Annotated in this window: 50 protein-coding genes and 1 other RNA gene; 37 read left to right on the top strand and 14 right to left on the bottom strand. The window is 63.8% G+C overall.

What is annotated here, in order from left to right; translation table 11 throughout:
• Window positions 1-145 precede the first annotated feature (145 nt).
• From B7G52_RS10265 to B7G52_RS10245, 5 genes are all read left to right on the top strand, one after another.
• On the top strand, window positions 146-1,099 hold the full coding sequence (locus tag B7G52_RS10265) for a LysR family transcriptional regulator (protein ID WP_096697509.1): 954 nt from the start codon (window positions 146-148) through the stop codon (window positions 1,097-1,099).
• 408 nt (window positions 1,100-1,507) lie between these two features.
• The gene (locus B7G52_RS10260) at window positions 1,508-2,407 is read left to right on the top strand and encodes an amino acid ABC transporter substrate-binding protein (protein ID WP_096697508.1); all 900 of its coding nucleotides are present in this window, start codon (window positions 1,508-1,510) and stop codon (window positions 2,405-2,407) included.
• Between the two features lie 134 nt (window positions 2,408-2,541).
• On the top strand, window positions 2,542-3,264 hold the full coding sequence (locus B7G52_RS10255; RefSeq protein WP_096697507.1) for an amino acid ABC transporter permease: 723 nt from the start codon (window positions 2,542-2,544) through the stop codon (window positions 3,262-3,264).
• A gap of 1 nt (window position 3,265) precedes the next feature.
• Window positions 3,266-3,952, top strand: a complete 687-nt coding sequence (locus B7G52_RS10250; RefSeq protein ID WP_096664294.1) for an amino acid ABC transporter permease — start codon at window positions 3,266-3,268, stop codon at window positions 3,950-3,952.
• Window positions 3,953-3,985: 33 nt separating this feature from the next.
• Entirely contained in the window at window positions 3,986-4,723 is a 738-nt protein-coding gene (locus B7G52_RS10245) for an amino acid ABC transporter ATP-binding protein (protein WP_096697506.1), read from the top strand.
• Between the two features lie 87 nt (window positions 4,724-4,810).
• Here the strand turns inward: B7G52_RS10245 and B7G52_RS10240 are convergent, their stop codons facing one another.
• From B7G52_RS10240 to B7G52_RS10220, 5 genes are all read right to left on the bottom strand, one after another.
• On the bottom strand, window positions 4,811-5,638 hold the full coding sequence (locus B7G52_RS10240) for a class I SAM-dependent methyltransferase (protein WP_096697505.1): 828 nt from the start codon (window positions 5,636-5,638) through the stop codon (window positions 4,811-4,813).
• Between the two features lie 24 nt (window positions 5,639-5,662).
• Complete coding sequence (locus B7G52_RS10235) at window positions 5,663-6,136, bottom strand: cupin domain-containing protein (RefSeq protein ID WP_170954736.1); 474 nt, start codon at window positions 6,134-6,136, stop codon at window positions 5,663-5,665.
• Window positions 6,137-6,331: 195 nt separating this feature from the next.
• Window positions 6,332-6,664, bottom strand: coding sequence for a group 1 truncated hemoglobin (locus B7G52_RS10230; RefSeq protein ID WP_096697504.1), 333 nt, complete (start codon window positions 6,662-6,664; stop codon window positions 6,332-6,334).
• Between the two features lie 85 nt (window positions 6,665-6,749).
• Window positions 6,750-7,241 carry a cupin domain-containing protein gene (locus tag B7G52_RS10225; protein ID WP_096697503.1) on the bottom strand — a complete coding sequence of 164 codons (492 nt, stop codon included), beginning with the start codon at window positions 7,239-7,241 and terminating at the stop codon, window positions 6,750-6,752.
• 118 nt (window positions 7,242-7,359) lie between these two features.
• Entirely contained in the window at window positions 7,360-7,722 is a 363-nt protein-coding gene (locus B7G52_RS10220; protein WP_096697502.1) for a group 1 truncated hemoglobin, read from the bottom strand.
• 207 nt (window positions 7,723-7,929) lie between these two features.
• On the opposite strand from B7G52_RS10220, the gene B7G52_RS10215 reads away from it, so the two are divergent.
• The 5 genes from B7G52_RS10215 to htpX all read left to right on the top strand — a co-directional run bounded on the left by B7G52_RS10215 (window position 7,930) and on the right by htpX (window position 14,582).
• Window positions 7,930-10,953, top strand: coding sequence for an AAA family ATPase (locus B7G52_RS10215; protein WP_096697501.1), 3,024 nt, complete (start codon window positions 7,930-7,932; stop codon window positions 10,951-10,953).
• Between the two features lie 42 nt (window positions 10,954-10,995).
• Complete coding sequence (gene pyrC, locus B7G52_RS10210; RefSeq protein WP_371329011.1) at window positions 10,996-12,042, top strand: dihydroorotase; 1,047 nt, start codon at window positions 10,996-10,998, stop codon at window positions 12,040-12,042.
• Window positions 12,042-12,821, top strand: a complete 780-nt coding sequence (locus B7G52_RS10205; protein WP_096697499.1) for an NYN domain-containing protein — start codon at window positions 12,042-12,044, stop codon at window positions 12,819-12,821. The genes pyrC and B7G52_RS10205 overlap by 1 nt, the downstream gene beginning before the upstream one ends.
• Window positions 12,818-13,567: a DUF3025 domain-containing protein gene (locus B7G52_RS10200; RefSeq protein WP_096697498.1), complete on the top strand. Its 750-nt coding sequence runs from the start codon at window positions 12,818-12,820 to the stop codon at window positions 13,565-13,567. The genes B7G52_RS10205 and B7G52_RS10200 overlap by 4 nt, the downstream gene beginning before the upstream one ends.
• A gap of 130 nt (window positions 13,568-13,697) precedes the next feature.
• The gene (gene htpX, locus B7G52_RS10195; protein ID WP_096697497.1) at window positions 13,698-14,582 is read left to right on the top strand and encodes a protease HtpX; all 885 of its coding nucleotides are present in this window, start codon (window positions 13,698-13,700) and stop codon (window positions 14,580-14,582) included.
• 53 nt (window positions 14,583-14,635) lie between these two features.
• Here the strand turns inward: htpX and B7G52_RS10190 are convergent, their stop codons facing one another.
• Together B7G52_RS10190 and B7G52_RS10185 are read right to left on the bottom strand one after the other, a co-directional pair.
• Entirely contained in the window at window positions 14,636-15,997 is a 1,362-nt protein-coding gene (locus tag B7G52_RS10190) for a Fic family protein (RefSeq protein ID WP_096697496.1), read from the bottom strand.
• A 162-nt stretch (window positions 15,998-16,159) separates the two neighbouring features.
• Entirely contained in the window at window positions 16,160-17,785 is a 1,626-nt protein-coding gene (locus B7G52_RS10185; protein ID WP_096697495.1) for an NAD(P)/FAD-dependent oxidoreductase, read from the bottom strand.
• A gap of 123 nt (window positions 17,786-17,908) precedes the next feature.
• Here B7G52_RS10185 and rnpB point away from each other — a divergent pair.
• An RNA gene (gene rnpB / locus B7G52_RS10180) (RNase P RNA component class A) lies at window positions 17,909-18,236 on the top strand.
• Between the two features lie 34 nt (window positions 18,237-18,270).
• Here the strand turns inward: rnpB and B7G52_RS10175 are convergent.
• Both B7G52_RS10175 and B7G52_RS10170 read right to left on the bottom strand, forming a co-directional pair.
• Window positions 18,271-19,023 carry an Asp/Glu racemase gene (locus B7G52_RS10175; RefSeq protein ID WP_096697494.1) on the bottom strand — a complete coding sequence of 251 codons (753 nt, stop codon included), beginning with the start codon at window positions 19,021-19,023 and terminating at the stop codon, window positions 18,271-18,273.
• Window positions 19,024-19,046: 23 nt separating this feature from the next.
• The gene (locus B7G52_RS10170; protein ID WP_096697493.1) at window positions 19,047-20,009 is read right to left on the bottom strand and encodes a tripartite tricarboxylate transporter substrate binding protein; all 963 of its coding nucleotides are present in this window, start codon (window positions 20,007-20,009) and stop codon (window positions 19,047-19,049) included.
• Window positions 20,010-20,125: 116 nt separating this feature from the next.
• Here B7G52_RS10170 and B7G52_RS10165 point away from each other — a divergent pair, with 116 nt between their 5' ends.
• Entirely contained in the window at window positions 20,126-21,019 is an 894-nt protein-coding gene (locus B7G52_RS10165) for a LysR substrate-binding domain-containing protein (protein WP_096697492.1), read from the top strand.
• 32 nt (window positions 21,020-21,051) lie between these two features.
• Here the strand turns inward: B7G52_RS10165 and B7G52_RS10160 are convergent, their stop codons facing one another.
• The gene (locus B7G52_RS10160) at window positions 21,052-22,704 is read right to left on the bottom strand and encodes an MBL fold metallo-hydrolase (RefSeq protein WP_096697491.1); all 1,653 of its coding nucleotides are present in this window, start codon (window positions 22,702-22,704) and stop codon (window positions 21,052-21,054) included.
• 146 nt (window positions 22,705-22,850) lie between these two features.
• Here B7G52_RS10160 and B7G52_RS10155 point away from each other — a divergent pair, with 146 nt between their 5' ends.
• From B7G52_RS10155 to B7G52_RS10145, 3 genes are all read left to right on the top strand, one after another.
• On the top strand, window positions 22,851-23,876 hold the full coding sequence (locus B7G52_RS10155) for a tripartite tricarboxylate transporter substrate binding protein (protein ID WP_096697490.1): 1,026 nt from the start codon (window positions 22,851-22,853) through the stop codon (window positions 23,874-23,876).
• A gap of 421 nt (window positions 23,877-24,297) precedes the next feature.
• A complete protein-coding gene (locus tag B7G52_RS10150) occupies window positions 24,298-24,702 on the top strand; it encodes a hypothetical protein (protein ID WP_096697489.1) in 405 nt (134 codons plus the stop codon).
• Between the two features lie 216 nt (window positions 24,703-24,918).
• A complete protein-coding gene (locus B7G52_RS10145; protein ID WP_205853046.1) occupies window positions 24,919-25,440 on the top strand; it encodes a restriction endonuclease in 522 nt (173 codons plus the stop codon).
• A gap of 286 nt (window positions 25,441-25,726) precedes the next feature.
• Here B7G52_RS10145 and B7G52_RS10140 read toward each other — a convergent pair whose 3' ends face one another.
• Entirely contained in the window at window positions 25,727-27,016 is a 1,290-nt protein-coding gene (locus B7G52_RS10140; RefSeq protein WP_096697488.1) for a lytic murein transglycosylase, read from the bottom strand.
• Window positions 27,017-27,132: 116 nt separating this feature from the next.
• Window positions 27,133-27,684, bottom strand: coding sequence for a carboxymuconolactone decarboxylase family protein (locus B7G52_RS10135; protein WP_096697487.1), 552 nt, complete (start codon window positions 27,682-27,684; stop codon window positions 27,133-27,135).
• 68 nt (window positions 27,685-27,752) lie between these two features.
• On the opposite strand from B7G52_RS10135, the gene dapF reads away from it, so the two are divergent.
• Genes dapF through B7G52_RS10120 form a run of 3 tightly spaced genes read left to right on the top strand, consistent with a single transcriptional unit; the run spans window position 27,753 to window position 30,504 of the window.
• The gene (gene dapF / locus B7G52_RS10130; protein ID WP_096697486.1) at window positions 27,753-28,640 is read left to right on the top strand and encodes a diaminopimelate epimerase; all 888 of its coding nucleotides are present in this window, start codon (window positions 27,753-27,755) and stop codon (window positions 28,638-28,640) included.
• Between the two features lie 35 nt (window positions 28,641-28,675).
• Complete coding sequence (locus B7G52_RS10125; protein ID WP_096697485.1) at window positions 28,676-29,482, top strand: DUF484 family protein; 807 nt, start codon at window positions 28,676-28,678, stop codon at window positions 29,480-29,482.
• A 14-nt stretch (window positions 29,483-29,496) separates the two neighbouring features.
• Window positions 29,497-30,504: a tyrosine recombinase XerC gene (locus B7G52_RS10120; protein WP_096697484.1), complete on the top strand. Its 1,008-nt coding sequence runs from the start codon at window positions 29,497-29,499 to the stop codon at window positions 30,502-30,504.
• Between the two features lie 287 nt (window positions 30,505-30,791).
• Here B7G52_RS10120 and B7G52_RS10115 read toward each other — a convergent pair whose 3' ends face one another.
• Window positions 30,792-32,435, bottom strand: a complete 1,644-nt coding sequence (locus B7G52_RS10115; protein ID WP_240523388.1) for a 7TM diverse intracellular signaling domain-containing protein — start codon at window positions 32,433-32,435, stop codon at window positions 30,792-30,794.
• A 220-nt stretch (window positions 32,436-32,655) separates the two neighbouring features.
• Between B7G52_RS10115 and B7G52_RS10110 the strand changes: the two genes are divergently transcribed.
• Complete coding sequence (locus B7G52_RS10110; protein ID WP_096697482.1) at window positions 32,656-33,837, top strand: class I SAM-dependent rRNA methyltransferase; 1,182 nt, start codon at window positions 32,656-32,658, stop codon at window positions 33,835-33,837.
• Window positions 33,838-34,069: 232 nt separating this feature from the next.
• Window positions 34,070-35,125, top strand: a complete 1,056-nt coding sequence (locus B7G52_RS10105; RefSeq protein WP_096697481.1) for a GTP-binding protein — start codon at window positions 34,070-34,072, stop codon at window positions 35,123-35,125.
• Window positions 35,126-35,445: 320 nt separating this feature from the next.
• Here the strand turns inward: B7G52_RS10105 and B7G52_RS24435 are convergent, their stop codons facing one another.
• A complete protein-coding gene (locus B7G52_RS24435; RefSeq protein WP_371329010.1) occupies window positions 35,446-35,979 on the bottom strand; it encodes a hypothetical protein in 534 nt (177 codons plus the stop codon).
• On the opposite strand from B7G52_RS24435, the gene dksA reads away from it, so the two are divergent.
• From dksA to ftsZ, 17 genes are all read left to right on the top strand, one after another.
• Entirely contained in the window at window positions 35,978-36,523 is a 546-nt protein-coding gene (dksA, locus tag B7G52_RS24430) for an RNA polymerase-binding protein DksA (protein ID WP_371329009.1), read from the top strand. The genes B7G52_RS24435 and dksA overlap by 2 nt on opposite strands.
• Before the next feature lie 36 nt (window positions 36,524-36,559).
• Window positions 36,560-38,386, top strand: a complete 1,827-nt coding sequence (locus B7G52_RS10095) for an STAS domain-containing protein (protein WP_096697480.1) — start codon at window positions 36,560-36,562, stop codon at window positions 38,384-38,386.
• Window positions 38,387-38,783: 397 nt separating this feature from the next.
• Window positions 38,784-39,212: a division/cell wall cluster transcriptional repressor MraZ gene (mraZ, locus tag B7G52_RS10090; RefSeq protein ID WP_096697479.1), complete on the top strand. Its 429-nt coding sequence runs from the start codon at window positions 38,784-38,786 to the stop codon at window positions 39,210-39,212.
• Between the two features lie 9 nt (window positions 39,213-39,221).
• Window positions 39,222-40,175, top strand: a complete 954-nt coding sequence (gene rsmH / locus B7G52_RS10085; RefSeq protein WP_096697478.1) for a 16S rRNA (cytosine(1402)-N(4))-methyltransferase RsmH — start codon at window positions 39,222-39,224, stop codon at window positions 40,173-40,175.
• Window positions 40,172-40,465 carry a cell division protein FtsL gene (gene ftsL, locus B7G52_RS10080; RefSeq protein WP_096697477.1) on the top strand — a complete coding sequence of 98 codons (294 nt, stop codon included), beginning with the start codon at window positions 40,172-40,174 and terminating at the stop codon, window positions 40,463-40,465. The genes rsmH and ftsL overlap by 4 nt, the downstream gene beginning before the upstream one ends.
• Window positions 40,458-42,191 (top strand): penicillin-binding protein 2, encoded by a 1,734-nt coding sequence (locus B7G52_RS10075; RefSeq protein WP_096697476.1) that lies wholly within the window; start codon window positions 40,458-40,460, stop codon window positions 42,189-42,191. The genes ftsL and B7G52_RS10075 overlap by 8 nt, the downstream gene beginning before the upstream one ends.
• On the top strand, window positions 42,191-43,687 hold the full coding sequence (locus B7G52_RS10070; protein ID WP_096697475.1) for a UDP-N-acetylmuramoyl-L-alanyl-D-glutamate--2,6-diaminopimelate ligase: 1,497 nt from the start codon (window positions 42,191-42,193) through the stop codon (window positions 43,685-43,687). The genes B7G52_RS10075 and B7G52_RS10070 overlap by 1 nt, the downstream gene beginning before the upstream one ends.
• Entirely contained in the window at window positions 43,684-45,066 is a 1,383-nt protein-coding gene (murF, locus tag B7G52_RS10065; protein ID WP_096697474.1) for a UDP-N-acetylmuramoyl-tripeptide--D-alanyl-D-alanine ligase, read from the top strand. Before B7G52_RS10070 ends, murF begins: the two co-directional genes overlap by 4 nt.
• A gap of 78 nt (window positions 45,067-45,144) precedes the next feature.
• Window positions 45,145-46,323: a phospho-N-acetylmuramoyl-pentapeptide-transferase gene (gene mraY, locus B7G52_RS10060; protein ID WP_096697473.1), complete on the top strand. Its 1,179-nt coding sequence runs from the start codon at window positions 45,145-45,147 to the stop codon at window positions 46,321-46,323.
• Window positions 46,320-48,245, top strand: a complete 1,926-nt coding sequence (gene murD / locus B7G52_RS10055; RefSeq protein WP_096697472.1) for a UDP-N-acetylmuramoyl-L-alanine--D-glutamate ligase — start codon at window positions 46,320-46,322, stop codon at window positions 48,243-48,245. Before mraY ends, murD begins: the two co-directional genes overlap by 4 nt.
• Window positions 48,242-49,495 carry a putative lipid II flippase FtsW gene (ftsW, locus tag B7G52_RS10050; protein ID WP_096697471.1) on the top strand — a complete coding sequence of 418 codons (1,254 nt, stop codon included), beginning with the start codon at window positions 48,242-48,244 and terminating at the stop codon, window positions 49,493-49,495. Before murD ends, ftsW begins: the two co-directional genes overlap by 4 nt.
• A gap of 127 nt (window positions 49,496-49,622) precedes the next feature.
• Window positions 49,623-50,699, top strand: a complete 1,077-nt coding sequence (gene murG, locus B7G52_RS10045) for an undecaprenyldiphospho-muramoylpentapeptide beta-N-acetylglucosaminyltransferase (RefSeq protein WP_096697470.1) — start codon at window positions 49,623-49,625, stop codon at window positions 50,697-50,699.
• A complete protein-coding gene (gene murC, locus B7G52_RS10040) occupies window positions 50,696-52,129 on the top strand; it encodes a UDP-N-acetylmuramate--L-alanine ligase (RefSeq protein ID WP_096697469.1) in 1,434 nt (477 codons plus the stop codon). Before murG ends, murC begins: the two co-directional genes overlap by 4 nt.
• Window positions 52,126-53,103 carry a D-alanine--D-alanine ligase gene (locus tag B7G52_RS10035; protein ID WP_096697468.1) on the top strand — a complete coding sequence of 326 codons (978 nt, stop codon included), beginning with the start codon at window positions 52,126-52,128 and terminating at the stop codon, window positions 53,101-53,103. Before murC ends, B7G52_RS10035 begins: the two co-directional genes overlap by 4 nt.
• Window positions 53,100-53,891: a cell division protein FtsQ/DivIB gene (locus B7G52_RS10030; protein ID WP_096697467.1), complete on the top strand. Its 792-nt coding sequence runs from the start codon at window positions 53,100-53,102 to the stop codon at window positions 53,889-53,891. Before B7G52_RS10035 ends, B7G52_RS10030 begins: the two co-directional genes overlap by 4 nt.
• 4 nt (window positions 53,892-53,895) lie before the next feature.
• Window positions 53,896-55,125 carry a cell division protein FtsA gene (ftsA, locus tag B7G52_RS10025; RefSeq protein ID WP_096664404.1) on the top strand — a complete coding sequence of 410 codons (1,230 nt, stop codon included), beginning with the start codon at window positions 53,896-53,898 and terminating at the stop codon, window positions 55,123-55,125.
• 143 nt (window positions 55,126-55,268) lie between these two features.
• Window positions 55,269-56,501, top strand: coding sequence for a cell division protein FtsZ (gene ftsZ / locus B7G52_RS10020; protein WP_096697466.1), 1,233 nt, complete (start codon window positions 55,269-55,271; stop codon window positions 56,499-56,501).
• The last annotated feature ends 85 nt before the right edge of the window (window positions 56,502-56,586 follow it).

Raw genomic sequence — 56,586 nt, 5'->3', positions numbered from 1 at the left:
CCCGGCTCAAGGCCGGGATGACAGCCTTTTTGGCTTAAGTAAGTGCCATTCGCCTTAAGCGCTAAGGCTGGTGAGCGGGGTAAACACCAGCCATGTGGGATGCCCCGTAGCTGCAGTGCACGCTCCTGATCGCATAATTGAAATCATGGAAACCAAATGGCTGGAAGATTTCGTCAGTCTCGCTGAAACCCGGAGCTTCAGCCGCTCGGCCACGCTGCGTCACGTGACGCAACCGGCGTTTTCACGCCGCATCCAGGCGCTCGAAGCCTGGGCGGGTACCGACCTGGTGGACCGCAGCTCCTACCCGACCCGCCTGACCCCTGCCGGCGAAACGCTGTACAGCCAGTCGCTGGAGATGCTGCAGGGTCTGCAGTCGACGCGCGCCATGCTGCGCGGCCACAACTCGGCCGCGCATGACGTCATCGAATTCGCCGTGCCGCATTCGCTGGCCTTCACCTTCTTTCCGGCCTGGGTCAGCAGCCTGCGCGAAAAGTTCGGCCCCATCAAGAGCCGGCTGATTGCCCTCAACGTGCATGACGCGGTGCTGCGCCTGGTCGAGGGCAGCTGCGACCTGCTGATTGCCTACTACCACGACTCGCAGCCTTTCCAGCTGGATGCCGACCGTTACGAGATGATCAGCCTGGGGCAGGAAGTGCTGGCACCTTTCGTGAAAGCCGAGGCCGACGGCACGCCCCTGTTCCGCTTGCCGGGCCGGGCCGGCCAGCCCCTGCCTTACCTGGGTTATGCCTCCGGGGCTTACCTGGGTCGCATGGTGGACCTGATTCTCAAGCAGTCAAGCACCGCCATCCACCTGGACCGGGTCTACGAGACCGACATGGCGGAGGGCCTCAAGGCCATGGCGCTGGAAGGCCACGGCATTGCATTTTTGCCCTTCAGCGCCGTCAAGAAGGAGCTGCGGGCCAAAAAGCTGGTCAGTGCCGGCGAGGGTCTGGAAATGACCATGGACCTGCGCGTCTACCGCGAGCGGCCGGCCGGCAAGGCCACGGCCAAAAGCCCGGCGCAAGCGCTGTGGCATTACCTGGAAAGCCAGGCCCAGCCCAGGCCGTCCAGCAAAACACGGCTTGGTAGCAACCCTTAGTGCTTATAAATAATATGCATAATGCTGCACGCAAACAGCATTGGCTTTTCACAGAACGTAAATTTACAGTTCGTCACGTTCTGCCAAGGCGTTGGCGTGACTCCAGAGAGCCCTGTGAAGGCAGGTGACGGGTTGGCACAAAGACTGCTTTGTCAGGTCATCCCGGTTCCATCGAATCAACGCACGCACTATCTTGGGGACTTTCTCTTGTTTGATTCGCTGACGGCTTTCAACCTTTCTGACGCTTCCCCGGTGTTGCCAGCTTCGTGTGTGTTGACCCCTTTCCGGAACTGTCCCGTCCTCTCGATGCTGTTTCCAAGGCTGGGGTAAACCTTGGGGTTCGCCCCGGGACCCCCTCCTTAGAATGGCATTCATCAACCTTTTCATTTAACCCGAAGGAAACTCTCCATGAAACTCAAACTAGCCGCTCTAACCATCGCATTGCTTGCATCCAGCGGCGCATTTGCCCAGGCCAGCGACACCGTCGCCAAAGTCAAGGCTTCCGGCGTGGTGACCATGGGTGTTCGCGATTCCTCGGGCGCCCTGTCCTATACCCTGGGTGATGGCAAGTACGCCGGTTACCACGTTGAAATCTGCCAGCGCGTGATCGCCAACCTTGAAAAGGCCGTGGGCCGCAAGCTCGAGATCAAATACCTGCCAGTGACCTCGCAGAACCGCATTCCGCTGGTGCAAAACGGCACGGTGGACATCGAGTGTGGCTCGACCACCAACAACGCCACCCGCCAGAAGGACGTGTCGTTCCTGCCAACGACCTTTGTGGAAGAAGTCCGCATCGCCGTGAAAGCCAACTCCGGCATCACCTCGATTGCCCAGCTCAACGGCAAAAACGTGGCCACCACCACCGGTACAACGTCCGTGCAGACGCTGCGCAAGAACGAGCGCGCCAGTGGCATTGACTTCAAGGAAGTGTTCGGCAAGGACCACTCCGACAGCTTCCTGCTGCTCGAGTCCGGCCGTGCCGACGCCTTTGTCATGGACGGCTCCATCCTGGCCGGCAACATTGCCACTGCCAAGAACCCGGCTGATTTCAAGATCGTCGGCGAGGTCCTGAGTGTCGAGCCCATTGCCATCATGGTTCGCAAGGACGATGCCGCCCTGAAGAAAATCGGCGAAGACACCATCAAGGGCCTGATCAAGACCGGCGAAATCAACAAGCTCTGGGACAAATGGTTCATGCAGCCTATCCCCCCGAAGAACAGCCGCGTCGGCCTGGCTGTCAGCGAAAGCACCAAGGCGGCCTGGGCCACCCCCAACGACAAGCCGATGGAAGACTACGCCAAGAAATAATCCTGGCTTGAGCTGAACCTCAAACCCCGTCTGTGATCTTGCTGGCGGGGTTTGTTGTTTACTGGGAGCCTTGCGTACGCGATGCGGCGCGGGCTGCCGGTTGAGAGAGTAAAAAATTCCTGGCGGGAGAGAACATGAATTGGGATTGGCAGGTTTTTCTGAATGACGACGGCAGCGGCCGGACGTATCTGGAATGGATGTTCGATGCCTGGGGCTGGACCCTGGCGGTGGCGGGCTGTTCCTGGGTGGTGGCCATGCTGGCCGGTGGCCTGATGGGCACGCTGCGCACGCTCCCCAACAGCCCCTGGCTGGTGCGGCTGGCCAATGTCTGGGTCGAGGTCTTTCGCAACGTGCCTTTGCTGGTGCAGATCTTCATCTGGTATTTCGTCGTTCCCAAGATGTTTCCTTTCATGCAGCAGGTACCGAGCTTTTTGCTGGTCGTGTTTGCGCTGGGCTTTTTTACCTCGGCACGGATTGCCGAGCAGGTCCGCGCCGGCGTCCAGGCCCTGCCGCGTGGCCAGCGTTATGCCGGCATGGCCATGGGTTTCACGACAGCCCAGACCTACCGCTACGTGATCCTGCCGATGGCGCTGCGCATCATCATCCCGCCGCTGACCAGCGAGTCGATGAACCTGCTCAAGAACTCTTCTGTCGCCTTTGCGGTCTCTATTGCCGAGCTGACCATGTTTGCGATGCAGGCCCAGGAAGAAACCTCGCGCGGCGTGGAGGTCTACCTAGCCGTCACCGTGCTCTATGCCGTATCCGCCTTCGCTGTCAATCGCGTCATGGCTTTTGTTGAGAAAAAAGTCCAGATTCCGGGCTACATCGTGGCCGGCAGCACCGGTGGGGGGCACTGACATGCTGGGTCTCGACATGAGCTTCCTGAACTGGGACATCATTTCCAAGTTCGTCATCAAGGGTTTCATTTTCAGCGTGGAGCTGACGGTGATTGCGACCATAGGCGGCATCCTGCTGGGCACTGTGCTGGCGCTCATGCGCCTGTCCGGCATCAAGGCCCTGACCTTGCCCGCCACTTTCTACGTCAACGGCATGCGTTCGGTGCCGCTGGTCATGGTGATCCTGTGGTTTTACCTGCTGATGCCTGCCGCTTTTTTCGACATGATTCCCGGCGGCGCCAACAACCGCTCCGAGATTTCAGCGATCATCACCTTCATTGCCTTCGAGGCAGCCTATTTCAGCGAGATCATGCGCGCCGGCATCCAGTCGATTTCGCGCGGCCAGGTCAACGCCGGTCGCGCGCTGGGCATGACCTATGCGCAGAACATGCGCCTGATCGTGCTGCCGCAGGCTTTCCGCAACATGGTGCCCATCCTGCTGACGCAGACCATCATCCTGTTCCAGGACACCTCGCTGGTCTACGCCATTGGCGCCTATGACCTGCTCAAGGGCCTGACAACCGCCGGCAAGATTTACGGCCGGCCTGAAGAAGCCTACCTGCTGGCCGCCGTGGTTTATTTCGTGATCTGCTTTGGCTTGTCGTATGTCGTCAAGAAGCTGCAAAACAAGATCGCCATCATTCGCTAACAACCCATCGCACCCGCTTCCCGGAGAACCAAGATGATCGAACTCAAAGAAGTTTCCAAATGGTATGGCGCCGTGCAGGTGCTCAACAACTGCAGCACCAGCATCAAGAAGGGCGAGGTGGTCGTGGTCTGCGGCCCGTCCGGCTCGGGCAAATCGACGCTGATCAAGACCATCAATGCGCTCGAGCCTTTCCAGAAGGGCGAGATCTACGTTGACGGCCAGGCCGTGCACGATCCCAAGACCGACCTGCCCAAGCTGCGCTCGCGCGTCGGCATGGTGTTCCAGAATTTCGAGCTGTTTCCGCACCTGAGCGTGACGGAAAACCTGACCCTGGCCCAGATCAAGGTGCTGGGCCGCACCCAGGATCAGGCCAAAACCCATGGCCTGAAATACCTGGACCGCGTGGGGCTGATGGCGCACAAGGACAAATTCCCCGGTCAGCTCTCGGGCGGCCAGCAGCAGCGCGTGGCGATTGCCCGTGCGCTGAGCATGGACCCGATCGCCATGCTGTTCGACGAGCCGACCTCGGCGCTCGACCCCGAAATGGTCGGCGAGGTGCTCGATTGCATGATGGGCCTGGCCGTCGAAGGCATGACCATGATGGTGGTCACGCACGAAATGGGTTTTGCCCGCAAGGTCGGCAGCCGCGTGATTTTCATGGACGTGGGTGGCAAGATCCTCGAGGACTGCTCGAAAGACGAATTCTTCAGCCACCCCGAAAACCGCCAGGAGCGCACGCGCGACTTCCTCAACAAGATCCTGCAGCACTGAAGTGCGGTCCTGCTGACTCAGGCTGCGATTTTCTGACTGAGGCGCTTGAGTTTTCTATCCGTTTCCGCCCCGTCAGAGAGCCCGGAGTCATCGCCTCCTGATCACCACTTCAAGGTACTCGCTCGGTACGAGCATCGCTCCGTCGGTTGCGCGGTTGAACTGTTGCACGAGCTGGATCAGATCCGCGGCTAACGACTCCTGCTGGGCGGCGTTCACCGCGCCGAACGCCTTGTTCATCGGCCCGTAGTAGGTGCGAAACGTCTCCAGCCAATGCTGCGGCGTGCGGTAGCGAAACACAAAATTCTGGCGCACTGCTTCGAGCTTGGCGATGCGCTCGCCAAACAGCTCGCGCAGGCGTTCTTCGGTGCCCCACAGCGATGGAGGCTTGACGCCAGCGGGTGGCGGGATGTAACGGCCGATCACCTTGAACAACTGGCCGATGAAGCCGGACGGCGTCCAGTTCGCCAGGCCGATCTTGCCGCCCGGCTTGCACACGCGGGCGAGCTCACTCGCTGCCTGTTCCTGGTTGGGCGTGAACATCACGCCGAACGTGGACAGCACGACATCAAACGATGCGTCCGCGTAAGGCAGATTCTCGGCGTCGGCTTCCTCGAACCGTATGTCCAGGCCCTCGGCGCTTGCCCGCGCCTGACCCCGTTCGAGCAAGGCGCCCACATAGTCGGTCGAGACAACGTCGCACCAGCGCCGTGCCGCCGCCAGCGTGGCGTTGCCATTGCCGGCGGCGACATCGAGCACGCGCTCGCCGGCGCGCAAATCGAGCGCTTCGCACAGGTTCTCACCGACGATCTGCAGTGTCGTTCCAACCACGGCGTAGTCGCCGGCAGACCAGGCCGCCTTTTGCTTGAGCTTGACCGCCGCCAGATCGGCGACCGGTGGTGGGGATACGGTTTCCATGTGTGTGCTCCTTGGGTGAGGGGTTTATTTCGCCCTGGGGTCGTCAGCGGGGTTGACGTAGGTGATGCCCCAGGGACCGGTGCCGTGCAACTGCACCACGGTTTCGCTTGCGGTCCATGCGAAGTGGCGGCTCTGGGCGGGCATGATCGCAATGCCGCCGGCATTGAGCGCCTGCGTTTTGCTGCTGTCAAAGCTGTCGCCGGTACCCATGTTGAAGGTTCCCGAGAGCACCGTGACGCGCTCCACCGCCGGGTGCCAGTGCGGGGGGATCCGGTAATTGGCGGGGAACTTGAGCCGCACCGTGAACGGAACGGCTTCGCTCATCGGCCCCTCGAGCACCGCAATCTGCGCTCCCTTGGGCAGGGACGGCACCGCCGCCCAGTTCAGCTTGTCGGGATCGCCCATCATGGGATGGCTGGCCTGCGCCCAGCTCAACGGCGCCGCAAATGCCAATATCGCAGCGGCTGCGTAACGACGGGATTCGAATCTTTGAGTCATGTTTTTTCTCCTGTTCATGGAAGGGGGATTGAAGGTTGTCGCGGATGGATCCCAAGGGCACATCTCACCGCGACGGCATTGATGCAGGGTCGCCAGAAAGCGACGGCAGGGTGCAGCTCGGAGTCAGGCCTGGATGCCGTTTTCGAACCCTCATCCCACCGCTTTTTACACGCGGATGATCTGGTCCTTGAGCGATTAGAGAATGGCGAGGATGTCTTGCTTCGAATCCTCGTCTATGCCATTCTTGTTCATCGCTCCAACGATGTCATCTATCGCCGCCAGGAACTCCTGCTCACTGACGTTCGCGCTCTTGTGTGCGCCGAGCATGCCCTTGCCGGTGTAGGTTGGGGGACTGCCCAAGCCAGCAGTCAGAAACTCGCGCACCAACTGCTTGGTATGTGCCATATCCTTGATTTTCTCGAATCGGGTCTTGACGAGGGGGTTGGCCAAGTGTGCGGCAATGACGTCGTCCACGAGCCGTGCGATGCCTTCAGCCCCGCCCAGTCGTTGGTGAAGTGCAACTGTCATAGGGAATTCCTTTTGATGGTTACAAGTCTGCGTAATGACAGACATGGTGTTGTAGCGGCCATATCCAACTGTTAAAGGGCCACCGCTATTTTTCTGTTCCCTCAATCGGCACTGCGTCCAACGGCGACTCAAAGGCAATGAAGAGGACGCATGGGACGGCGCTTGCGCAGAAGCCCTTGTGGGGTCGTTTAGCGGGACCGTACGCATAAGTCCCCGGTTTTAGAACGGCCGTCTTCTGGCTGTCATAGGTGACATGAAGCTCACCTGCTACAAGAACCATGCGCTCTGCCGAAGAATGCCAATGGAGTGGGAGGGTCGACTTCCCTGGCACTTTCAGGAACACGTCGACATTGTCTTTTGCAGGATCGCCGTGAAGAACGGCAATGCCGCATCCTTTAGGCAAGAACGGCGGGCAGGGACCCCACTTAAGCTGTGCATCTCGGGCAGTCCGCGTCAGTGCCTGCTCTTGAGCAGGTGCCTGTGCGTGAGCCAACGAACCGCCCAGGCCAAACAAGAACAACAGCAAACAACGCCATGCCGCCTGTAATGAGCGGCCCATCATGGTTTGGTGAGACATAGTGATTTTCCTTCTGGTTGAAAGTGATGAGCAGCGGCATTGCCGCCCAACGGAATGACCAGCGAATCGGCACGCCGCTTGCGGTGCGTCCGTGCCCGGCGTGGGATTGGGCGCATTTCTAGACGCGGATGATCTGGTCCTTGAGTGAGTAAAGGATCGCGATGACATCCTTCTTGGCATCCTCTTCGATGCCGTTTTTGTTCATCGCCCCAACGATGTCATCCGTCACGGCCAGGTACTCCTGTTCGCTGATGTTCATGCCTTTGTGTGTGGCGAGCATGTCCTTGCCCGTGTAGGCTTCGGGGCCGCCGGAGCCGGCGCTGAAAAACTCGCACGCCATCTGCTTGAGATGATCCAGGTCCTTGACGTTCTCGAACCGGGTCTTGACGATGGGGTTGCTCAAATGCGCGGCAACCACATCATCTACAAGCCGCGTCATGCCTTTAGCCCCGCCCAGTCGTTGGTAAAGTGTTGCAGTCATAAAAACCTCCTTTTAATGCTTGGGTTCTACGTTGATCTCACCGTGATCACGCGCATTCGTGATTCCGGAATACGCAAAGGCATTGCACCCCATTGATCCCGGCGCGGGGTCACCACGACATGGACAAACGGGGAGACAAAAAGGGGGACAGATGCAGATCGCAGGAATAAGATACGCCGATACGGGCAACGAGGACAGGCACCGGACATGGACGAACGAAGCAATTCTTTTGGATACTGGCTGCGGCGGCGACGCAAGGCGCTCGACCTGACCCAGGGCGCGCTTGCGCAAAAAGTCAGTTGCTCTCAGGCCGCCATCAAGAAGATCGAAGCCGAGGAACGCCGGCCGTCGAGGGGGCTGGCGCAACGCCTGGCCGAACATCTCGCTATTCCCGCGCAGGAACGAACGGCGTTTCTGGCAGCCGCGCGCGCCTTGCAACCGACCGACCGCATGCAGCTCGATGCGCTGCCTCTCGAAGCCACGAGTGCCGCCGCCGCGAGCGACAGGCTCGCGCATGGAGACGAGGACAAGTTCCCCTTCGTCGGACGCAGCAACGAGTACGGGCAGTTCGTCGGTTTGATCGCCCGGCTCACGACGGGCAGCGGTCACGTGGTGCTCCTCCAGGGAGAGGCTGGCATCGGCAAGACCCGGCTGATGCTGGAAGTGGCGGGTTATGCGCAGGCGCGCAATCTGCCAACGCTGGTAACAAATTGCTACGAAATCGAGCGTTCGATAGCCTATCAGCCGGTTATCGATCTCGCTGCGCAGGCTTGCCAGGCCGCGCCCGAGGCCAGGCTGCGCATGATCGCGCCTATCCTGCTGGCCGAGATCGCCGCACTGGTGCCGGCCATGGCCGCGCGCCTGGCCGACCTGCCGCCCCTGTCGGCGGATTTTCCCGAGGCGCGGCAGGCGCGCCTGTTTCATGCGCTGGTCCAGCTCTTTGACGCGCTGGCGCAAAACCGGCAGTTGATGCTCATCATCGACAACATTCAATGGGCCGACGACGCCAGTCTGCAATTCCTGCATTTTTTCGCGCGCCAGATCGCGAGCCGGCCGGTGCTCCTGGCCTGTGCCTACCGGGACGAGGAGCTCGACAACAGCGAACGCCTCGCCAGCCTGGTTGATAGCCTGCGCCGTGAACCGCATGCGCGGCACATGGCGCTGGCGCGGCTCGGGCCCGGCGATACGGAAGCCTTGCTCCGGAAGCTGAACGACCCGAAACTGGGGGCGCCCGATCTTGCCGTCCGGCTGCACCGGGAAACGGACGGCAATCCGTTCTTCCTGTGGTCGATCCTGCACTCGCTGGGCGAAGGCGGATGCGCGGTCAGCGATGCGCTCAGCCTGCCGCTGCCGGACGCCCTGCGTGATTCGGTGCGCGCGCGTCTGGCCCGCGTGCCGCATGAAGACCGGCCGCTGCTCGACGTCGCGGCGGTGCTCGGTCGTCGCTTCGACTTCGAGACCCTGCTCGCGCTGACCCGGGCGCCCGAGGAGCGCTTTCTGTACACCATGGAGTCGCTGGTGAAGCGCCGGCTTTTGCGCGAGGATCAGGACGGGTTCTACGATTTCAGCCACGACAAGGTGCGGGAAGTGGTGTACCGGGATATCGGCATGGCCCGGCGCGTTTTGCTGCACCGGGTCGTGGCGGAGCTGCTGGAGCAGCATGCTGAAAGCGAGGCGCACGAGCGCGATGCCCACCTTGCCGAGCACTATGAGCGCGGCAAGGTCTGGCCCAAGGCGCTGCTTTATCTGGGCCTGGCCGCCGATCGTTCGCAGAAACTGTTTGCGATGCGCGAAGCGCTGCAGTGGTTTGACCGGGCCGTTGCCTTGTTCCAGGCGCATCCGGAGGCGGCCACGCAGGCGCAGCAACTGGCGCTGTACGAGCGGCGCGGGGTGGCGCGGGCGCAGGCCGGCCAGATCGAGGGGGCGGTGGCCGACTTTCAGCGGGTGATCGATGCGGCGCGCGCGCTTGGCGAGCACGAGCATGCGCGCGATGTGTTGATTCAGCTCGGCATGGCGTACCGGCGCGCCGACGCTTACGAGCAGGCCGTCGCCTGCCTCGACGAAGCGCTCACGGCCTCGCGCGCCACAGAGGACGAGCGGCATGTGGCCGACACCTTGTATCACCTGGGGACTGTGGCCTGGAGCAATGGCCGCAACGATCTGGCGATGACCCATCACCAGCAAGCGGTGGAGATCTGCGAGCGCCTGGCGCTGACGGACCTGGTCGCCGTGCAGGCGTTTCATGGCCGCGGGGAAGCGCATTTCGCCAACGCCGAACCGGCCGCGGCCATCGTCTCTTTCTCGCGCTCCCTCGGCCTGGCACGCGGCATCGGCGACAAGAGTTATGAGTCGGAAAACCTGATGATGATCGGCTGGGCCTGCACCGGTCACATGGGGCTGGCCGACTACCCGCGCGCCTTGTCGAGCTTCGATGCCGCGCTCGCCATCGCGCGAGCCGCCGACCTGCAGTGGCATCTGGGCCCGACACTGATCGGGCGCTCCCATGTGCGGGTAGCGCTTGGCAGGTTTGCGGAAGCCTGGGCAGATTTGAATGAAGCGCTGCCCCGCCTGGAGACACTGGGGCTGGTGCGCTACCAGATGATGGCGCATGACGCGCTGGGCTGCCTGTTGCTCGATCTGAATCTGCCTGAAGAGGCTGCGGAGCATTTTGACCGGGGCCTGCGGCTCGCGCGCGATGCCGGAATCAGGTACTGGCTGCCGAGGCTGCAAGCCAATCTGGTGATTGCACAATTGCGGCTCGGTGTTCCGGGTGATCGAGCGACGCTGCAAGCGGCCCGGCAGTACGCGCAAGAGCATAACGAAGGCTGGCTCACACTGCGCTGCCTGGAGGCGCTCGCCGAGCTGGCCCTGGTCGAGGGCGACGCGCAAGAGGGCATCAAGCACGCCGGGGAGCTTCTGGCGCTGGCTTCCCGCGGCAACATGCGGGAGTTGATCGGTCGGGCGCACTGTTTGCTCGGGCGGGCATGGCTCGCCGGCAAGGCGTACGAAGCCGCGCGCAAGGATTTGGTCGAGGCCTTGGGGGAGTCCAAAGGCATCGGGCAAATCCCGTTTGCGTGGAAATGCCACAGGGAGCTCGCCCGGGTAGCTGCAGCACTTGGCGACGCGGGGGCTGAAGACCATCATCGAGCCTGTGCGGATGAGATTGCCGCCCGAATTGCCCTGAGTTTGCAGGGCTCGGGGCTGACTTTCAATTTGATGGCGCTTCAATGAGCCGTTTTTGACCCCGGGCCGACCTCTGGGACAATGCTGCCCATGACTTCCAAGATCACCATCACCCGCCCCGATGACTGGCATCTGCACGTGCGCGACGGCGACGCCCTGCGCACCGTGGTGCCGCACACGGCCGCGCAGTTTGGCCGCGCCATCATCATGCCCAACCTGCGTCCGCCGGTCACCACGGCCGCGCAGGCGATGGCCTACCGCGAGCGCATCCAGGCCGCCGTGCCGGCGGGCGTGGCCTTCGAGCCGCTGATGACGCTGTATTTGACCGACAACCTGCCGCCCGACGAAATCAAACGCGCCCGGGACGCCGGTGTGGTCGCGCTCAAGCTCTACCCGGCCGGCGCCACCACCAACAGCGACGCCGGCGTGACCGACCTGCGCAAGACCTACAAGACGCTGGAAGCCATGCAGCGCGAAGGCCTGTTGCTGCTGGTGCATGGCGAAGTGACGTCGCCCGAGATCGACCTGTTCGACCGCGAGGCGGTGTTCATCGACACCCAGCTGATCCCGTTGCGCCGCGATTTCCCCGAGCTGAAGATCGTGTTCGAGCACATCACGACGAAGGAAGCCGCGCATTATGTGCGCGACGCCGGCCGTTTCACCGCGGCCACCGTGACGGCCCACCATTTGCTGTACAACCGCAACGCGATTTTCACCGGCGGCATCCGGCCGCATTATTACTGCCTGCCGGTGCTCAAGCGCGAGACCCATCGCGTTGCCCTGGTCGAAGCGGCCACCGGCGGCAACCCCCGTTTCTTTCTTGGCACCGACAGCGCGCCGCACCCGGCGCACCTGAAGGAACATGCCACCGGCTGCGCCGGCTGTTACACCGCCCACGCGGCCATGGAGCTGTACGCCGAAGCCTTTGATGCCGTGGGCGCCATGGACAAGCTGGAAGCCTTTGCCAGCTTCAACGGAGCCGACTTCTACGGTCTGCCGCGCAACCAGGACACCATCACGCTCAAAAAAGAAAGCTGGACGCCACCGGAGAGTTACGCCTTTGGCGAGGCCGAACTCAAGCCGCTGCGCTCGGGCGAGTCACTGGCCTGGAAACTGGTTGGCAATGGGAGCCCCTGATGGAAAGCAAACCGCGCGTTGCGCTGCTGATTGATGCCGACAATTCGCCGGCCTCCAAGATCGACCTGATCCTCAACGAACTGTCGACCTTCGGCGAGACCAATATCCGCCGCGCCTACGGCAACTGGAAAAAAAGCGAACTCAAGGGCTGGGAAGAAGCGCTGCACGAACACGCGATCCGTCCCATGCAGCAGTTCGATTACACCAAGGGCAAAAACGCCAGTGACATGGCGATGGTGATCGACGCGCTGGAGCTGCTGTACACCGACCGGCCCGACGCTTTCGGCATTGTCTCGTCCGACGCCGACTTCACCCCGCTGGTGATGCACCTGCGCGCCAAGGGTGCGGCGGTTTATGGCTTCGGCGCGCAGAAAACGCCAGAACCTTTTGTCAACGCCTGCTCGCGTTTTCTCTACCTTGACAAGCTGCGCCCCATCGCCGCGGCCGATACCCCGGCCGACAGCCGCGAAGAGGCAGACGCAGCGGCCACCGCCGCGCCGCTGCGCGCCACACCGGCGCAGCTCAAGCAGGACGCCAAGCTGGTCATGCTGCTGCGCAATGCCGTGCAGGCCGCCGCCGACGACTCCGGCTGGGCACGCGTCGGTGCTGTCGGCACGCAGATCGCCAACCAGGCCTCGTTCGACCACCGCAACTACGGCTACGCCACGCTGACCAAGCTGCTGGTGGCCACGCAGCTGTTTGACATCGTCGACGAAGGCAAGTCCACGGTCATGGTGCGCGACAAGAGGCTGTCCCGTCCGGCTGCCAGGAACGGATGAGCGCTGACGCGCCAGCCGCGGCCTGGCCGGTGGACTGGAATCGCTCCTGGCTGGCCCCCTGGCGCGAACCCGGTGAGCGCGTGGCGCAGGCCATCGCAGCCGGTGGGCTGTGTCATGAAGCCCTGAACCGCGAGCCGGCCGCGCCGCGGCGCTTTGTGCCGCAGGGCGCCTTGCCGGCGGGTGCGGCCTACGAGCAGTTCATTTTTGACACCGGCACCGTTCCGACGCGCGACAACCTGCACGACTTTTTCAACGGGCTGTGCTGGATGCGTTTTCCGCTGACCAAGAAGAAACTCAACCAGCTGCAGGCGGCAGAAATCGCCGCAGCCGGTGTGGCACCGCTGCGCGGGCCGGTGCGTGACGCGTTGACGGTGTTCGACGAAAACGCGGCTTTCCTGTCGGCACCGTCCCCGCTGTGGGATGCGCTGGCCGGGCGGGACTGGCAGCGCCTGTTTGTCGACTTGCGCCCGCTCTGGCAGCAGGCGCAGCTGGTGCTGTTTGGCCATGCCTTGCTGGAAAAACTGGTTTATCCACGAAAACCGATCACAGCCCATATCTACCGGGCGCAACCAGCTATGAATTCAATAGCGGATCTGGATGCCTGGGTGGCGACCGACCTGAGCGCGGACAAGCTCGCTGCCAAGCCCTTCCTGCCCTTGCCGGTGCTCGGCGTGCCGGGCTGGTGGCCGGAAAACGAGAACTTTTCCTTTTATGATGACTCTTTCGTATTCCGCCCGCGCCGGTAAACAACACCAAGTAAAAAATCCTGCGTCACGGTCAACCTCCCTGGCTTGATTTGGGCTGAACCCTCCCCATTTGCCTGCAGCAAGCTCTGGTGTTGCAGCACTTGTTTTAACCGACCTCTACGGAGCATCCATGAAGCGTATTTTTTTATTTGTCATGACCAACCTCGCCGTTGTAGTGGTGCTGGGCATTGTCGCCAGCCTGCTGGGCGTCAACCGCTACCTCACGCCCCAGGGCCTGAACCTGGGCATGCTGCTGGGCTTCGCTGCGGTCATCGGCTTCGGCGGCGCGATCATTTCGCTGCTGATCAGCAAGCCCGTGGCCAAATGGAGTTCGGGCGTGCGCGTGATCAACGAGCCGCAAAATGCCGACGAAGCCTGGATCGTGGAGACGGTGCGCAAGCTGGCGACCACGGCCGGTATCGGCATGCCCGAGGTGGGCATTTTCGAAGGCGCCCCCAACGCCTTTGCCACCGGTGCTTTCAAGAACTCGGCGCTGGTCGCCGTCTCCACCGGCCTGCTGCAGGGCATGACGCGTGAAGAGATCGAAGCCGTGCTCGGCCATGAAATCGCCCACGTGGCCAACGGCGACATGGTCACCATGACCTTGATCCAGGGCGTGATGAACACCTTTGTGGTGTTCCTGAGCCGCGTCATCGGTTATGCGGTGGACAGCTTTCTGCGCAAGGGCAGCGACAGCAACTCCGGCCCCGGCATCGGTTATTACGTCAGCACCATCGTGCTCGACATCGTGCTTGGTTTTGCCGCCGCCATCGTGGTTGCCTGGTTCTCGCGCCACCGCGAGTTCCGCGCCGACGCCGGTGCTGCGCAGCTGATGGGGCGCAAGCAGCCCATGATCAACGCGCTGGCCCGCCTGGGCGGCATGGTGCCCGGCCAGCTGCCCAAGGCGGTGGAAGCCATGGGCATCACCGGCAGCATTGGCAAGCTGTTTGCCACGCACCCGCCGATTGAAGAGCGGATTGCCGCGCTGCAATCGGCCCAGCCCGGCCAGGTTTGAAGTGCTTCACTCCCTCTCCTTTTGGGAGAGGGCAGGGGTGAGGGCGGCGCGCGTTAGCGGGGACGCCCTCTGGCTATCCAGTCTTCTACGACCCGCATGGTCAGGCGGTAGCGGGCGCAATTGTTTACCGTGAGCTTGGTCAGTTCATCATCCAGCATCGCGGCAAATTGCTGTGCATCATTGCCCGGCTCCAGCGAACTCATCGCGACGGTGGCCCTCCGGCCTTCACGTACGATGGCCTGAATGGCTTCATTGAGTCGCTCGCGGTGTTTGACGCGAAACGGGTCCGGCACGCCCATCGATTCAAGTATCACGGCGTACTTCCTCAAAGCTCGTCGGTAAGTCCAGGCAAAAAGCTCACTAGCCAAAGAGACATCCAGAAGCTCGTATACGCCGATCATGGCGAGCGCATAGTCGTGCGGGTCAACGTCGAGGAACGACAGCGGCGCGCAGTTATACAACATCAGAGGAATGTTGGCCGCAAGCCGGCTCGTGCGCTTGTTGCCATCTTCAAATGGTTGCAGGTAGGCGAGATTGATCCATAGAAAAAACGCAGCTTCTGCGGGGTTCTTGATGAGCCGGGCACGCTCGACGATGGTGTTCAACATTTCGGCCAACAGGGATGGCACCTGGGTCGGCACGTACACAGTGTTGCTGATGTTGACGACCTTGGTTCGGATGGCGCCGAGTGCATCGGCGCTATCCAGCAGGTCCTGCATCAGCAAGGAATGCAGGTTGGAAATGACAGGGCCGGTCAAACCATACTGGGGGACGGCGTCCACCATGAATTCGATGGCGCGCTTGTGGTTGAGTAGCATGACGGCGTCGCGGCTGCCGTCATGCACGCCCTTTTCAAACAATTGCTCGGTCGCCAGCAAGCTGTAGGTGTTTCCCTCCAGGCGCGAGGAGGACCAGGACAGGTCAATGAGTAACGGCTCAAGTACCTTGCGCGCATAGGTGCCGGCTGCCTGCTGCCCCTGCATCCGACCTTCGTTGTACAGCGCTTGGGCTAAATTCGGAGGCAGCAGTGACGACACGTTGGGCGCGTAGTCATCCACGAATTTGCGCTGGTAGGTGACCGGATTGCGTGCTGCCAGCGGGCTTAGTAACGTATCCAGGAGCGCCCGCGCGGGTTCGGACCAGGGCGGAGAGACGGTTGCCCCCATCCAGCTGTGGGCATGTGCCACGTTCTGGAGGTCTGCGATGGCATCGTTGGGCAGGCTGTATCGGGTGGCTCGGGCTTTTCCGGCACGCGTCAGTCGTTGCTCGCGGACCAACTGCTCCAGATGTCGCTTCAGCGTTGCCAGGCTGATACCCGTCAGTGTTGCCAGTTCGCTGGAACTGACCGCTGGCGCGCCCGCTGCACGCGCGCGAATGGCACTCAGAATCCGCTGTTGAGTCGCTTGTTGATTCACTCGTATCAGCTCGGTGACTGGCTCAATTGAGCCGATACCCGATATTAGCTCAAAATGAGCTGATATTTTTGATCGGATTGCTTTCCGCTATGAGTGCCGTTCGGAAGTCGCCCAGCTTACAAAGAGAAAGAGAAAGTTGTACCGCGCAAGTTGTACAGCTCTTCATTGGTGTGACAACATGTTGAGCGCCACCGCTTCGGCCACCTCGATGCCGTCCACGCCCGCCGACAAAATGCCGCCCGCATAACTGGCGCCTTCGCCGGCCGGGTACAAGCCCCTGACATTCAGGCTCTGGAAATCGTCGCCGCGCGTGATGCGCAGCGGTGACGAGGTGCGGGTTTCGACGCCGGTCAGCACCGCGTCGTGCATGTCGAAGCCCTTGATCTTCTTGCCGAAGGCCGGCAGCGCCTCGCGCATGGCCGTGATGGCGTAGCCGGGCAGGGCACTGGCCAGATCGGTCATCAGCACGCCAGGCTTGTACGAGGGCTCCACGCTGCCGAGCTGGGTCGAGGCCTGGCCCGCCACAAAGTCGCCGACCAGCTGGCCCGGCGCCACGTAGCCGCCGCCACCCAGCATGAAGGCGTGTGACTCGAGCTGGCGCTGGAAGGCGATGCCGGCCAGCGGCCCGCCCGGGTAGTCGGCCGGGGTGATGCCGACCACGATGCCGGCGTTGGCGTTGCGTTCGTTGCGCGAGTACTGGCTCATGCCGTTGGTCACGACGCGACCCACCTCCGAGGTGGCCGCGACCACGGTGCCGCCCGGGCACATGCAGAAGCTGTAGACCGAGCGTCCGTTGGCCGCGTGGTGCACCAGCTTGTAGTCGGCCGCACCCAGCAGCGGGTGGCCGGCGTGCTGGCCGAGCCGCGCGCGGTCGATCAGGCCCTGCGGGTGTTCGATGCGGAAACCCACCGAGAACGGCTTGGCTTCCATGTAGACGCCGCGTTCATGCAGCATCGCAAAGGTGTCGCGTGCGCTGTGGCCCAGCGCCAGCACCACGTGGTCGGCGCGCAACTCGTAGCTGCTGCTGTCCTGCAGGTTCTGCACGGTCAGCCCGCGCATCTGGCCGCCCTCGATCAGCATATCGCTGACGCGCTGCTGGAAGCGGATCTCGCCGCCCAGCGCCGTGATCTGCTCGCGCATGTGTTCCACCACCTTGACCAGCTTGAAGGTGCCGATGTGCGGTTTACTCACCAGCAGGATCTCTTCGGGCGCGCCGGCCTTGACGAACTCCAGCATGACCTTGCGGCCGAGGAAACGCGGGTCCTTGATCTGGCTCCAGAGCTTGCCGTCGGAAAACGTCCCGGCGCCCCCCTCGCCGAACTGCACATTCGATTCCGGGTTCAGCACGCCCTTGCGCCACAGGCCCCAGGTGTCCTTGGTGCGTTCCCGCACCTTTTTGCCGCGCTCCAGCACGATGGGCTTGAAACCCATCTGCGCCAGCAGCAGCGCCGCAAAAATGCCGCAGGGGCCGAAGCCGACGACGACGGGACGCACGGCCGGTGCGCTGTCCACCTGGGCCACCAGGTGGTAGCTCTGGTCGGGGGCGGGGCGGATGTGGGGGTTGGCTTCAAACTGCCTGAGCAGTGTTTGCTCCAGTTCGGGGCTGGCGAGTTCCACGTCGGCGATGTAGACCAGCAGCAGCTTCTGTTTGCGCGCGTCGTAGCTGCGTTTGTAGATGCTGTGGCGCAGCAGCTCGGCAGGCTGGATGCCCAGTGTCTTGACAATCAGCGCCGGCAGCGCGTCTTCGGGGTGGTCAAGCGGCAGCTTGAGTTCGGTCAGGCGGATCATGGGGGTTACCTCGTGGATCTGTATTTCGGATCTATGAAGTATTTTAAGCCCTTGGCCTATATGGGATGGGCGCACTCAGCTATTAAAACAGTAGCAACCGGATTGCCGGGATAATAGGAGGGTGAAGCACGCCAGACTGCCGCTGGTGCAAGGGTGGAAACACCGCACTGGAGGAAGGTCCGGACTGCATAGGGCAGCGTAGCAGCTAACAGCTGTCCACCGTGAGGTGAGGATCAGAGCTACAGAGACGAGCCGGTTAAGTCCGGGTGAAACGAGCAATCTCTACGCGCAGCAATACCAAGTAGGCACACGTTGACGGGGCCCCCGGAGTGTGCGGGTAGGTAGCACCGAGCCGTCTGGCGACAGACGGCCCAGATTAATGGCAGTCACGGGGCGGCGACCGCAAGGAAACCGTTCCGCACAAAATCCGGCCTATCGGCGGGCTTCACACTTTTTCATGCGCACTGCCGATCCGGGCAGGGCGCTCAGTACTTGCCGGACAGCAGCGTGCCGGCACCCGGCACCTGGGTGGCCAGGCCCAGGCGCTTGAGCATGGTGTAGGCCGTGCAGACCGAGGCGGAAATCACCGGCAGGCCCAGTTTGTCCTCCACGATCTGGATGGACGCCAGCGAAGGCATTTGCACGCAGGCCGACAGCACCACCACGTCCACGCCCTGCGTGTTCAGCCGGCTGACAAGACGGCTGGGTGCCAGCGGGTCTTGCGCGCCGACTTCGAGGTTGTCGGCAATTTCCAGCGACAGGCTGTCCATCACCTGAAAACCTTCATGCTCGATGTAGTCCACCACCATTTGCGTGAGCGGCTTCATGTAGGGCGTGAGCACCGAAATCTTTTTCGCGCCCAAGGCCTGCAGGCCTTCGACCAGCGCACCGGCACTGGACACCACGGGCGCGGGTTTGCCGTTGGCCAGCGTGACCTCGTGCAGGCGCTTCTCGGAGGCGCGGTGGTAACCGAGGCCCTGGCTCATGATGGCCACCAGGCAGGCGTAACCGAGCACGTCCATCCGGCCGTCCGACAGCTCCAGCGCGCAGCGGTCCGAGGCGGCGTCCATCGCGGTCAACTCTTCCTGGGTCACCTTCTGCATGCGCATGCGGCTCGAGTGGAAGGTGAAGCGCTCCGGAAAATGCGGCTCGCGGGCGCGCAGCATGGCCGGAATCTCGGTCTCCATGGTGGTGTTGGAACTGGGGACGATCTGTCCGATGCGGTAGGTGCGGCTCATGGGGGCGGGTGTCCTGAAAAATGTCAGTCGGCCTTGATGCCGGCCGCCTTGATGGTTTTGCTCCAGTAGGCGAGGTCGGACTTCACGAGCTGGGCCAGCGCGTCGGGGCCCTGGTAACGCAGCTCAATGCCTGCGGCATCGGCACGGGTTTTTACTTCTGGAAGTTCCAGTGCGCGCTTGACGTCGGCCGTCAACTTGGCGATGACGGCCGGCGGGGTGCCGGCGGGGGCGAACAGGCCGACCCAGGCTTCCAGCTTGAAGCCGGGCAGGCCGGCTTCGGCCGTGGTCGGGATCTGCGGCATCTGCGGGCTGCGCTTGTCGCCGGTGACGGCAAAGGCCTTGAGCTTGCCGGCCTGCACATGGCCCATGACCGACGGCGGCGTGGTGATGAACACCTGCACCTGGCCGCTGAGCACGTCCTGCACCGCCGGGCCGGAGCCGCGGTAGGGAATGTGCGTCATGAAGGTGCCGGTCTGCTGCTTGAACACTTCGGTGCCGATGTGCGACAGCGAGCCTGTGCCCTGCGAGGCGTAGTTGAGCTTGCCCGGGTTTTGCTTGACGTAGGCGATGAATTCCTTGAGGTTGTTCGCGGGCACCGAGGGGTGCACGGCCATCACGTTGGTGGCGACGGTCAGCAGTGCCACGGGCGCGAAGTCCTTGATCGGGTCCCAGGGCAGGTTGGGCGTCAGCGCAGGGTTGCCGACGTGGTAGGCCGAATAGGAAACCAGCAGCGTGTAGCCATCGGGCTTGGCGCGCGCCACGGCTTGGTAGGCGATGTTGCCGCTGCCGCCGCCGCGGTTGTCCACCACCACCGACTGGTTGGCCACGCGGCCCAGCGGCTCGCTCAGCAGGCGGGCCGAAGCGTCCACAAAGCCGCCCGGCGGATTCGGCACGATGAGGGTGATGGGTTTGGAGGGGTAGGCGTCCTGGGCCATGGCCAGCGTGCCCAGGCACAGGGCGGCCGTGGTTAAGAGGTGTTTGATCATGGGGTGTCTCCTGGATGATTTTTTGGGAACCGAAGGCGTATTTTTGAACGGCGTGAAATTCGTGTCCAATATATTGTTAGTCTTGATCAAGATCTTTAAGGTATCAATCAACCGCCATGGAACTGCGTCATCTGCGTTACTTTGTTGCGCTGGCCGAGGAGCTCAGCTTCACCCGGGCCGCGCGCCGGCTGCATGTGTCGCAGCCGCCGCTGAGCCTGCAGATCAGCCAGCTCGAGCGGGAAATCGGCGCGCGGCTGTTTCAGCGCACCAGTCGCCGGGTCGAGCTCACGCTCGCGGGCCAGGCCTTTCTGATCGACGCGCAGGCCGTGCTGGCCCGCGTGGACGAGGCCGGCAACCGGGCCCGCGCGATCGGGCAGGGCCTGGCCGGGCGCATCGACATTGGTTTGTCGGGCTCGCATTTCCTGGGGCCGCTGCCGCGCATCATGGCCGGTTATGCGCAAAGTCATCCCGAGGTCGAGGTCAATCTGCACGAGCTCAAGCCGGCCGTGCAGCTGCAGGCCCTGCGCGAGCGGCGCATTGACCTGAGCGTGTCACGCACGCCGGTCAACGACGCGGTGCTCAGCAGCACGCTGCTCTGGCGCGACCCGGTGGCGGTCGCGTTGCCCTTGGGCCATGCGCTGGCGCGGCGCCGCCAGCTGCGGTTGCCGGATTTGCGCGACCAGCCCTTTGTGATGCTGCGCACCGATTCGTCGGCCCATGCGCAGTACATCCATGACTGCTGCGTCCAGGCCGGGTTTTCGCCGCAGGTCAGCCAGCGCGTGCTGGAGTTACCCGCGCTGCTGAGCCTGGTGGGGGCTGGCATGGGCGTGGCCCTGATTCCGTCGTCGCTGCGCGGCCTGTTTCCGGACCAGATCAAGGTGATCCCGCTGGGCAAGGAGGCGCCGCATGCCGATGTCTACGCGGTGCAACGCAGCGCCGAGCCGGCGGAGGTGGTGCAGGCCTTTGTGCGGCTGGCGGCGGCTAGTACGGTCCTCCCTGCGGCAAGCTGAGGTGGACTGGCCGGGCGCTGCCCCGGGAGCGTTTACAGGTTGAAGAGCCCCTGCGACTCGATCCGCTCCACATGCGCCAGCAGCGAGCGTTTGGCCACCGGCCAGATGCGCGGGTCCACATCGTCATAAGCGGCGGCCACCCACTCGTCCATGCTGCCTTGCGGTTGCGCCTGCATCACGCCGATGATCTTGGCCTCGCGTTTGAGTCGGTGGGCCTTGAGTTGGGCGATGACGGTTTTGGCCTCCCCCAGCACATGGCCGTGCGCCGGCGCGATGAACTCAATGCCGTGTTCGTCGCAAGCCGCGGCTAGCACATCCAGCGAATCGAGGTAGGCGTTCATGTTGCCGTCGGGCGGGTCCACCACCGTGGTGCTGCCGTTGAGGATGTGGTCGCCGCTGAACAAGATGCCGTCTTCGAGCAGCACCAGGCACAGGTGGTTGGCCGCGTGGCCGGGGGTGTGGATCACCTTCAGGGTATGCATCATTTCGCCTTCCGGCCCTTGTCCTGCAAGCGTCAGCAGCTCCTGATTTTGTAGCGCCCGGTCGGGGGTGAAGGTACTGGCCGCGCGCGCCGTGGGCGCCGAGGGCAGGCCCAGGATAGGGGGCGTGTTGCTGCACATGGCCTGCAGCGGTTGGGCGCCTGGCGAATGGTCGGCGTGCGAGTGGGTGCAGACAATCATGCGGATGTTGCCGCCCGCCGCGCGCCACAAACGCTGCAGGTGGTCGGTGTCGGCCGGGCCCGGATCGATCACGATGTAGCCGGTGGCCGGGTCGCCGACCAGGTAGCTGTTGGTGCCCGGGCCGGTCATCACGCCGGGGTTGGGCGCGGTCAGGCGCATCAGGTTCTTGAGCAGGGCCACCGGCTGCGCTGTCTGCCAGTCGAGCGTGTGCACCATCTGGCCGTCGGGGCTGGTCAGCGCCAGTTCGCCATAAGGCGCCTCGTGCTCCATGTAGCGCGCTTCGGCGCCGGCCAGAAAACCGGCGCGCGGGCAGGAGGTCCACAGCGGCTGTTCGGACGCGGCGCAGGCCTGCAGCACGGCGTCCACGGTGGCGAAATGCTGCAGGCGCTGCAGCGTGCGTATGGTCGGGAAGATGATGAAAAAGCCGCCGGCTTCATGGCGCGCCAGGGCATCGGCCGGGCGCACCCAGACCGGCTCGAACTGCTCACTTTCGTCGGCGACAGGCTCCTGGCCCTCAGGCATGCGCGCGACCAGAAAAGGCACGTCAAAACGGCGCGGCAGGTCGCGGTCGGTGACCCAGTGCGCGAGAACAAACACCTGGTCACCGGCGAGCACCAGGCTTTTGTCGCGGCATTGCGCGGCAAACGGCGCCTTGCGGTCCAGCGCCGCAATGTCGGCGGTGCTGGCGTGGCTGCCGTCGGCATGGCGAGCCAGCAGCACACCGAGCTCTTCAAAACTTTCGCGGATGGCGGCAATCGCCTGCGTCAGGTGCAGGTCGGTCTGGGTCGCGCGGCGGGGGGACTGCGCATGTGCTGCCGCATCGGCCGCATCGATGCCGCCGCCTGGGAACACATAGGCGCCCGGCGCAAAACTGGCCGTCATCGAACGCCGTGTCATCAGGATTTCGATGCCCTCGGCACTGTCGCGCAGCAGCAGCACGGTGGCGGCAGGGCGGGTGGGCGCGGGCTCGCGCTGCGGGTAGAGGAGTTGGGTGGGTCGGACCATGACCTGATTTTGCAGTGAAACGGCGGACGGCGGCTGCGGCAGCCCATGGCCGGCCGCGATTGGTAGCATGCTACGTGTTTACCGCAATGGCGTTTTGGCGGCGGCGTGGGGATACTGGCCCCCACCTTATTTGCAGGATGTGAATCATGAAACACTGGATTTCCAGAACCGCCCTGGCCATGACGGCCGCCGCCCTGTGCGCCACCCCCCTGAGTGCCATGGCCCAGGCCACTTCGACGGGCTCAGGACAGGCCACTTCGGCAGGCTCAGGACAGGCCTGGCCCGCGAAACAGCCGATCAAGTTGGTCGCCGTTTTCCCGCCCGGCGGCTCGGTCGACCAGGTTGCGCGCATTCTCGCCGTGCCGCTGTCGCAGCAGCTCGGCCAGAACATCATTGTCGAGAACAAGGGCGGTGCCTCGGGCTCCATCGGCACCGCCGCCGTGGCTGCCGCGCCGGCCGACGGCTACACCTTTGCGGTGGTGTTCGACACCCATGGCGTCAACCCCACGCTGATTCCCGGCCTGCCGTTCGACACGCGCAAGGACCTGGCGCCGGTCACGCTGATCGGCACCTCGCCCATGGTGCTGGCGACCTTTGCGGCCTCCGAGTACAAGAGTTTTGCCGATGTGGTGGCCGCGGCCAAGGCCAAGAAGAACGTGAATTACGGCAGCATCGGCTCGGGCAGCCTGGGCCATCTGGCCATGGCCTTGCTGGGAAAAAGCGGCAACATCGACTGGCAGCACGTTCCCTACAAGGGCGGCGGCCCGCTGATGACCGACGCCGTGGCCGGCCATGTGCCGCTGTCCATCGCCTCCGTGTTTGTGACCAAGCCGCACATCGACAGCGGCCGCATGCGCCCGTTGGCCGTGACGACCAGCAAGCGCTCGCCCGATCTGCCGAATGTGCCAACGGTGGCCGAAAGCGGTTTTGCCGGCTTTGACGCGCCGGCCTGGTGGGCCATCCTGGCACCGGCCAAAACACCGCCCGAGGTCCTCAAACGCATGAACGAGGAAGTCAGCAAGGCGCTGAAAAATCCGGAGATTGCGAAAAAGCTCAGCGCCCAGGGCATCGACATCGTCGGCGGTTCTTCCGAGTCGGCCCGTGTCTTCATCGACAAGCAGATCGACACCTGGGCCAAGGTGGTGAAGGACAATGGGATCAAGGCGGATTGAACGAACGGCCATTCAAGCGATGAAAAAGGGCCTGCGGGCCTTTTTTGCGTCTGTACGGGATGAAAGAGCACGCCTGACTGTAAGACCAATGTTGCCCATGTTGCGTGGATGCTGCATTGTGTCGCCCCGGCCATGCCAGGGAATGAGAAAGCCTGTCGGGCACACACAGGTTTTCCCAAGTTGAAGGCTATAGTGAATTAAGGTGTGCGATCGCGCACCTAGTCTGGCAAGCAGGTACGAGTAAAACAGGGTCGGCAACTTTGTCAGATGCAATATACCTGCGCTTATAGACAGCGTATTGACGTAACTTCATGAATTCAAACGTGTTTTTCAACCGGCGGGAGCCATGTTATCTGACCACCCGTCATGTTATTCCGCAGTTTTGCGGGATATATCAAAGTTGGGGTTCATAGGAGGACTTATGCATATTCGCCTGATCACTGCAGCGACCCTGGCACTGCTCAGCCATCATGCTTCAGCGAAAGAGTGTTGGGCGCTCACCGAAGTCAGGGGCCAGGTAGCGTTCTCTGACGAAAAATACGCATTTCAGGCGGATAAATATTCCAATCCAATGGTGCTTTGCTTCAACGATGAAAAGACTGGGACCGTTTCCGGCGATGACACGAGCTTTACCCGCTTCGGCGTCTCCACGCTAATTGGGTGGGCTCAGAACAAGGACATCGAGCTTGTTGAGACATATCAGATCGATCGCGCTCGTGGCAAGGTCCTCTTTACAAAAACCAGAATTGGCACAGCTTCCGTAATTCCGGGCGGCCCGGATCTCGTAGGGTCGTTCGCTGGGAAAGCAACAAGGATGAAGGAATGAACCCCAACCAGGCGTTCCACGCGACGGTCCTCGCGCTGCGCGCTCAGCCCGCGCGTGAACGCCGGCGTTAGGCGCCTGAAGACACCACCCCGCAACTATTGATCCGGCCCGATGATGTATTAATTTCCGTTCGGGTTGAGCTTGTCGAAACCCTTCGACAAGCTCAGGGCGAACGGTTCATATTTCATAGGGCCGGATCAATAAGCAACATTGAACATGGCCGAAAACTGGAACGACTACCAAGAGGAGACTGCTTCGCTCTTTCGGTCCATGGGACTAGAAGTTTCCACGAACGTCACAATTCAGGGCGTGCGTACGACCCACGATGTTGATGTCGTAGTCAAGTCTCACCACGTAGGATTCGACGTCACGTGGCTTGTTGAGTGCAAACACTGGAAGTCGCCGGTTTCCAAGCTTCACGTATTGGCGCTTCGAGAGATCGTTGCAGACGCAGGTGCCGACCGAGGAATCTTGTTGTGCGAAGCCGGCTTCCAGAGCGGCGCGGTTGAAGCGGCGAACCTTACTAACGTCAGGGTAACCTCCCTTGAGAACGTGCGCGTCATTGCTGGAGGCGATGTCTCAGCGATGCGATTGCGAGAACTCTACGACAGGGCTGAGGCCTGTCGAGAAGGGTACTGGGAGATTCCAAAAAGCAAACGCATTGCACAGGGTCTGCGTCACGATGTCGGCGAGTGGGGCTACTCGGGAGCGCGAGCACTGAGATCTGCGGCGACCTGATTACTCGCGCCTTTCGCGGTGTCTATCCGTTTCGACCAGACTCTCTTCAAGCGTTGGTTGAGTTCGGGAAGGATCGACAGTTTGGGTCCGCCGAGGAAGTCATCGCAACAATCACTCCGATGGTGCAAGAGCTCGAAGTCAAACTCGCCAAGGCAGCACAGGATGCAGGCGCCTAACCCCTCATATATGGACTCCCCCTCAACGGCAAGAGGTTGATCGGTAGTTTGGCTTTAGGGGAAGCGCCTGCAGTCGTATATCCGGCATCCTGGATTGGGCTTTGCCGCCGTCACTGCAAGCCTTGCAGCAACTCCAGAGTCGGAAAGCCGTCCGCCGGCAGGCCCTGGCTGCGCTGGTAGAGACGTATGCCGCGCCGCGTGGCGGGTCCCATCGTACCGTCGGGCGTGCCGCTGTCGAAGCCGCGTGTGTTCAGCGCCGTCTGCAGCGCCAGCAACTGGCTGCGCGACAGCGGTTGCAGATCACGCGGCCAGGCGGTCTGTACCGCGGGGCCGCCGGCCAGGCCCTGAGCCAGCAGGCCGATGGCGAGCGCGTAACTGGTCGAGTTGTTGTAGCGCAGGACGGTGCGGAAGTTGGGGCCGACCATGAAGGCCGGTCCGCGTGCGCCGGCGGGTAGCAGGAGGGTGCTGTCGGCCAAGGCGGGCAGTGGCGCGCCGTCCATGGACTGCACCCCCTGGGCCGCCCAGGCCAAGGCCGGCCGCCGCTGCTCGCCATCGGCGAGGGCCAGGTCGAATCCCGGCGGCAGGCGCACCTCCAGCCCCCAGGGCTGGCCGGCCTGCCAGCCGGCTTTGGCCAGGAAGTTGGCGGTCGAGGCCATCACGTCGGGCAGGCTGCCCCAGATGTCGCGCCGGCCGTCGCCGTCGGCATCAACCGCATAGGCCAGAAAGTTCGTTGGCAGGAACTGCGTCTGGCCCATCGCCCCGGCCCACGACCCCACCATCTGCGCGCGGTCTATGTCCCGGTTCTGCAGAATCTTCAGGGCGGCGAGCAACTGGCCGCGCGCCCAGGCCTCGCGCCGGCCTTCGAAGCCCAGCGACGCCAGGGCGGCTATGGTCGGGATGTCGCCGGTGTTGCTGCCGTAGTTGCTCTCCATGCCCCAGATCGCCACCAGAATCTCTGCCGGGACACCGTAGCGCGCTGCGGCGGCATCGATCGCAGGACGCGATTGCAGCAGCCTGTCCTGGCCGCGGCCTATGCGCTGCGCCGACACCGCGCTGTCGAGGTAGTCCCAGACAGCGCGGGTGAACTCGGGCTGGGCGCTGTCCAGCTCGGTCACGCGCGGAATGAAGCGAACGCCATCGAAGGCGAGGCGCAGCGTCTCCTCGGTGATGCCGGCTGCGCGTGCGCTGGTGCCGAAGTCGGCGATCCAGCGCGCAAAGCGCTGATTGAGTTCTGCGTCATCGGGCGCAGCTTGCGCCGGGCTGCCGCCTGCGGGTATGGCTTGAGCGATGGCCGAAGGCGTGGCGGTACCCGCCGCCAGCGCCAGGATTCCCACCAGAACGGTAGCCAACCGGGGACGGGAAAAACCAAAAAAACGGGAGGGTGTTCGCAGGGTTTTCATTTCGCCTTCTCTGGACGCGGGGTGGATGAGGTGCGCCGAATGACAGGCCCCTGCCTGCCGCGCTCAAGGCGGTGGCCCCTGCATGAAAAGCCCGGGGCCTGTTGCGCCTTGGTCAGCTATGCATGCTCCTCCGGCGACACACCCAGCGCCACCAGGAAGCGCGCCACCATGTTGTAGGTGGCGATCGCGCTGGTCAGCTCGACCAGCTCAGTCGTATCGAAATGTTTGCGCAGGGCCTCGAACACGTCGTCGCTGACCTTGACGTCCAGCGTCATCTGCGCGGCGTAACGAATCACCAGCTGTTCGACCGCGCCCAGCGCCGGATGCGCCGCCGAGGCGCGCGCATCGGCTTTCACCAGGCCATTCAGCGCGTCGAGCTCGGCCTGGCTGCCGCCGGCGGCCAGGAAGTCCGGCGCGTGGTGTTTGTATTCATAGGCCGCGCCGGTCAGCAGCGCGACCGTGCAGATGCCGAGCTCGCGCATCTTGCGGCTGGTCGGCAGGCCGGTGCGCACCGCACCGAGGTAGACGTTCCAGCCGCGTGCCAGCGGCTCGCTCCAGAGCAGGGCCTTGTCGAGGTTGATCAGGGTGCCGCCGCGGCGTTTCAGGATGGCATCGACGAGGTCCTGGGGTTGGGGTTTGAGGGCGGGCGTCCAGTCGGGAATGCGCATGGGTTGTCTTTCGGGAAGTAGTGCAAGTGGGGAAGGAGGGCGGCGCAGCCTCAGCGGATAATGCCCGGATGCTAATCCGATTTACCAAGATGCAGGGTGCGGGCAACGATTTTGTCATGCTTGACGAGACGCGCGAGCGCCTGAACCTGACGCCGGGCCAGTACCGCTTTCTGGCGGACCGCCACTTCGGCGTGGGTGCCGACCAGATCCTGTCGGTGCGGCCTGCGCCCGGCGAAGGTGTTGATTTTGAATACGTGATCCACAACGCCGATGGCGGCGAGGTCGAGCAGTGCGGCAACGGTGCACGCTGCTTTTTGCGCTTTGTGCGCGAGCAGGGCCTGACGGACAAGGACGTGGTCAGGGTCCGGACCCTGGCCGGGGTCATCGAGCCGCGCATGCAGCCGGACGGCCGCGTCACGGTGGACATGGGCGCACCCATCTTCGACCTGGCGCGCGTGCCCTTCGATGCCAGAGGCTTGACGCCGCAAACTGTGCATTCATGGCAAAAATGGCCTCTGGCCCTTGAGGGGCGGTCGCTAGATGCTCCTGTTTTTGTAGCGATTCTGTCCATGGGCAACCCGCATGCGGTGCAGCTGGTGGACGATGTGGAGACCGCGCCGGTGCTGCAGACGGGCCCGCTGATCGAGAACCATGTGCGTTTTCCGCGCCGCGTCAACGCCGGCTTCATGCAGGTCGTCTCGCGCAGCCGGATCGCGCTGCGCGTGTACGAGCGCGGCGCCGGCGAAACCCTGGCCTGCGGCAGCGGGGCTTGCGCGGCGGTGGTCGCTGGCATACGCTTGGGCCTGCTGGATGCGCGCGTGGACGTGCTGACCCACGGCGGCACCCTGACCATCGAGTGGCAGGGCGGGCTGGATGCCAGCACGGCGCCGGTGTTGATGACCGGGCCGGCGACCACGGTGTTTGAAGCCGCTATCGACGTTCCCGACCACCTGTAGACTGCCCCCCACTGATTGACGGAAACCACAAGAACATGAACCCAAGCGAACACTCCATCCAGAACCCGATCACCGAAGACGACATTGCCAATTTCCTGGCCAACACGCCCGACTTTTTCGAGCGCCATGCCGAGCTGCTGGCGACAGTGCAGCTGTCCAGCGGCCACGGCAGCCGGGCGGTGAGCCTGCAGGAGCGCCAGGCCGGCATGTTGCGCGACAAGATCAAGGTGCTGGAGTCCCGGGTCGTCGACATGATCCGCCACGGCCAGGAAAACGTGGGCATTGCCGACAAGCTGCAGCAGTGCACGCTGAACCTGCTGCTGACCGCCCATGCCCGCGACCTGCCCGACACCATCGTGCGCGAGATCCAGACGCAGTTTCTGGTGCCGCAGGCGGCCATCAAGGTCTGGCACGTCAATGGTATTTTTTCCATGGAAGATTTTTCGACCGGCGTCAGCGAAGACACGCAAGCCTTTGCATCCTCGCTGACCACACCCTACTGCGGCGTCAATTCCGGTTTCGAGGCCGTCGGCTGGCTGCCTGATCCGGCCCAGGCCCTGTCGGTCGCGCTGATTCCGCTGCGTACCATGACCCCCACGCTTGTCGCTTCGCGAGCCTCCGGCGTTGCGCTGCCCCTTTCACCGGATGGAGGGGCTGAGCTTGCTCGGGGCGGCCCTTCGCCGCGCTCCGACAAGTCGCCGCAGGCCTTCGGCATGCTGGTGCTGGCCTCGCCCGATCCCGAGCGTTTCAGCAGCGGCATGGGCACGGATTTCCTGGAGCGCATCGGCGAGCTGGCCGGCGCGGCGCTGTCGCGCCTGCGGCCGGCGGCCTCCGAAGCCTGACCCTGCGCTGAACCATGGCTGCGCACGGGCAACCCGCAGGCAGCGACGGCACAGCGGTGCTGCCGGCGCCTGACGCGGACCCGCTGGTCGAGCGCTACCTTGAACATGTGCGTGTTGAAAAGCGGCTGGCGCAGCGCACCGTCGAGCTGTACGCGCTGGACCTGCAGAAACTGCAGGCGAACTGCCGGCAGGCCGGCGTGGCGCTGACCCATGCGCAAAACCTGCACATGCGGCGCTGGGTGGCCCAGATGCACAGCGGTGGGCGCAGCGGGCGTGGCATCGCGCTCATCCTGTCGGGCTGGCGCGGCTTTTACACCTGGCTGGGCCGCGAAGGCCTGGTCAGCAGCAACCCGGTGCAGGACCTGCGCGCGCCCAAGGCCGCCAAACCGCTGCCCAAGGCGCTCAGTGTCGATGAGGCGGTGCAGCTGGCCGCCTGGCGCAGCGACGGCACGGCCGGCGATGCGGCCCTGCAGGCCCGGGACCGCTGCATCACCGAACTGCTGTACGGCTGCGGCCTGCGTATCGGCGAGCTGACCGGGCTGGACGCGCTGGCCAGCAGCCAGGCACGCGGCTGGGTCGACATTCAGGCCGCCGAAGCACACGTGCTGGGCAAGGGGGCCAAGCGGCGCAGCGTGCCGGTGGGCAGCAAGGCGCTGGAGGCGCTGCAGGAATGGCTGGCGCTGCGCAGCGCCTGGGCCAAAGAGGACGCGGCGCTGTTCATCAACCAGCGCGGCACCCGCCTGACGCCGCAACACATCCGGGTGCGGCTCAAGCAGCGTTCCCTGCAGGCCGGCCTGGCCACGCCGGTGCATCCGCACATGCTGCGGCATTCGTTTGCCAGCCATGTGCTGCAGTCCAGCGGCGACCTGCGCGCGGTGCAGGAACTGCTGGGCCATGCCAACATCACCACCACGCAGGTCTACACGCGGCTCGATTTTCAGCACCTGGCCAAGGTTTACGATGCCGCGCATCCGCGCGCGACGGTGGCGGGCATCAAAACGGCTGGCAAGACCAAGCCCTGAGCTTGCGGCTTCACGACCGGCAGCCTTCGACAAGCTCAGGACGAACGGATAAAAAGAAGCGACCGCGCAGGCATCTCTTTTCAAGCAGGGGCCGCGGCCCCCTCGGGGGTCATCCTTCGACAGGCTCAGGACGAACGGAAATTCAGCGAGCGGACGTGGGGCGTTTTTCCCCTACCAGCCGGGGCTGCGGATCTGGCTCTGCCAGTCCGCAGGCGCAGCGCCCCCTCGGGGGTCATCCTTCGACAGGCTCAGGACGAACGGAAGCGCAGCGAGCGAACGTGGGGGCTCTATTTATAGTCGGGCAGCATGAACACCGCGCGCCTGCTTTCGGGCGGTATGCCGGTTAGCCGCCGGGCCAGGCGGCCCAGCACGATCTCGGCGGTCGGCCCTTGGCGCGGCACCAGCGCATAAGCCACGCGGACCTGGGCCACGCAGTCCACAGGCAGGCCCTTGTAGGGCATCAGGCAACGCGCCACGATGCGCGGCCCCAGCGTGGCGGCTTCTTCCGCGGAGAACGGGCCTTCCACCAGCATGCCAAAACGCTGCTCGGACAGGCGCGCGGCGCTGTCGATTTCGCGCGCGGTCGACAGCAGCCGCTCGGCCACGCGCAGCGGCAGTTCCTCGGCGGCACGGCGTCCGAAGTCGCGCTGGATCTGCGCGCTGTTGACCAGGTCGATCAGCAGCACGGCGCCCTGGTGCCTGAGCCGTTGCGAGCGTGCAATCATGCGTGTCATGCGTTCGACAAACACCTGCTCGTTGATCAGGCCGGTCGACGGGTCGACCCGATCCAGCCCTTGAATACGACGCATGTTTTCGCGCCGGTGCTGGCTGCGCAGCATCAGCACGACCATGACAATCGGCAATTCGATCGCCATGCCGATCTGCATGCCATACATCGTGAGAAAGCTGACGGGAATCAGGCCGCTGAGGCGGGCCAGGGGAAAGGCTGAGGCCGCGATCAGCGGCAGGCTTCCGGCCAGCAGCCAACCACCATAGCGATCGCCATGGCGCCCTGCCCATAGCAGGGCTGCAATGACAATGAACATCGAGACGACGATGTACGGCACCATGAGCTGAAAGCGGTTTGAAGGCTCCACCATGACGATGCCTGCGCTGATGACGATGCCCACGCAGCCCATGCCCGTCAGGAGGCGGTGTAGCGCGCGCGACCGCGCTGGCATGGAAACCACGGCAGAAGAAAACCAGAGCAGCGAGGCGACCGCCAGCACCGGCAATACCAGCGGGGACAGGTCGTTCCAGGCGGGCCATTCCGGCCAGAGGTGCAGGCCTGCGATTCCGGTGATGGCCGCCTGTGTCAGCGCCATCAGTGCAACGCTCACGGCGTAAAGCCCGTAGGCTGTATCGCGCAGCGACGCGGCGCTGAGGGCCGCCAGCATCACGGCCAGGCCCGCTAACCCGAAGTAGATCCCCAGAATCAGCGAAGTGCGCTGCTCGGTGCGGCTCAGATAGCTTTCGCTGACAAAGCGCAGCGGGGCACCGAAGCTGTGTGCATTTTCGATGCGCACGAGATATTTCCTGGGTTCTTCCGCAGACACGGCCATGGGCAGCAGCGGATGGCGGTGCGGAACCGGCCAGGCATTCACGGCGATCGTATCTCCGGCGCTCTGTTCATTCCACTGCTCAGCACTGTCCAGGGTAAAGAGCGACACTCGGTCGACCGATGAATAAGGAATCTCCAGGTACCAGCGTTCGGCATCCGGCGCGGGTGGCAGGGTGAAGCGTATCCATAGCGCTTGCCCCGTGGTCAGTGGGTAGATCGCCTCCGGATGGGTGGGCTGCCAGCCCGACCCGCTGGCAGCAGCGATGCCGGCGGGCGAGACTGTTACGCCGGTTTCTATCCGGTAGTCGCCCCAATCCATCAGCCCGACAGGGAGCGCTGGCGTTGAAAGGTCCAAGACCGTGCGGGCCATGGCGGCCGGGCTTGCAAGCCCGAGTCCCGAGGCCAGCAACCACCACACGGCAGCTGCCAATGCGTGCCTGAAAGCGCGAATTTGCTTTTTGAAACTATCGATGTTGACTGTGTCGCTCAAGCAAGGCATCTGATGACGTAACAAAATGTTGCAGGCTCGCAAGTACATCATGGTTCCCGGAACTTTTCAAGGCGGCAGGGTCAACCGCGACAATAGACACATGAAATCAATACGGTTGAGAGAAGGCAAGGAACGTTCGCTGCTGCGGCGCCATCCCTGGGTGTTTGACGGTGCGATTGCCCGCGGCGGGGCGGATGCCGGTGAAACGGTGCGGGTCGAGGGGCACGACGGGCAGTTCCTCGGCTGGGCGGCCTTCAGCCCGAGTTCGAAGATTCGCGCCCGGGTCTGGAGTTTTGTCGAGGCCGAGCGTATCGATGCTTCGTTTTTTGTAGCGCGTATCGCACAGGCCATAAGGGCCAGAAGCCGTTTTGACATACAAAGTGACGGAATGCGCCTGGTGCACGGGGAGTCCGACGGCTTGCCGGGCCTGGTGGTCGACCGCTATGCCGACACGCTGGTGGCGCAGTTTTCCAGCTGCGGCGTCGAGCGCTGGAAAAGCGTGATTGTCGAAGCCCTGCTGGCCGAAACCGGACTCACGCGGCTGTACGAGCGCTCGGACGCCAGCGTGCGTTCACTCGAAGGCTTGCCGGAGGCGACCGGCTGGCTGGCCGGAGGTGGGGCCACCGACCTTGTCATCACCGAACACGGCTGGCAACTGGGCCTGGACATCGCCACCGGCCACAAGACCGGCTTTTACCTGGACCAGCGCGACAGCCGCCGCAAGTTCGCCGAACACGCGCGCCGCCTGCAGTTCCAGAACGTGCTCAACTGTTACTGCTACACCGGGGGGTTCACCGTGGCGGCGCTGGCCGGCGGCGCGGCGCATGTCACGTCGATCGACTCGTCCGGTCCGGCGATTGAAAAAGCCGCGGCCAATGTGGCGCTGAACGGCTTTGACGCCGGCCGCACCACCATGCTGGACGCCGATGTTAATGCCTCGATGCGGCAGTTCCACAAGGAGGGGAAAACCTTCGATGCCATCGTGCTGGACCCGCCCAAGTTTGCGCCCACCGTGGCCCATGCCGAACGTGCAGCGCGCGCCTACAAGGACATCAACCGCATTGCGCTGTCCATCCTGGCGCCCGGCGGCGTGCTTTTCACGTATTCGTGCTCGGGCGGCATCAGCGCCGACCTGTTTCACAAGATCGTGGCGTCCGCCGGCACCGATGCGGGCGTCGATGCCTTCATCACCGAACGCCTGGGCGGTGCGCCCGACCACCCGATGACCGTCAGTTTCCCCGAGGGCGAGTACCTCAAGGGGCTGGTGTTGCTCAAAAAATAAAACTCTTCAATAAAAAATGGCTATTGCCCTTTATGGATGGGCGTAGATAGCTATCAATAACGTAGCAAAAAAGGGTCGCCGACGCTGGAACGCTTGACAGGGCCTGTAAAGTGGTCCGGCAGGCCCCGTGTGGAGTCAATGTGCGCCTCAGGGCCTTGCGTTGACGACTAAACTCCCCACCTTCACGGGTCCACCGTTCCCGTTTTTTTCCTGTATTTTTTAGGCAGACACCATGAGTTTGATTCCTGTGACCATCCTGACCGGCTTCCTCGGCGCCGGCAAAACCACGCTGCTCAAGCGCATCCTGACCGAAGCCCACGGCCAGAAAATCGCCGTGATCGAGAACGAGTTCGGCGAGGAAAACATCGACAACGAGATCCTGGTCAACGACACGCAGGAAAACATCATCCAGATGAACAACGGCTGCATCTGCTGCTCGATCCGCGAGGACCTGCGCGAGACCCTGCAACTGCTGGCCGCCAAGAAGCGCAAAGGGCTGCTGGACTTTGAGCGGGTGGTCATTGAAACCACCGGCCTGGCCGACCCCGGCCCGGTGGCGCAGACCTTTTTCATGGACGAGGAAATCGCCGAGCAGTACCTGCTGGACTCCATCCTGACGCTGGTCGATGCCAAACATGCGCCCACCCAGCTCAACGACCGGCAGGAAGCGCGCCGCCAGGTCGGGTTTGCCGACCAGATCTTCATCAGCAAGGCCGATCTGGTGGCCGAGGACGAAGTCCAGGCGCTGATGCACCGCCTGAAACACATGAACCCGCGCGCACCGCAGAAAGCCGTGCATTTCGGCGAGGTGGCCATTGCCGACGTGTTTGACCTGCGCGGCTTCAACCTCAATGCCAAGCTCGACATCGATCCGGACTTCCTCAAGGCCGACGAGCACGACCATGCCGGCCATGACCACGCGCACGGCGAGCATTGCGATCACCCGTCCCACGCGCAGGATGACAAGCACGGCCATCACCACCATCACGATGACGATGTCAAGAGTTTCGTGTTCCGTTCGGAGCGTGCTTTTGATCCGGCGAAACTCGAGGACTTCCTCGGTGCCGTCGTCAACATCTACGGCCCGCGCATGTTGCGCTACAAGGGTGTGCTGAACATGCAGGGGACCGAGCGCAAGGTGATTTTCCAGGGCGTGCACCAGCTGATGGGCAGCGACCTGGGACCGGCTTGGGCGGCGGACGAAACAAAGGTTAGCAAGATGGTGTTCATCGGCATCGATCTGCCGAAAGATATTTTTCTCCAGGGCCTGGAGCAGTGTCTGGTTTGAGGTAGGCTGTCCACACAATGCCTTGAAAGGCGGGAGGGCCTCATGATTGTCTCCATTCTCCAACGTTTAGGCGCGCGGGCATCCCAGCGTCCCGGCGAGCCGCTACAATCGCGCGCCGACTCCCCTGGCCGGTCAGCCCCGGCAAAAAGGCAGGAGGGGGAAGTCAGGGTAAGTACCGGCCTTGAAACGGCAGGTGCGGCGGCGAACAAACCGGACAATCAGGTAAAAGACAGGGTTGGGCTGACGAAAGTCAGCCTGGCCCGGAGTCAGCATGGGGACCATCCCGAAGCTGCCTCCACGAGGAGACCCAGTGTGAAAGCTCAAGCAAAAAAGTCCAAGGTCGCGGCCAAGTCCGCTGGAAAAGCCACATCAGCCGGCAAAGCCAAACCCACGACCAAAGTGGCGGTCAAGCCAGCGGCTTCGAAAACCGCCGTGAAAAAGCCGGCTCCGGCTGCTTCCAAAACCAAGCCCAAAGCGGTGGCCAAAGCCAAAGTGGGGGCCAAGCCCAAGGCGGCGCCCGTTGCGAAAAAGCCTGCGCCCGTTGCCAAAAGCCGTCCGGCCGTCAAGGCCGTGAAATCTGCCAAACCCGCCCCTATTGTTAAACCCGCGGTCAAAGCCGCCAAACCTGTCACCAAGCCGGCCCCGCCGTCCGTGAAGGGCAAAGCTCCCGCCAAACCTGAAGAAAAAGTCATTATCAAAACGATCACCAAAACGGCGGTAGCCCCCGCCGTGAAAACCCCGCCCAGCCCCGCCAGCATTGCTGCGGCGCCCGCTCCGTTGAAGACACCGGCCCTGAAGCCAGGACGCCGCGCCTCCTTGCGGAATTCCTCTTTTGCACCGCCTCCCGCGCCCATGATTCCGACCCACTCCCCTGACGCTGCGAAAGCCAGCTACTCCACCATTGCCGAGCGCGTGATCGCACCGCCCCCGCATGTGGCGGCCAAAAAAGATCCCAAACTCGCCAACAACTGGAAGGCCAAGCAGGGGGAAGAGTTGACGGACGAAGAAGTCAAGGCCATGCCGGACTCGGAGTACATGAACGACAAGCAACTGGCCTTTTTCCGGCACAAGTTGTCCCTGCTCAAGCAGGACATCCACAACAGTGCCGGTGAAACCACCGAACACCTGCGGGAAGACACCGTGGTGGTGCCGGACCCGGCCGATCGCGCAACCATCGAAGAGGAACACGCTCTCGAGTTGCGCACACGTGACCGTGAGCGCAAGCTGCTCAAGAAAATCGAGCAGTCGATCGCCCGCATTGACTCCGGTGACTACGGTTACTGCGACGAGACCGGCGAGGCCATCGGTGTGGGACGCCTGATTGCCCGTCCAACGGCCAATTTGTCGCTGGAGGCGCAGCAGCGTCGTGAACTCAAGCAGAAAATGTTCGGCGACTGACCTTTCTGTTGTCCACTTCCTCCTGAACCGCTGTTGATGGCCAAAGAAGACACCACACCTGGCTTGCTTTCAAAAGTCGTGAAGTTCGTCCGCAACCCGGCGACGAATTGGTCCGAACTTGATGGCAGGGAGTCGGACCGGGAGGAAGCCCTGAGCAAGCAGATGCTCAAGGAGATGATTGAGCGCAAACGCCGCAACGATTTTGTGCGCAAGCGCGAATTTGACATGCTCCGGAAAATGCGCAAGCGCGAGGCCATGACTGGGCAGGACCCTGGCGCCCGGCCTTCGTTCTTCCAGAGCAGCATGCCGTCCAAGCCGGACGACCGCGCCGTCACGCTGAAGAAAATCGATGAGATCGAAGCCCAGATGTCCATGCAGTGGTGGAAAACCAAGCATGGAAGTGCGGTAGCGGGCGTCACCGAGCCTTCCTCGCTTGCCCCGGCGACGCTGGCCGGTCCGTCCAGCCTCAGCACCCATGCCCCGCTGCTGGACAACGCGCTTCCCGCCAGCTATTCGGCCACGGCGCCCGGTGCCCTGACCGCGGCGCTGGCTAAAACCGGGCCTACCGCCCTGTCGCCGCAGCCGGCATCGGCCCCCAGGCTGGAGGACCTGCCTGTCGCTGTCACTGTTGCGCCGCCTGCCACGCCCCCCAAGCCTGCTGCATCCAGACCGGTCATTTCTGCAGTTTCCCGCGACGGGGAGTCTTCGGGCTTTTCGGCGTCCAAATTTTCCGTGGTGGATGCCTCGGAGGTGGCGCACGACCCCGAACTGGAGGAAGCCTCCATCCGTTTTGCCAATGGCGACGATGCAGGCGCGGAAGCCGGGTTGCTCGAGACGCTGGGTCCCCAGGGGAGCCGCGCCAGGCATGCAGACACCTGGCTCGCGCTGTTTGATCTGTACCGCGCCACCGGCCAGCAAGACAAGTTCGAAAACCTGGCCGTCGAGTTTGTCGGCCGGTTTGACCGTTCAGCGCCGCAGTGGTTCTCCATGCCCGAGATGGTGCAGCAGTTGTCCCAGCCGGCCAGTTCGGCCGGCCCGGTGGCTGGCAACGGACCGGCTGCGGACTGGATCTGCCCGTCAAAACTGGGCATCCAGACCGTGGCGGCACTGAGCGCAGCCCTGGCCCGTGCGCCCATGCCCTGGCGGCTGGACTGGAAAAATCTCAAAACCGTCGATGAAAATGCCGTTGAGCCCCTGTGCAAGGTGTTCAGCGGCTGGGCGGCACAACCGGTGCAACTGCGTTTCATGGGCGAGGCGCAGTTGCAGCACGTGCTGCAGGATGCGACCCCCTCAGGGATGCGGGACACGCCCCAGGGATGGTGGCAGTTGCGCCTGGAGACCCTGCGGGTGACTCACCAGCCGGACGAATTTGAGCTGACGGCCCTCGATTTTTGCGTGACGTACGAGGTTTCGCCACCCGCCTGGGACAGTGCGCGCTGCGACTACAAGCCGCTGGAGCCGCGCGGCAGTGCTGTGGCCGGGCAGGCCATCATTGGTGATGTCTACCGTGATTCAGTGCCGTCCAGCCTCAGCAGCGCGATGGAGGGCGATACCGAGATGGGCGGCAACTCCCAGATGAGCCATCTGTATGCGGTTGAACTGTCTGGCCAGATCGAGGGGGATGCCATTGCCGTGCTCGACACGCTTGAGGCCAAGCTGATGGGCGCAGACATCATGGTGATTTCGTGCGCGAAGCTGATTCGTGTTGATTTTTCTGCAGCCGGGACCCTGCTCAACTGGGTTTCCGCCCGGGAAGCCGAAAATCGCGCCGTGCAGTTCACCGATGTCAATCGTCTGGTGGCCGCATTCTTCAACGTGATTGGCATCACCGAACATGCCCGTGTCCTGACGCGCATCGACTAGCGCGGGCTGCGCGCCCCGCCGTATCGCGGGCTGCAAAAAACGCCATCGCTGCCCTGCACAACACGCAGGCTGTCTGCGCCGGGTGACCGGCAGGCGCTGCGGGGGCCGGCTGTCACCAACAGGGCCTTCCAGCGCCTGTTTTCTCCTTCCCTCTCCGCGTGCCACTCGAGCCGACATCAGTCCGGTCTGCCCCTGGCTTAAAGCAACACTTTCACTGGATGTTCTAAGTGCTTAATTTAGAACGATTTTTAATTGATGCTTGCTTGCGAAAGTGTTTCTAAGTGCTTGATTTCATTGAAAAAATTTGTAGCAAACCACTTGCATGGCAAAACTTTCCTGCTAAAGTGGGAAAAAGTGCAATTTAGTGGTGAAAAGTGTTCTTTAAAGGTTTTTAACGGTGTTTCAAGGCGCGTCTTCTCTAGCTCTCGATACCAAGGGTCGGCTCTCTGTGCCAACCCGGCATCGCGACGTGCTCAGCGCCACCGCATCAAGCCAGCTGACCATCACCAAACACCCGCATGGTTGCCTCATGATATTCCCGCGCAACGAGTGGGAGAAATTCCGCGAACGCATTGCTTCGCTGCCGATGCAGGCACAGTGGTGGAAACGGATTTTCCTGGGCAACGCCATGGACGTTGACATGGACGCCGCCGGGCGCGTTCTGGTCTCTCCCGAATTGCGTGGCGCGGCAGGCATCAGCCGGGACACGGTGCTGCTTGGCATGGGCAGCTACTTCGAGTTGTGGGATGCGGCGACCTATGCGGCCCAGGAGGCCGAGCAGATGAAGGGCGAAATGCCCGATGTCTTCAGAGACTTTTCATTCTGAAAGACGACGGTGCAAGACACATGGACACACCGCACCGTCTTGTTGAACGAAGCAGTCGCAGCGCTTCAGATCAATCCGGACGGGCATTACATCGACGCGACCTTCGGGCGTGGTGGCCACTCGCGCCTCATTCTTTCGCAGCTGTCCGACCGGGGGCGGCTGACCGCCTTCGACAAGGACCCGGAGGCCATTGCCGAAGCGCAGACCATCGCCGACCCGCGTTTTGCCATCCGCCATCAGGCGTTCAGCCATCTGGGCGAGATGCCGGCGGGCAGTGCGGCGGGCATCCTGCTGGACCTGGGCATCAGCTCGCCGCAGATCGACAACCCGGCGCGCGGTTTTTCCTTCCGCGGCGACGGTCCGCTGGACATGCGCATGGACAGCACGCGTGGTCAGAGTGTGGCCGAGTGGCTGGCCGATGCAGAGACAGACACCATTGCGGAGGTCATTCGTGAATATGGCGAAGAACGGTTTGCTGGGCAGATCGCAAAGGCGATTGATCGTCGCCGACAGGAGCGGGGCGTTATTGCAACCACCGCTGAACTGGCCGAGGTCGTGGCTGGCGCGGTCAAAACCCGCGAGCCGGGCAAGGACCCTGCAACGCGCACATTTCAGGCTTTTCGGATTTTCATCAACGCCGAGCTTGAAGAGCTGCAACAGGCGCTAGAGGCTTCGCTCAAGGTACTGCAACCGGGAGGACGTTTGGTGGTGATCAGTTTCCATTCGCTGGAAGACCGCATCGTCAAGCAGTTCATCGCCGAACATTCGCGCGAGGTGTTCGACCGCCGCGCGCCGTTTGCCGCGCCCAAGGCCATGCGGCTCAAGGCGCTGGAGCGTGTCAAGCCAGGCGCCGAAGAAGTGGCGGCCAATCCGCGCTCGCGCAGCGCCGTCATGCGCGTGGCCGAGCGGACCGAGGTGCCCGTGCAGGCGAGCACCCAGCGTTACCCGGGGACTTCAACATGACGCGCCTGAATCTGGTCCTGCTGGTGGCTGTGCTGGTCAGCGCGCTGTACCTGGTGCGCACGCAGTACGAGTCACGCCGGCTGTTTGTCGAGCTGGAAAAAACCGTGGCACTCAGCCGCCAGCTCGAGTCCGACAAGGAGCGCCTGCAGGTTGAAAAGCGCGCGCAGGCCACGCCGTTGCGGGTGGAGCAGCTTTCCAGGGACAGGCTGCAGATGCGTTCAGCGACGCCAGCCATCACGCAATACGTCACCTATAAACATCCACCTGCGCCAGGTAACGCCCATGAGTAGAAGCGTGCGTTACACCTCCAGTCCGCTGCTGGCCAGCAAGACCCCGGTCTGGCGCAGCAAGCTGATCGTCGCAGGTATTGCCCTGGCTTTTGCCGGGCTGGCCGGCCGGGCTGCGTATGTGCAGGTGGTTGGCAACGAGTTCTTTCAGCGTCAGGGCGAAGTTCGTTTTGCCCGGACTCTGGAGCTGCCTGCCAATCGGGGTCGTATTCTGGACCGTAATGGGCTCATTCTGGCGTCCAGCGTCCCGGCGTCGAGTATCTGGGCGATTCCCGAGGATGTCGAAGCGAGCAAGGCCCAGCTTGCCGAGCTGGCCAAGCTCCTGGAAATGCCGGTGAGCGACCTCAACAAGAAACTGGCCAACGAGGACAAGACCTTTGTATGGGTCAAGCGCCAGGTCGACGAGCCGGTCGCACAGAAGATTCACGGCCTGGGGATCAAGGGCATTTACCAGCGCAAGGAATACAAGCGCAAGTATCCGGAGGGTGAGACCATTGCGCATGTGGTCGGCTTCACGAATGTGGAGGACCGCGGACAGGAAGGCATCGAGCTCACTTTCAACAAGGATCTGGCGGGCAAGCCAGGTTCCCGGCGCGTGATCAAGGACCGGCTGGGGCGCGTGGTCGAAAGTGTCGGTGAGCAAGTGCCGCCTGTGGAGGGCAAGGACATCCAGCTCAGCGTTGACAGCAAGGTGCAGTTTTTTGCCTACCAGAAGCTGCGCGATGCAGTGATCGAACGCAAGGCCAAGGCCGGCAGTGTGGTGGTGCTCGACACGATCACGGGCGAAGTGCTGGCGCTGGCCAACTATCCAAGTTATGTGCCTGACAAACGCCAGAATCTCACCGGCGAGCAGTTGCGCAATCGTGCGGTGACGGATACTTTTGAGCCGGGCTCGACGATGAAGCCCATCACCGTGGCCATGGCGCTCGAGGCGGGCAGGATCAAGCCGGGCACCCTCATTGAAACCGGCCCGGGGCGGATCAGCATTGGCGGATTCACCATCAGCGACACCCACAATTACGGCACGCTCACGGTGGAAGGGGTGATCCAGAAGTCAAGCAATGTCGGCGCACTCAAGATTGCCCAGAAGATGAGCCCGCATGAGATGTGGGAGACCTATGTTGCGCTTGGCTACGGGCAGAAGCCGCAAATCGAATTTCCGGGCGCAGTCACCGGGCGCTTGCGTCCGTGGAAGTCATGGCGGCCCGTCGAGCAGGCCACGATGTCCTATGGCTATGGTCTGTCAGCCTCGCTGTTCCAGATGGCGCATTCCTACACCTCTTTTGCGCATGACGGCCGGATCATCCCGGTGACCATGCTCAAGAGCAGTGAGCCTGCGACGGGCGTGCAGGTGTTTTCACCAGAGAATGCGCGCGCGGTCAGGAAAATGCTGCAAATGGCAGCGGCGCCAGGCGGCACCGGCCAGCTGGCGCAGACCGTCGGGTATTCGGTCGGCGGCAAGTCAGGCACGGCGCACAAGCAGGTCGGCAAGGGATATGCGAGCAACAAATACCGTGCGTGGTTCACGGGCATGGCACCGATTGAAGCTCCCCGCATCATTGTTGCCGTGATGATTGATGAACCCAGCGACGGAAAATACTATGGCGGGCTGGCGGCCGCGCCTGTATTCAGCGAGGTCGTGCAGCAGACATTGCGCATGATGGGCGTTCAGCCCGACATGGCCGTCAAACCGCAGATCGTCACCAACGCGGTGGAGGAGTCGTTCTGATGGAGCGGCTGCACACCCCCGAGCAGGCCGCGCACTGGTTGCACCAGCGCGTGCGCGGCAGTCTCTGGACCGACAGCCGCAAGGTCGGTGCCGGTGACGGTTTTATTGCCTGGCCGGGTGCCGCCACCGATGCGCGCAAGTACGTGGCGGATGTTCTGGCCGCGGGCGCGCAGGCCTGCCTGGTGGAGCAGGCCGGGGCGGAGGCCTATGCCTTCAGCGACAGCCGTGTCGCGGCCTACAGCGGCCTGAAAACGGCGACGGCACCGATCGCGGCGGCCTATTTTGAGTATCCGAGCAAAAAGCTGGACGTGTTGGCCGTGACCGGCACCAACGGCAAGACCTCGACCGCCTGGTGGCTGGCCCAAGCCCTGGACAAGCTGGGCCGGCGCTGCGGCGTGGTCGGCACGCTGGGTATGGGACAGCCCGAGGCCATGGTGTTCAACGGCCTGACGACGCCCGATCCGGTGCTGCTGCAGCAGCAGCTCAGGCGCTGGGTTGACGACGGCTTTTCAGCGTGCGCGCTGGAGGCCTCGTCGATTGGCATTGCCGAGCACCGGCTGGACGCCACCGACATACGCGTGGCGATTTTCACCAACTTCACGCAGGACCACCTCGACTACCACCAGACCATGCAGGCCTACTGGGACGCCAAGGCCCGCTTGTTTGGCTGGTCCGGCCTGAAGGCGGCGGTGATCAACATCGATGACCCGCACGGAGCCGCGCTGGCCGTGTCGCTGCGCGAGTCGGGTCTCGACGTCTGGACCGTGTCCTGCCTGGCGCCCGCGCGCCTGCAGGCCCAGGCCATTCACCACGGCCTCGATTTTCTGGGCTTTGATGTGGTGGAGGGCGCGCAGCGGCATCGGCTCTCGACCGCACTGGTCGGGCAGTACAACGTTTCCAACCTGCTGGGGGTGATGGCGGCCCTGCGCGCGCTGGGCCTGCCTTTGACCGACGTGGTTGAGGCCTGCGCCCACCTGTCGCCGGTGCCCGGACGCATGGACTCGATTGCGGTGCCGGGTCGGCCTCTCGTGGTGGTCGACTATGCCCACACCCCCGATGCCCTCGAGAAGGTGCTGGGCGCGCTCCGGCCGCTGGCCACCGGACGTTCCGGACAACTCTGGTGCGTTTTTGGCTGTGGCGGGGAGCGCGATGCCAGCAAGCGGCCGCTGATGGCGGCAGCGGCGGAACAAGGGGCGGACCAGGTGGTGGTGACCAGTGACAACCCGCGCAGCGAAAATCCCGACGCCATCATCAGCCAGATACTGAAGGGCTTTACCCGCCGTGATGCAGTGCACGTTCAGGCAGACCGCGCCCTGGCGATCGCCCGTGCGGTGGGCCAGGCGCAGGCCGGCGACGTGGTCCTGATTGCCGGCAAGGGCCACGAAAGTTACCAGGAAACCGCGGGCGTCAAACTGCCGTTTTCCGATAAGGCGCAGGCCGAAGCGGCGCTGGACCAGGGTGCGAGCCGTCATGCCGCGCCGGGAGGCCTCGCATGATGACCTTGCATCAGGCACTGCAGTGGCTACCGTCAGCCCGGCTGGTGGGCGACGGCACGCTGCGGTTCCAGCGCGTGCACACGGACACGCGCAGCCTGCAGCCCGGCGACCTGTTTGTGGCGCTCAGGGGTGAACGCTTTGATGCCCATGATTTCCTGGCGCAGGCGAAAAGCGCGGGCGCGGTGGCGGCCCTGGCCGAGCATGGCCTGGGTGCCGAACTCCCCGGCCTGCTGGTGGCCGATTCGAAGCAGGCGCTGGGCCAGCTTGCCGCGGGCTGGCGCTCGCAGTTCACCCTGCCGCTGATCGCCGTGACCGGCAGCAATGGCAAGACCACGGTCACGCAAATGATGGCATCCATCCTGCGCGCCTGGAAGCGTGACGGTGCTTTTGCGACCGAAGGAAATTTCAACAATGACATTGGCGTGCCCTTGACGCTGCTGCGTCTGCGTGCCACCCACCAGGCTGGCGTGGTTGAACTGGGCATGAACCACCCCGGTGAAATTGCCAGCCTCGCAGCCATGACGCGGCCCACCGTGGCGCTGGTCAACAATGCGCAGCGCGAACACCTGGAGTTCATGGCCACGGTGGAAGCCGTCGCCCGCGAAAACGGCGCGGTCATCGCGGCGCTGCCGGCTTCGGGTGTCGCGGTGTTTCCGGCCGACGAGATGTACACACCGCTGTGGCGTGAACTCGCCGGAGCCCGCGCGGTGCTGACCTTCGCCGAGTCGGGCGAGGCCGACGTTACCGGTACCGCGCAATGGCTGGGCGGCGCCTGGCGGGTGTTGGCCGGCACGCCGCAGGGCGCTTTCGATTTTTCCCTGCAGGTGGCCGGCCGGCACAATGTCAAAAATGCCCTGGCCGCCACAGCCTGCGCCCTGGCGGCCGGCGCGCCGCTGGCAGCCATTTCTGCCGGGCTGTCGGCCTTTGTCCCGGTCAAGGGCCGCTCGCGTGCCCTCCAGCGCCAGGTGGCGGGCCACGCCCTCACGCTGATCGACGACAGCTACAACGCCAACCCGGATTCCGTGCGTGCCGCCATCGACGTGCTGGCCGAACTGCCGGGGCCGCGCCTGCTGGTGCTGGGCGACATGGGCGAGGTGGGCGATCAGGGGCCTGCCTTCCATGTCGAGGTGGGTGCCCATGCGCGTGCGCGCGGCATTGAGCAGGTGTTCACGCTGGGCGCGCAGTCCGCCGACGCTGCCAGGGCCTTCGGCAACGGCCGGCATTTTGGCGACGACATCGATGCCCTTCAGGCCGCCGTGCTGGCTGCCTTGCCGGGTGTGGCCAGCGTGCTGGTCAAGGGCTCCCGCTTCATGAAGATGGAGCGCGTGGTCCAGGCCATTGCGGCCGACACACAACAACAAAAAGAGGAGAAACAATGAGCCCCTACGTTCACATTCGTTCACTGCCCCCCGAGGGGGCGTGTGCCTCCTTTGAGGCGGCTCGGCAGGAAGCACGCCATGCTGCTTAGCCTGGCCCAGTGGCTGCAAACCATGTCGCCGGAATTCGGCTACTTCCGCGTGTTCCAGTACCTGACGTTTCGCGCGGTGATGGCTGCCATGACCGCCTTGCTGATCGGGTTGATCGCCGGCCCTTTTGTGATTCGCCGCCTGACGCATCTCAAGATCGGCCAGCCCATCCGCGAATATGCGATGCAGACTCACCTGAGCAAGAGCGGCACACCGACCATGGGCGGCGTCCTGATCTTGCTGGCCATAGGCATTTCCACGCTGCTCTGGTTTGACCTGAGCAACCGCTTTGTCTGGATCGTGCTGATTGTCACGCTCGGCTTTGGCGCCATCGGCTGGGCCGATGACTGGCGCAAGGTCGTGCACAAGGACCCCGAAGGCATGCGCTCGCGGGAAAAATACTTCTGGCAATCGGTGATCGGCCTGCTGGCCGCCCTCTACCTGGTGTTCAGCATCTCAGAAAGCTCCAACATGCGGGTGCTGGAGTTGTTCATGAGCTGGGTTCAGTCCGGCTTTGACGTGAACCTGCCGCCCAAGGCCGGCTTGCAGCTGCCTTTCTTCAAGGAAATCAGCTACCCGCTCGGCGTGTTCGGTTTTGTGCTGCTGACCTACCTCGTGATTGTCGGTTCCAGCAATGCCGTGAACCTGACCGACGGCCTGGACGGGCTGGCGATCATGCCGGTCGTGATGGTCGGCTCGGCGCTCGGTGTGTTTGCCTATGTGACGGGCAGTGCCGTTTATTCAAAATACCTGTTTTTCCCGCACATCCCGGGCGCGGGCGAGCTGCTGATTTTCTGCTCGGCCATGGCGGGCGCCGGTCTCGCCTTCCTGTGGTTCAACACCCACCCCGCGCAGGTCTTCATGGGCGACGTGGGCGCGCTGGCGCTGGGGGCCGCGCTGGGAACGATTGCGGTCATCGTGCGCCAGGAAATCGTGCTGGCCATCATGGGCGGCATCTTCGTGGTTGAAGCCCTCTCGGTGATGCTGCAGGTGATCTATTTCAAATACACGCGCAAGCGTTTTGGTGAAGGCCGGCGGCTGTTCCGGATGGCGCCGCTGCACCACCATTTCGAGAAAAGCGGCTGGAAGGAAACCCAGGTGGTCGTGCGCTTCTGGATCATCACCATGCTGCTGTGCCTGATTGGCCTGTCGACGCTGAAACTGCGATGAACATCAACGAATCCCCCAACCCCGGCGAAACGCCAGATGCGCCCGAAGCGTCTCCCGTGGAGGTGACGCAGGCGCACGGACTGGTGCCGGCGCCTGTGCCGGCGCTGGATGCCGTGCCGGCGTTGCCAGCGGGGATACCCCTGGGAGAGCCGGCATCGCAAGCCCCGGTGGCAGAAGCGAGCCCGGTCGGCACCGGGGTGACGGGCAAAGCGGGCACACGGCCCCTGCCCGAGACCCTGACGGCCGCGCGTGATGCGGCGGCCTTTGTCGCGCAACTGTTTGCCGAGGTGAGTAGCCCCGAGCAGGCCCTGCCGGCCGTCCCCGTGGCGCCGTTGCCGTCGCAGGCCGACGAAACCGTGCAGGGTGGTGGGGAAGACGACGCTCCTGCCGCCGCCGGGTCATCTGATGAGACACTGGTGTCGGCGCTGCACGGCCAGCATGTCCTCATCCTGGGCCTGGGGGCTTCAGGGTTGGCCATGACCCGCTGGTGCGTTCGTCAGGGTGCGCGTGTCACCGTGGCCGATACCCGCGAGACGCCGCCCCAACTGGCCCGCTTGCAGGCGGACTTGCCGCAGGTCGAATTCTGCGCCGGCGCTTTCGCGGCCGACCTGGTGGCGGGCACGGACATCCGTGCCGTTTTCAAGAGCCCGGGCCTGTCGCCTGCGGAGGTCGCCCCGGTCTGGCAGGCGGCGCAGGCCATCGGCCTGTGGACGGGCGGCGAACTGGACCTGTTCGCCCGGGCCCTGCTTGAACTGCGGACCGAACGTAGTTACACCCCCAAGGTGCTGGCGATCACCGGGACCAACGGCAAGACGACCACGACGGCGCTGACCGGCCAGCTGGTGGCCCATGGCGGAAAAACCGTGGCGGTGGCGGGAAACATCGGCCCCAACCTGCTGGACATGCTGGCACAGCACCTCGATGCGGGTAGCCTGCCCGAGGTCTGGGTGCTGGAGCTGTCGAGCTTCCAGCTCGACGGCGTGCAGGGTTTTGAGCCCACCGTCGCAACGGTGTTGAACCTGACGCAGGACCATCTGGACTGGCACGGCAGCATGCAAGCCTACGGCGCGGCCAAGGCGTGCATCTTCGGCAGCAAGGGCCTGATGGTGCTCAATCGCGATGATCCGGCGGTGATGGCCATGCTGCCCGAGCCGGTGCGCCTCAAGCTGCAAAAGCCGAAGTGGCGCGAATACGTGACCTTCGGGCTGGGCATGCCGCAACGGCCGGGCGACTTCGGCATAGAAACCGTCAATGGCATGGCCTGGCTGGTGCGTGCTGCCGAGGCCGACGAAACCGTCAAGCGCCGCAAGGACGAAGAAGTGGTGCTGTACATCCAGCGCCTGATGCCGGTCGAGGCCCTGCGCATCCGTGGCCGCCACAACGCCACCAACGCGCTGGCGGCGCTGGCGCTGGCCGGCGCGGTGGGCGGCAACCTGGCGTCCATGCTGCACGGCCTGCGCGAGTACACGGGCGAGCCGCACCGCATGACCCCGGTGGCGGTGGTCCACGACGTCGAGTATTTTGACGACAGCAAGGGCACCAATGTGGGTGCCACCGTGGCGGCGTTGACCGGCCTGGGTGCCGAACGCCAACTGGTGCTGATCGCCGGTGGCGAAGGCAAGGGGCAGGACTTTTCTCCGCTGGCCGGACCCGTGCGCCAGCATGCCAGGGCAGTCGTGCTGATCGGGCGCGATGCGCCACTGATCCGTGCGGCGCTGGAAGGCACGGGCGTGCCCCTGTTCAATGCCGATTCCATGCAGGCCGCTGTTGAACTGGCGGCCCGGCAGGCGCAAACCGGCGATGCGGTGTTGATGTCGCCGGCCTGCGCGAGTTTTGACATGTTCGACAACTATGGGCACCGCGCCCAGGTGTTTTGCGACGCGGTCCAGGCGCTCGCACAGGACGCGGGGGTGGTGTCATGACGATGGCTGCCCGTCTTTTCGGCTGGTTCTCCAGCCTGGGCGGCGCTGCGCCCGAGGGGCTGCCGGTCCGGCTGGGCGGCCAGCGCCGCTCGCGTTCCGAGTCGGCGCCGGTCCGCCTGTCGGGGGTGGACCAGGCACTGATCTGGGTCACGGTGGCTCTGCTGGTCTGGGGCCTGGTCATGGTGTACTCCGCGTCCATCGCCATGCCGGACAACCCGAAGTTCGCGCGTTATGCACACACCCACTTCCTGCTGCGCCATGCGCTGTCGCTGGGGGTGGCCTTTGCCGTTGCCTTGCTGACTTTCCAGGTGCCGGTGTCGACCTGGGAAAAAGTCGCACCCTGGCTGTTTGTGGCCTCGCTGGTGCTGCTGATGCTGGTGCTGATCCCCTTCATCGGCAAGGGTGTCAACGGCGCACGCCGCTGGATCTCGCTGGGTTTCATGAACTTCCAGCCTTCGGAGCTCGCGAAGTTTGCGGTGCTGCTGTACGCTGCCGACTACATGGTGCGCAAGATGGAGGTCAAGGAACGCTTCTTCCGCGCCGTCATGCCGATGGCCGTGGCGATTGGCATTGTGGGGCTGCTTTTGCTGGCCGAGCCCGACATGGGCGCCTTCATGGTCATCTCGGTGATCGCCATGGGCATTCTTTTCCTCGGCGGTGTCAACGCCCGCATGTTTTTTGTCATCGCCACCGTGGTGGTGATCGCCTTTGCGCTGATGGTGATGCTCAGCGACTGGCGCCGCGAGCGGATTTTTGCCTACCTCGATCCCTGGAGCGACAAATACGCGCTGGGCAAGGGCTACCAGCTGTCGCATTCGCTGATTGCCTTCGGGCGTGGCGAAATTTTCGGTGTCGGTCTGGGCGGCAGCATCGAAAAACTGCACTGGCTGCCGGAAGCCCACACCGATTTCCTGCTGGCGGTGATCGGCGAGGAGTTCGGCCTGCTGGGTGTTCTCTGCGTGATCGGTGCCTTCATGTGGATGACGCGCCGCATCATGCACATCGGTCGCCAGTCGATTGCGCTGGACCGCCTGTTTGCCGGCCTGGTGGCCCAGGGTGTGGGCATCTGGATAGGCTTCCAGGCCTTCATCAACATGGGCGTGAACCTGGGCGCCCTGCCGACCAAGGGGCTGACCCTGCCGCTGATGAGTTACGGCGGCTCGGCAATTCTGATGAACCTGATTTCGCTGGCCGTTGTCCTGCGCATCGATTATGAAAACAGGCTGTTGATGCGCGGAGGGCGGTCGTGAACATGCTGCACACAGTTCCCTTCTTTTCCCTCTCCCTCTGGGAGAGGGTCAGGGTGAGGGCTCTCGGCCGGTGCGATGCCCTCACCCCCGCCCTCTCCCAAGGGGAGAGGGGGCAAGAGGTGACACTATGAGCAAGTGCGCCCTCATCATGGCCGGCGGCACCGGCGGCCACATCTTCCCGGGCTTGGCCGTGGCCGAGGCGCTGCGTGAGCGTGGCTGGCGCGTGCACTGGCTGGGCGGCAGAGGCACGGCCGACCATCCGAGCATGGAGAGCCAGCTCGTACCGCCGCGCGGTTTTCCCTTCGAGAGCATTGAGTTTTCGGGCGTGCGCGGCAAGGGGGTGACCACGCTGGCCCTGCTGCCGCTGCGCCTGCTCAGGGCCTTCTGGCAAAGCATTGCGGTTGTGCGCCGGGTCAGGCCCGACGTGGTCGTGGGGCTGGGCGGCTACATTGCCTTTCCCGCCGGCATGATGAGTGTGTTGCTGGGCAAGCCGCTGGTGCTGCATGAGCAGAACTCGGTCGCCGGGCTGGTCAACAAGGTGCTGGCGGGTGTGGCCGACCGGGTGTTCACGGCCTTCCCGGGGGTGCTGAAAAAAGCGACCTGGGTGGGCAACCCCCTGCGCCCGGCCTTTACCCAGCAGCCCGACCCGGCGGTCCGGTTTGCCGGCCGCAGCGGGCCCCTGAAATTACTGGTGGTCGGTGGCAGCCTGGGCGCGCAGGCGCTGAACCGCATCGTGCCGCAGGCCCTGGCCCTGATTCCCGAGGCGCAGCGTCCCCACGTCATCCACCAGAGCGGTGCCCGGCAAATCGAGGCGCTGCGCGAGAACTACCGCGCCGCCGGTGTGCAGGCTGAACTCACGCCCTTCATCAACGACACGGCCCGGGCTTTCGCCGAGGCCGACCTGGTGGTCTGCCGCGCCGGTGCCAGCACCGTGACCGAAATTGCGGCCATCGGCGCCGCGGCGCTGTTCGTGCCGTTTCCGGCCGCGGTGGACGATCACCAGACCACCAACGCCGCTTTTCTCGTGGACAACGGCGGCGGCTGGCTGGTGCAGCAGCGTGACCTGACACCCGAATTTCTGGCAGACATGCTACAAAAAACAGAGCGGCCTGCGCTTTTGCAGCGGGCGCTTCAGGCAAAAAAGATGCAAAAAACAGATGCCACCGCCGACGTGGTGGCCGCCTGCGAGGAGCTGGCGACATGAAACACGCGATCAAACACATTCACTTCATCGGCCTGGGCGGGTCCGGCATGTCCGGCATTGCCGAGGTCCTGCACAACCTCGGTTACGTGATCTCCGGCTCCGACCTGTCCGACAGCGCCACCTTGCGCCGCCTGGCCGGGCTGGGCATCCAGACCTTTGTCGGGCACGCCGCGGAAAACCTGGCCAGTGTCGATGCGGTCGTCACCTCGACGGCGGTCAAACCCGACAACCCCGAGGTGCTGGCAGCGCGCGAAAAACGCATCCCCGTGGTGCCGCGTGCACTGATGCTGGCCGAACTGATGCGCCTGAAGCAGGGCATTGCGATCGCCGGCACGCATGGCAAGACCACCACCACCAGCCTGGTCGCCAGCATACTGGCCGAGGGCGGGCTGGATCCGACCTTTGTGATCGGCGGGCGCCTGAACAGCGCCGGCGCCAATGCGCGGCTGGGTTCGGGCGACTACATCGTGGTCGAGGCCGACGAGTCGGATGCCTCCTTCCTCAACCTGTTGCCGGTGATGGCAGTGGTGACCAACATCGATGCCGACCACATGGAGACCTACGGCCACGACTTCGGCAACCTGAAGAAGGCCTTCGTCGATTTCCTGCACCGCATGCCGTTTTATGGCACGGCGATTTTGTGCACCGACGATGCGGCCGTGCGCGAGATCGTGCCCCAGGTGTCCTGCCCCATCACCAGCTACGGTTTTGGCGAAGACGCCCAGGTGCGCGCCATCAACGTGAAGGCGGTCGGCGGGCAGATGCACTTCACGGTGCAGCGGCGCAACGGCGTCGTCCTCCCCGACCTGCCGGTGGTGCTGAACCTGCCCGGCGAGCACAACGTGCTCAATGCCCTGTCGGCCATCGCGGTCGCTGTGGAGCTCAACATCCCCGACGCCTCGGTGCAGAAGGCGCTGGCCGAATTCAAGGGCGTGGGCCGGCGCTTCCAGCATTACGGCGACGTGCCGGCGCCCGCCGGCGGCAGTTTCACCGTGATTGATGACTACGGCCACCACCCGGTCGAGATGGCCGCCACGCTGGCGGCGGCGCGTGGTGCCTACCCGGGCCGGCGCCTGGTGCTGGCCTTCCAGCCGCACCGCTTCACCCGCACGCGCGACTGCTTTGAAGATTTTGTGAAAGTCATAGCCCAGGCCGACAGTGTGCTGCTGTCCGAGGTCTACGCCGCCGGCGAGCCGCCGATTGTGGCGGCCGACGGCCGTTCGCTGGCACGCGCGCTGCGGGTGGCCGGCAAGGTCGAGCCGGTGTTCGTCGACGACATCGAGGCCATGCCGCAGGCGATCGCCGACAACGCCCGGGACGGCGACGTGGTGCTGTGCATGGGGGCCGGCACGATTGGTGCGGTGCCCGGCAAGTTGGTCGAAATGCTACAAAAAACAGAGCGTTCTGCGCAGGAAGGAAAAGGGCTGTGAGCCTGAAAGACTCCCAATTTGGCAAGGTGGCGGTGCTGCTGGGTGGCCACTCCGCGGAGCGCGAGGTGTCGCTGATGTCGGGCCGCGGGGTGTTGGAGGCACTGCGTTCGCGCGGCGTTGATGCCCACGCCTTCGACCCGGCAGAGCGCGACCTCGGCGAGCTCAAACGCGAGAACTTCGAGCGCTGCTTCATTGCGCTGCATGGCCGCTTTGGCGAAGACGGCACGGTGCAGGGCGCGCTCGAACTGTTGGGCATTCCCTACACCGGGTCCGGCGTGATGGCCTCCAGCATCGCCATCGACAAGGTCATGACCAAGCGCATCTGGCTGGCCGAGGGCCTGTCGACTCCAAAGTACACCTTGCTGCGCCGCGGCGCCTTTGAGCGCCAGCAGGTGATTGCGGTCCCCGACGACCTGGGGTTGCCGCTGATCGTCAAGCCGGCGCGCGAGGGTTCGTCCATCGGCGTGGTCAAAGTGGCCGGTTATTCCGGCATGGTCGATGCAGTGGAACAGGCTGCGCAAATGGATGCCGACGTGTTGTGCGAGCAGTTCATCAGCGGTGATGAAGTGACCTGCCCGGTGCTGGGCACGGGCGAGGATGCGCGGGCCCTGCCGGTGATCCGCATCGTCGCGCCCGAGGGCAACTACGACTACCAGAACAAGTACTTCACCGACACCACGCAATACCTGGTGCCCTGCGGCCTGCCGGCGGGCGAGGAAGCGGCGATCCAGGCGCTGGTGCTCAAGGCCTACCGCCTGCTGGGCTGCCGCGGCTGGGGCCGCCTCGACGTGATGATCGACGGCAAAACCCGCCAGCCCTACCTGCTGGAAATCAACACCTCGCCCGGCATGACCGGCCATTCGCTGGTGCCGATGTCGGCACGCGCCGCGGGCATCAGTTATGAGGACCTCTGCCTGGACGTGCTGCGCACGGCCAGCCTGGACAACCCGCGTACTCCGGGAGGCGCTGCGTGAGCCAAACCCTGCCTGTCCCGCTGGACGTCAAGCTCATGAACACCACATCGCTGGTGCTGGGGCTGGCGTTTGCGGGCATGCTGGTGACCTTCGGGGTGTCGTGGCTGCTGCAGCAGAACCTGTTCCGCCTCACGGCCATCCGGGTCGGCGGCGACCTGGGCCACAACAACGCGGTCACGCTGCGCGCCAATGTCGTGCCCAAGCTGGCAGGCAATTTTTTCACCGTCGATCTGGTCCGGACACAGGCGGCGTTCGAGAGCGTGCCCTGGGTGCGCAAGGCGGTGGTGCAGCGCGAGTTCCCCAACCGGCTGCGGGTGGTGCTGCAGGAGCACCAGGCCATCGCCTTCTGGGGGCAGGAGGGCGACGCCCGCCTGGTCAACAGCTACGGCGAGGTGTTCGAAGCCAACCAGGGCGACGTCGAGGTCGACGATCTGCCGCTGCTTAACGGGCCGCAGGGCCAGGCCGTGCTGGTTCTGGCGGGTTACCGCAGGCTGGCCCCGGTGTTCGAAAAATTGGACACGCGGCTGGAACTGCTGGAGCTGACGGCCCGCGGCAGCTGGCGGGCCAGGCTCGAGGACGGTGTGGTGATCGAGCTGGGGCTGGGCTCCCCCGACGAGATCCACAGCCGGGCCGAGCGCTTCATCGCCACGCTGACGCAGGTGTCCAGCAGGTTCGGCCGCAATCTCGAGTCGGCCGACCTGCGTTACAGCAACGGGTATGCACTCAAGCTCAGAGGCGTCACCACCACGGTGTTGGGCGGCAAAGAGGACAGGAAAGCAAAAAGGTAAAGATATGGCGAAAGAATACAAAGATCTCGTGGTGGGGCTGGACATCGGGACCAGCAAGGTCATGGCGGTGGTGGCCGAGGTCCTGCCCGGCGGCGAGCTCAAGCTGGCCGGCCTGGGCATCGCCTACAGCAACGGGCTCAAGCGCGGCGTGGTGGTCAATATCGACGCCACGGTGCAGAGCATCCAGCAGGCGCTGAAGGAAGCCGAACTGATGGCCGACTGCAAGATCGCGCGGGTCTACACCGGCATCACCGGCAGCCACATCCGCGGCATCAACTCCAGCGGCATGGTGGCGGTCAAGGACAAGGAAGTCACGCAGGCCGATGTGGCCCGTGTCATCGAGACGGCCAAGGCCATCAACATCTCCACCGACCAGCGCCTGCTGCTGGTCGAGCCGCAGGAATTCGTCATCGACGGCCAGGACGTGCGCGAACCCATCGGCATGAGCGGCATCCGGCTCGAGGCCAAGGTGCACATCGTGACCGGCGCGCAAAGTGCGGCGGAAAACATCATCAAGTGTGTCCGGCGCTGCGGTCTCGAAGTGGACCAGCTGATGCTCAACCCGCTGGCTTCCAGCCTGTCGGTGCTCAGCCGCGACGAGCAGGAACTCGGTGTGGCGCTGGTCGACATCGGCGCGGGCACCACCGATGTGGCGATTTTCACCGGCGGCGCGATCCGCCACACGGCCGTGATCCCGATCGCCGGCGACCTGATCACCAGCGACATCGCCATGGCGCTGCGCACCCCGACCAAGGACGCCGAAGACATCAAGGTCGAAAGCGGTTTTGCCAAACAGCTGCTGGCCGACCCGGACACCCAGGTCGAGGTGCCGGGCCTGGGCGACCGCGGGCCGCGCATGCTCAGCAAGCAGGCGCTGGCCGGCGTGATCGAGCCGCGCATCGAGGAAATCTTCTCGCTGGTGCAGCAGGTCATCCGCGAGTCCGGGTACGAGGAGGTGCTGTCGTCCGGCATCGTGATCACCGGCGGCAGCGCGGTGATGCCGGGCATGGTCGAACTCGGCGAAGACATTTTTCTCAAGCCGGTGCGGCGCGGCATTCCGCGTTATTCCAGCGCACTGTCGGACATGGTGGCCCAGCCGCGCGCGGCCACCGTCATGGGTTTGCTCGAGGAAGCCCGGCTGGCGCGCATGCGCGGGCATCGCGTCGCGCAGAAGGCAGGCAGTGTTCACAACGCTTTTGGCCGGGTCAAGGACTGGCTGGTGGGGAACTTCTGATGAAAAAATTTCCTGTTTTTATCTGGCGGAGTCCGCGCTGCAGCCACTCGGGGGGCGCCGATCCCCCTGCGTGACGGTTTTCCCCCTCGAAAAGAAACTAATAAAAATTTTTGGCAACTGCAACATATGGATAGGAGGCTCACATGAGCATCGAAATGATTGAAATCGAAGAGTTCAACCAGGGCACGCAGATCAAGGTGATCGGCGTGGGTGGCGGCGGCGGCAATGCGGTCGAACACATGATCGAGCGCAACGTCCAGGGCGTGGAGTTCATCTGCGCCAACACCGACGCACAGGCGCTCGGCCGCGGCAGCGCGCACAAGCAGATCCAGCTCGGCGGCAGCGGCCTGGGCGCAGGCAGCAAGCCCGAGAAGGGCCGCGACGCGGCCGAGATGGCGGTGGACGACATCCGCGCCGCCATCGCCGGCGCGCACATGCTGTTCATCACCGCCGGCATGGGCGGCGGCACCGGCACGGGTGCGGCGCCGGTGATTGCACGCATCGCGAAAGAAATGGGCATCCTCACCGTCGGTGTGGTGACCAAGCCTTTCGAGTTCGAGGGCGGGCGCCGCATGACCAATGCCGACCTCGGCCTGGCCGAGCTGGAAGCCAACGTTGATTCGCTGATCGTGGTGCTCAACGAGAAGCTGCTCGAGGTGCTGGGCGACGACGTGACGCAGGATGAAGCCTTTGCACACGCCAACGACGTTCTGAAAAACGCCGTCGGCGGCATCGCCGAGATCATCAACGTCCCCGGCCACGTCAATGTCGACTTCGAAGACGTGCGCACAGTGATGGGCGAACCCGGCAAGGCCATGATGGGCACGGCCCGCGCCAACGGCCCGGACCGCGCACGCATCGCGGCCGAGCAGGCCGTCGCCTGCCCGCTGCTCGAAGGCATTGACCTGTCAGGTGCCAAGGGCGTGCTGGTGCTGATCAGCGCAGCCAAGGGTTCGCTCAAGCTCAACGAGTCCAAGCTCGCGATGAACACCATCCGCGCCTACGCCTCGCCCGATGCGCATGTGATCTACGGCACGGCCTATGACGACGACCTGGGCGAAGACATCCGCGTCACCGTGGTCGCCACCGGCCTAAGCCGTCAGGGCATGCGCCGCACGGCGCCTCCGCTGCAGGTGCTGCGTACCGGCACGGACAACATGCCGGTGCTCAACATGGCGATCGGCGGCGGCACCGTCAGCGGTGCCCATCCGGGCGGCAGCAGCATGGGTTCGGCACAGACCGACTACGGCAACATGGCGGTCCCCAGCGTCTGGCGCACCAACCGCACGCAGGCGGCGGCCAAGGTTGATGCGCTGGCTTCGGGCGGCATGGATGACTTCGAGATTCCCGCTTTCCTGCGCAAGCAGGCGGACTGATCTCGGGTTCAAAGTCCGAGGCGTCACGCTGCGCCTGTGGTTTGCCCTGGGCAGTAGGGGCGACTCCCCACTCCCACCCCTAACC

It is taken from the genome of Polaromonas sp. AER18D-145 (assembly GCF_002379095.1).
In the GTDB taxonomy this organism is placed as follows: Bacteria; Pseudomonadota; Gammaproteobacteria; order Burkholderiales; family Burkholderiaceae_C; genus Polaromonas.
The sequence above is the reverse complement of the archived record's forward strand: the minus strand, read 5'-3'. Positions and strand labels throughout refer to the sequence as shown.

Excerpts from the sequence above, each read along its gene's own strand:
- B7G52_RS10265 (WP_096697509.1), top strand. The coding sequence starts at position 146 with ATGGAAACCAAATGGCTGGAAGATTTCGTCAGTCTCGCTGAAACCCGG.
- B7G52_RS10260 (WP_096697508.1), top strand. The coding sequence starts at position 1,508 with ATGAAACTCAAACTAGCCGCTCTAACCATCGCATTGCTTGCATCCAGC.
- B7G52_RS10255 (WP_096697507.1), top strand. The coding sequence starts at position 2,542 with ATGAATTGGGATTGGCAGGTTTTTCTGAATGACGACGGCAGCGGCCGG.
- B7G52_RS10250 (WP_096664294.1), top strand. The coding sequence starts at position 3,266 with ATGCTGGGTCTCGACATGAGCTTCCTGAACTGGGACATCATTTCCAAG.
- B7G52_RS10245 (WP_096697506.1), top strand. The coding sequence starts at position 3,986 with ATGATCGAACTCAAAGAAGTTTCCAAATGGTATGGCGCCGTGCAGGTG.
- B7G52_RS10240 (WP_096697505.1), bottom strand. The coding sequence starts at position 5,638 with ATGGAAACCGTATCCCCACCACCGGTCGCCGATCTGGCGGCGGTCAAG.
- B7G52_RS10235 (WP_170954736.1), bottom strand. The coding sequence starts at position 6,136 with ATGACTCAAAGATTCGAATCCCGTCGTTACGCAGCCGCTGCGATATTG.
- B7G52_RS10230 (WP_096697504.1), bottom strand. The coding sequence starts at position 6,664 with ATGACAGTTGCACTTCACCAACGACTGGGCGGGGCTGAAGGCATCGCA.
- B7G52_RS10225 (WP_096697503.1), bottom strand. The coding sequence starts at position 7,241 with ATGTCTCACCAAACCATGATGGGCCGCTCATTACAGGCGGCATGGCGT.
- B7G52_RS10220 (WP_096697502.1), bottom strand. The coding sequence starts at position 7,722 with ATGACTGCAACACTTTACCAACGACTGGGCGGGGCTAAAGGCATGACG.
- B7G52_RS10215 (WP_096697501.1), top strand. The coding sequence starts at position 7,930 with ATGGACGAACGAAGCAATTCTTTTGGATACTGGCTGCGGCGGCGACGC.
- pyrC (WP_371329011.1), top strand. The coding sequence starts at position 10,996 with ATGACTTCCAAGATCACCATCACCCGCCCCGATGACTGGCATCTGCAC.
- B7G52_RS10205 (WP_096697499.1), top strand. The coding sequence starts at position 12,042 with ATGGAAAGCAAACCGCGCGTTGCGCTGCTGATTGATGCCGACAATTCG.
- B7G52_RS10200 (WP_096697498.1), top strand. The coding sequence starts at position 12,818 with ATGAGCGCTGACGCGCCAGCCGCGGCCTGGCCGGTGGACTGGAATCGC.
- htpX (WP_096697497.1), top strand. The coding sequence starts at position 13,698 with ATGAAGCGTATTTTTTTATTTGTCATGACCAACCTCGCCGTTGTAGTG.
- B7G52_RS10185 (WP_096697495.1), bottom strand. The coding sequence starts at position 17,785 with ATGATCCGCCTGACCGAACTCAAGCTGCCGCTTGACCACCCCGAAGAC.
- B7G52_RS10175 (WP_096697494.1), bottom strand. The coding sequence starts at position 19,023 with ATGAGCCGCACCTACCGCATCGGACAGATCGTCCCCAGTTCCAACACC.
- B7G52_RS10170 (WP_096697493.1), bottom strand. The coding sequence starts at position 20,009 with ATGATCAAACACCTCTTAACCACGGCCGCCCTGTGCCTGGGCACGCTG.
- B7G52_RS10165 (WP_096697492.1), top strand. The coding sequence starts at position 20,126 with ATGGAACTGCGTCATCTGCGTTACTTTGTTGCGCTGGCCGAGGAGCTC.
- B7G52_RS10160 (WP_096697491.1), bottom strand. The coding sequence starts at position 22,704 with ATGGTCCGACCCACCCAACTCCTCTACCCGCAGCGCGAGCCCGCGCCC.
- B7G52_RS10155 (WP_096697490.1), top strand. The coding sequence starts at position 22,851 with ATGAAACACTGGATTTCCAGAACCGCCCTGGCCATGACGGCCGCCGCC.
- B7G52_RS10150 (WP_096697489.1), top strand. The coding sequence starts at position 24,298 with ATGCATATTCGCCTGATCACTGCAGCGACCCTGGCACTGCTCAGCCAT.
- B7G52_RS10145 (WP_205853046.1), top strand. The coding sequence starts at position 24,919 with ATGGCCGAAAACTGGAACGACTACCAAGAGGAGACTGCTTCGCTCTTT.
- B7G52_RS10140 (WP_096697488.1), bottom strand. The coding sequence starts at position 27,016 with ATGAAAACCCTGCGAACACCCTCCCGTTTTTTTGGTTTTTCCCGTCCC.
- B7G52_RS10135 (WP_096697487.1), bottom strand. The coding sequence starts at position 27,684 with ATGCGCATTCCCGACTGGACGCCCGCCCTCAAACCCCAACCCCAGGAC.
- dapF (WP_096697486.1), top strand. The coding sequence starts at position 27,753 with ATGCTAATCCGATTTACCAAGATGCAGGGTGCGGGCAACGATTTTGTC.
- B7G52_RS10125 (WP_096697485.1), top strand. The coding sequence starts at position 28,676 with ATGAACCCAAGCGAACACTCCATCCAGAACCCGATCACCGAAGACGAC.
- B7G52_RS10120 (WP_096697484.1), top strand. The coding sequence starts at position 29,497 with ATGGCTGCGCACGGGCAACCCGCAGGCAGCGACGGCACAGCGGTGCTG.
- B7G52_RS10115 (WP_240523388.1), bottom strand. The coding sequence starts at position 32,435 with ATGGCCCGCACGGTCTTGGACCTTTCAACGCCAGCGCTCCCTGTCGGG.
- B7G52_RS10110 (WP_096697482.1), top strand. The coding sequence starts at position 32,656 with ATGAAATCAATACGGTTGAGAGAAGGCAAGGAACGTTCGCTGCTGCGG.
- B7G52_RS10105 (WP_096697481.1), top strand. The coding sequence starts at position 34,070 with ATGAGTTTGATTCCTGTGACCATCCTGACCGGCTTCCTCGGCGCCGGC.
- dksA (WP_371329009.1), top strand. The coding sequence starts at position 35,978 with ATGATTCCGACCCACTCCCCTGACGCTGCGAAAGCCAGCTACTCCACC.
- B7G52_RS24435 (WP_371329010.1), bottom strand. The coding sequence starts at position 35,979 with ATGGGCGCGGGAGGCGGTGCAAAAGAGGAATTCCGCAAGGAGGCGCGG.
- B7G52_RS10095 (WP_096697480.1), top strand. The coding sequence starts at position 36,560 with ATGGCCAAAGAAGACACCACACCTGGCTTGCTTTCAAAAGTCGTGAAG.
- ftsL (WP_096697477.1), top strand. The coding sequence starts at position 40,172 with ATGACGCGCCTGAATCTGGTCCTGCTGGTGGCTGTGCTGGTCAGCGCG.
- B7G52_RS10075 (WP_096697476.1), top strand. The coding sequence starts at position 40,458 with ATGAGTAGAAGCGTGCGTTACACCTCCAGTCCGCTGCTGGCCAGCAAG.
- B7G52_RS10070 (WP_096697475.1), top strand. The coding sequence starts at position 42,191 with ATGGAGCGGCTGCACACCCCCGAGCAGGCCGCGCACTGGTTGCACCAG.
- murF (WP_096697474.1), top strand. The coding sequence starts at position 43,684 with ATGATGACCTTGCATCAGGCACTGCAGTGGCTACCGTCAGCCCGGCTG.
- mraY (WP_096697473.1), top strand. The coding sequence starts at position 45,145 with ATGCTGCTTAGCCTGGCCCAGTGGCTGCAAACCATGTCGCCGGAATTC.
- murD (WP_096697472.1), top strand. The coding sequence starts at position 46,320 with ATGAACATCAACGAATCCCCCAACCCCGGCGAAACGCCAGATGCGCCC.
- ftsW (WP_096697471.1), top strand. The coding sequence starts at position 48,242 with ATGACGATGGCTGCCCGTCTTTTCGGCTGGTTCTCCAGCCTGGGCGGC.
- murG (WP_096697470.1), top strand. The coding sequence starts at position 49,623 with ATGAGCAAGTGCGCCCTCATCATGGCCGGCGGCACCGGCGGCCACATC.
- murC (WP_096697469.1), top strand. The coding sequence starts at position 50,696 with ATGAAACACGCGATCAAACACATTCACTTCATCGGCCTGGGCGGGTCC.
- ftsA (WP_096664404.1), top strand. The coding sequence starts at position 53,896 with ATGGCGAAAGAATACAAAGATCTCGTGGTGGGGCTGGACATCGGGACC.
- ftsZ (WP_096697466.1), top strand. The coding sequence starts at position 55,269 with ATGAGCATCGAAATGATTGAAATCGAAGAGTTCAACCAGGGCACGCAG.